The 56,026-nt window shown below is 65.7% G+C and carries 53 protein-coding genes and 2 pseudogenes (2 of these 55 running past the window's edge); 31 read left to right on the top strand and 24 right to left on the bottom strand.

Translation table 11 applies throughout. From position 1 onward, the window contains the following. Positions 1-1,476 carry the 3' portion of a glutamine-hydrolyzing GMP synthase gene (gene guaA / locus WJ16_RS10230; protein WP_069256963.1) on the top strand. 144 nt of this gene lie to the left of the window's left edge, so only the last 1,476 of its 1,620 coding nucleotides appear in the window; its start codon lies off the left edge, out of view; the stop codon is at positions 1,474-1,476. A gap of 22 nt (positions 1,477-1,498) precedes the next feature. On the opposite strand, the gene WJ16_RS34770 is transcribed toward guaA, so the two are convergent. Next, complete coding sequence (locus tag WJ16_RS34770) at positions 1,499-1,747, bottom strand: hypothetical protein (RefSeq protein WP_157126750.1); 249 nt, start codon at positions 1,745-1,747, stop codon at positions 1,499-1,501. Between the two features lie 56 nt (positions 1,748-1,803). On the opposite strand from WJ16_RS34770, the gene WJ16_RS33085 reads away from it, so the two are divergent. Continuing rightward, complete coding sequence (locus WJ16_RS33085; RefSeq protein ID WP_076605907.1) at positions 1,804-2,601, top strand: tyrosine-type recombinase/integrase; 798 nt, start codon at positions 1,804-1,806, stop codon at positions 2,599-2,601. Here WJ16_RS33085 and WJ16_RS10225 read toward each other — a convergent pair. Further along, on the bottom strand, positions 2,586-4,019 hold the full coding sequence (locus WJ16_RS10225; RefSeq protein WP_069256962.1) for an aminotransferase-like domain-containing protein: 1,434 nt from the start codon (positions 4,017-4,019) through the stop codon (positions 2,586-2,588). The two genes, WJ16_RS33085 and WJ16_RS10225, sit on opposite strands and share 16 nt — an antisense overlap. A gap of 242 nt (positions 4,020-4,261) precedes the next feature. Between WJ16_RS10225 and WJ16_RS10220 the strand changes: the two genes are divergently transcribed. The 10 genes from WJ16_RS10220 to WJ16_RS10175 all read left to right on the top strand — a co-directional run bounded on the left by WJ16_RS10220 (position 4,262) and on the right by WJ16_RS10175 (position 15,515). After that, a complete protein-coding gene (locus WJ16_RS10220) occupies positions 4,262-5,461 on the top strand; it encodes a pyridoxal phosphate-dependent aminotransferase (RefSeq protein WP_084636023.1) in 1,200 nt (399 codons plus the stop codon). Between the two features lie 259 nt (positions 5,462-5,720). Then, complete coding sequence (locus WJ16_RS10215; protein ID WP_069256961.1) at positions 5,721-6,449, top strand: transporter substrate-binding domain-containing protein; 729 nt, start codon at positions 5,721-5,723, stop codon at positions 6,447-6,449. A gap of 8 nt (positions 6,450-6,457) precedes the next feature. Next, complete coding sequence (locus tag WJ16_RS10210; protein ID WP_069258024.1) at positions 6,458-7,333, top strand: PhzF family phenazine biosynthesis protein; 876 nt, start codon at positions 6,458-6,460, stop codon at positions 7,331-7,333. A 38-nt stretch (positions 7,334-7,371) separates the two neighbouring features. Next, a complete protein-coding gene (locus tag WJ16_RS10205; RefSeq protein ID WP_069256960.1) occupies positions 7,372-7,845 on the top strand; it encodes an Lrp/AsnC family transcriptional regulator in 474 nt (157 codons plus the stop codon). Positions 7,846-7,993: 148 nt separating this feature from the next. Continuing rightward, positions 7,994-9,409, top strand: coding sequence for an aldehyde dehydrogenase family protein (locus WJ16_RS10200; protein WP_069256959.1), 1,416 nt, complete (start codon positions 7,994-7,996; stop codon positions 9,407-9,409). 78 nt (positions 9,410-9,487) lie between these two features. Then, a complete protein-coding gene (locus tag WJ16_RS10195) occupies positions 9,488-10,711 on the top strand; it encodes a trans-sulfuration enzyme family protein (RefSeq protein ID WP_069258023.1) in 1,224 nt (407 codons plus the stop codon). Between the two features lie 7 nt (positions 10,712-10,718). After that, entirely contained in the window at positions 10,719-11,627 is a 909-nt protein-coding gene (locus tag WJ16_RS10190; protein WP_069256958.1) for a LysR family transcriptional regulator, read from the top strand. 134 nt (positions 11,628-11,761) lie between these two features. Continuing rightward, positions 11,762-12,565, top strand: coding sequence for an aspartate dehydrogenase (locus tag WJ16_RS10185; RefSeq protein ID WP_084636022.1), 804 nt, complete (start codon positions 11,762-11,764; stop codon positions 12,563-12,565). A gap of 84 nt (positions 12,566-12,649) precedes the next feature. Further along, the gene (locus WJ16_RS10180; protein WP_069256956.1) at positions 12,650-14,131 is read left to right on the top strand and encodes an aldehyde dehydrogenase family protein; all 1,482 of its coding nucleotides are present in this window, start codon (positions 12,650-12,652) and stop codon (positions 14,129-14,131) included. A gap of 67 nt (positions 14,132-14,198) precedes the next feature. Further along, on the top strand, positions 14,199-15,515 hold the full coding sequence (locus tag WJ16_RS10175; protein WP_069256955.1) for an MFS transporter: 1,317 nt from the start codon (positions 14,199-14,201) through the stop codon (positions 15,513-15,515). Positions 15,516-15,913: 398 nt separating this feature from the next. Here the strand turns inward: WJ16_RS10175 and WJ16_RS10170 are convergent, their stop codons facing one another. The 10 genes and pseudogenes from WJ16_RS10170 to WJ16_RS10125 form a co-directional block, all read right to left on the bottom strand. After that, positions 15,914-16,531 carry a 3'-5' exonuclease gene (locus WJ16_RS10170; RefSeq protein WP_069256954.1) on the bottom strand — a complete coding sequence of 206 codons (618 nt, stop codon included), beginning with the start codon at positions 16,529-16,531 and terminating at the stop codon, positions 15,914-15,916. Positions 16,532-16,667: 136 nt separating this feature from the next. Beyond that, positions 16,668-17,132 (bottom strand): acetyltransferase, encoded by a 465-nt coding sequence (locus tag WJ16_RS10165; RefSeq protein ID WP_069256953.1) that lies wholly within the window; start codon positions 17,130-17,132, stop codon positions 16,668-16,670. 104 nt (positions 17,133-17,236) lie between these two features. Further along, positions 17,237-17,728: an NUDIX hydrolase gene (locus WJ16_RS10160; protein WP_069256952.1), complete on the bottom strand. Its 492-nt coding sequence runs from the start codon at positions 17,726-17,728 to the stop codon at positions 17,237-17,239. A gap of 51 nt (positions 17,729-17,779) precedes the next feature. Then, entirely contained in the window at positions 17,780-18,664 is an 885-nt protein-coding gene (locus WJ16_RS10155; protein WP_069256951.1) for an NAD(P)-dependent oxidoreductase, read from the bottom strand. Positions 18,665-18,767: 103 nt separating this feature from the next. Further along, positions 18,768-19,046 carry a gamma-butyrobetaine hydroxylase-like domain-containing protein gene (locus WJ16_RS10150; protein ID WP_069256950.1) on the bottom strand — a complete coding sequence of 93 codons (279 nt, stop codon included), beginning with the start codon at positions 19,044-19,046 and terminating at the stop codon, positions 18,768-18,770. Beyond that, a complete protein-coding gene (locus WJ16_RS10145) occupies positions 19,043-20,038 on the bottom strand; it encodes a HEAT repeat domain-containing protein (protein ID WP_069256949.1) in 996 nt (331 codons plus the stop codon). Before WJ16_RS10145 ends, WJ16_RS10150 begins: the two co-directional genes overlap by 4 nt. Positions 20,039-20,082: 44 nt before the next feature. After that, positions 20,083-20,274: pseudogene (locus tag WJ16_RS10140) on the bottom strand (ABC transporter substrate-binding protein); the annotation flags it as partial. A gap of 49 nt (positions 20,275-20,323) precedes the next feature. Then, positions 20,324-20,569, bottom strand: coding sequence for a 4Fe-4S dicluster domain-containing protein (locus tag WJ16_RS10135; protein ID WP_069256947.1), 246 nt, complete (start codon positions 20,567-20,569; stop codon positions 20,324-20,326). 10 nt (positions 20,570-20,579) lie between these two features. After that, positions 20,580-22,319 carry a fumarate reductase/succinate dehydrogenase flavoprotein subunit gene (locus WJ16_RS10130; protein ID WP_069256946.1) on the bottom strand — a complete coding sequence of 580 codons (1,740 nt, stop codon included), beginning with the start codon at positions 22,317-22,319 and terminating at the stop codon, positions 20,580-20,582. After that, positions 22,316-23,086, bottom strand: a complete 771-nt coding sequence (locus WJ16_RS10125; RefSeq protein ID WP_069256945.1) for a GntR family transcriptional regulator — start codon at positions 23,084-23,086, stop codon at positions 22,316-22,318. Before WJ16_RS10125 ends, WJ16_RS10130 begins: the two co-directional genes overlap by 4 nt. A 287-nt stretch (positions 23,087-23,373) precedes the next feature. Here WJ16_RS10125 and WJ16_RS10120 point away from each other — a divergent pair, with 287 nt between their 5' ends. The 13 genes and pseudogenes from WJ16_RS10120 to WJ16_RS10065 all read left to right on the top strand — a co-directional run bounded on the left by WJ16_RS10120 (position 23,374) and on the right by WJ16_RS10065 (position 34,396). Beyond that, positions 23,374-24,594, top strand: coding sequence for an MFS transporter (locus tag WJ16_RS10120; RefSeq protein ID WP_069256944.1), 1,221 nt, complete (start codon positions 23,374-23,376; stop codon positions 24,592-24,594). Positions 24,595-24,874: 280 nt separating this feature from the next. Further along, the gene (locus tag WJ16_RS10115; RefSeq protein WP_006478536.1) at positions 24,875-25,276 is read left to right on the top strand and encodes a DnaJ family domain-containing protein; all 402 of its coding nucleotides are present in this window, start codon (positions 24,875-24,877) and stop codon (positions 25,274-25,276) included. Next, on the top strand, positions 25,273-25,869 hold the full coding sequence (gene tadA, locus WJ16_RS10110) for a tRNA adenosine(34) deaminase TadA (RefSeq protein WP_069256943.1): 597 nt from the start codon (positions 25,273-25,275) through the stop codon (positions 25,867-25,869). Before WJ16_RS10115 ends, tadA begins: the two co-directional genes overlap by 4 nt. 115 nt (positions 25,870-25,984) lie before the next feature. Further along, on the top strand, positions 25,985-26,923 hold the full coding sequence (ldcA, locus tag WJ16_RS10105) for a muramoyltetrapeptide carboxypeptidase (RefSeq protein WP_069256942.1): 939 nt from the start codon (positions 25,985-25,987) through the stop codon (positions 26,921-26,923). 309 nt (positions 26,924-27,232) lie between these two features. Further along, complete coding sequence (locus tag WJ16_RS10100) at positions 27,233-27,937, top strand: GntR family transcriptional regulator (protein WP_069256941.1); 705 nt, start codon at positions 27,233-27,235, stop codon at positions 27,935-27,937. 150 nt (positions 27,938-28,087) lie between these two features. Then, the gene (locus tag WJ16_RS10095) at positions 28,088-29,572 is read left to right on the top strand and encodes an NCS1 family nucleobase:cation symporter-1 (protein ID WP_069256940.1); all 1,485 of its coding nucleotides are present in this window, start codon (positions 28,088-28,090) and stop codon (positions 29,570-29,572) included. 10 nt (positions 29,573-29,582) lie between these two features. After that, entirely contained in the window at positions 29,583-30,374 is a 792-nt protein-coding gene (locus tag WJ16_RS10090) for an aspartate/glutamate racemase family protein (RefSeq protein ID WP_069256939.1), read from the top strand. Positions 30,375-30,523: 149 nt separating this feature from the next. Next, positions 30,524-31,477, top strand: a complete 954-nt coding sequence (puuE, locus tag WJ16_RS10085) for an allantoinase PuuE (RefSeq protein ID WP_069256938.1) — start codon at positions 30,524-30,526, stop codon at positions 31,475-31,477. Beyond that, positions 31,474-31,995, top strand: a complete 522-nt coding sequence (uraD, locus tag WJ16_RS10080) for a 2-oxo-4-hydroxy-4-carboxy-5-ureidoimidazoline decarboxylase (protein WP_069256937.1) — start codon at positions 31,474-31,476, stop codon at positions 31,993-31,995. Before puuE ends, uraD begins: the two co-directional genes overlap by 4 nt. A gap of 63 nt (positions 31,996-32,058) precedes the next feature. After that, entirely contained in the window at positions 32,059-33,072 is a 1,014-nt protein-coding gene (alc, locus tag WJ16_RS10075) for an allantoicase (RefSeq protein WP_069256936.1), read from the top strand. Further along, a complete protein-coding gene (locus WJ16_RS10070; RefSeq protein WP_069256935.1) occupies positions 33,069-33,581 on the top strand; it encodes an ureidoglycolate lyase in 513 nt (170 codons plus the stop codon). Before alc ends, WJ16_RS10070 begins: the two co-directional genes overlap by 4 nt. A 100-nt stretch (positions 33,582-33,681) precedes the next feature. Then, a pseudogene (locus tag WJ16_RS34765) lies at positions 33,682-33,819 on the top strand (RidA family protein); the annotation flags it as partial. A 163-nt stretch (positions 33,820-33,982) separates the two neighbouring features. Then, complete coding sequence (locus WJ16_RS10065) at positions 33,983-34,396, top strand: ACT domain-containing protein (protein WP_069256934.1); 414 nt, start codon at positions 33,983-33,985, stop codon at positions 34,394-34,396. A 99-nt stretch (positions 34,397-34,495) separates the two neighbouring features. Here the strand turns inward: WJ16_RS10065 and WJ16_RS10060 are convergent, their stop codons facing one another. Together WJ16_RS10060 and uraH are read right to left on the bottom strand one after the other, a co-directional pair. Then, positions 34,496-35,689 carry a urate hydroxylase PuuD gene (locus tag WJ16_RS10060; protein ID WP_069256933.1) on the bottom strand — a complete coding sequence of 398 codons (1,194 nt, stop codon included), beginning with the start codon at positions 35,687-35,689 and terminating at the stop codon, positions 34,496-34,498. Positions 35,690-35,754: 65 nt separating this feature from the next. Continuing rightward, positions 35,755-36,108 (bottom strand): hydroxyisourate hydrolase, encoded by a 354-nt coding sequence (uraH, locus tag WJ16_RS10055; RefSeq protein ID WP_011657188.1) that lies wholly within the window; start codon positions 36,106-36,108, stop codon positions 35,755-35,757. 510 nt (positions 36,109-36,618) lie between these two features. Here uraH and WJ16_RS10050 point away from each other — a divergent pair. Continuing rightward, positions 36,619-38,031, top strand: coding sequence for an 8-oxoguanine deaminase (locus WJ16_RS10050; RefSeq protein ID WP_069256932.1), 1,413 nt, complete (start codon positions 36,619-36,621; stop codon positions 38,029-38,031). A gap of 52 nt (positions 38,032-38,083) precedes the next feature. On the opposite strand, the gene WJ16_RS10045 is transcribed toward WJ16_RS10050, so the two are convergent. Together WJ16_RS10045 and WJ16_RS10040 are read right to left on the bottom strand one after the other, a co-directional pair. Continuing rightward, positions 38,084-39,013 carry a LysR substrate-binding domain-containing protein gene (locus WJ16_RS10045; protein WP_006762467.1) on the bottom strand — a complete coding sequence of 310 codons (930 nt, stop codon included), beginning with the start codon at positions 39,011-39,013 and terminating at the stop codon, positions 38,084-38,086. A 232-nt stretch (positions 39,014-39,245) separates the two neighbouring features. Beyond that, positions 39,246-39,455: a dodecin gene (locus WJ16_RS10040; RefSeq protein WP_006493215.1), complete on the bottom strand. Its 210-nt coding sequence runs from the start codon at positions 39,453-39,455 to the stop codon at positions 39,246-39,248. Between the two features lie 135 nt (positions 39,456-39,590). Between WJ16_RS10040 and WJ16_RS10035 the strand changes: the two genes are divergently transcribed. Then, the gene (locus WJ16_RS10035; RefSeq protein ID WP_069256931.1) at positions 39,591-40,484 is read left to right on the top strand and encodes an NAD(P)-dependent oxidoreductase; all 894 of its coding nucleotides are present in this window, start codon (positions 39,591-39,593) and stop codon (positions 40,482-40,484) included. Between the two features lie 66 nt (positions 40,485-40,550). Here WJ16_RS10035 and WJ16_RS10030 read toward each other — a convergent pair whose 3' ends face one another. The 4 genes from WJ16_RS10030 to WJ16_RS10015 all read right to left on the bottom strand — a co-directional run bounded on the left by WJ16_RS10030 (position 40,551) and on the right by WJ16_RS10015 (position 43,930). Then, positions 40,551-40,997, bottom strand: coding sequence for a hypothetical protein (locus WJ16_RS10030; RefSeq protein ID WP_006488003.1), 447 nt, complete (start codon positions 40,995-40,997; stop codon positions 40,551-40,553). Between the two features lie 331 nt (positions 40,998-41,328). Next, the gene (gene mscL / locus WJ16_RS10025; RefSeq protein WP_069256930.1) at positions 41,329-41,760 is read right to left on the bottom strand and encodes a large conductance mechanosensitive channel protein MscL; all 432 of its coding nucleotides are present in this window, start codon (positions 41,758-41,760) and stop codon (positions 41,329-41,331) included. Between the two features lie 237 nt (positions 41,761-41,997). Next, complete coding sequence (locus WJ16_RS10020; protein WP_069256929.1) at positions 41,998-43,161, bottom strand: tetratricopeptide repeat protein; 1,164 nt, start codon at positions 43,159-43,161, stop codon at positions 41,998-42,000. A gap of 88 nt (positions 43,162-43,249) precedes the next feature. Next, positions 43,250-43,930, bottom strand: coding sequence for a PspA/IM30 family protein (locus WJ16_RS10015; RefSeq protein ID WP_069256928.1), 681 nt, complete (start codon positions 43,928-43,930; stop codon positions 43,250-43,252). A 455-nt stretch (positions 43,931-44,385) separates the two neighbouring features. Here WJ16_RS10015 and WJ16_RS10010 point away from each other — a divergent pair, with 455 nt between their 5' ends. After that, positions 44,386-46,902 carry a penicillin-binding protein 1A gene (locus tag WJ16_RS10010; protein ID WP_069256927.1) on the top strand — a complete coding sequence of 839 codons (2,517 nt, stop codon included), beginning with the start codon at positions 44,386-44,388 and terminating at the stop codon, positions 46,900-46,902. A gap of 293 nt (positions 46,903-47,195) precedes the next feature. Here the strand turns inward: WJ16_RS10010 and WJ16_RS10005 are convergent, their stop codons facing one another. Further along, positions 47,196-47,630, bottom strand: coding sequence for a DUF3574 domain-containing protein (locus WJ16_RS10005; protein WP_069258022.1), 435 nt, complete (start codon positions 47,628-47,630; stop codon positions 47,196-47,198). A 304-nt stretch (positions 47,631-47,934) separates the two neighbouring features. Here WJ16_RS10005 and WJ16_RS10000 point away from each other — a divergent pair, with 304 nt between their 5' ends. Then, positions 47,935-48,942 (top strand): hypothetical protein, encoded by a 1,008-nt coding sequence (locus WJ16_RS10000; protein ID WP_069256926.1) that lies wholly within the window; start codon positions 47,935-47,937, stop codon positions 48,940-48,942. A gap of 143 nt (positions 48,943-49,085) precedes the next feature. Here the strand turns inward: WJ16_RS10000 and WJ16_RS09995 are convergent, their stop codons facing one another. From WJ16_RS09995 to mfd, 3 genes are all read right to left on the bottom strand, one after another. Continuing rightward, positions 49,086-50,105 (bottom strand): threonine/serine dehydratase, encoded by a 1,020-nt coding sequence (locus WJ16_RS09995; RefSeq protein ID WP_069256925.1) that lies wholly within the window; start codon positions 50,103-50,105, stop codon positions 49,086-49,088. A gap of 60 nt (positions 50,106-50,165) precedes the next feature. Beyond that, entirely contained in the window at positions 50,166-51,386 is a 1,221-nt protein-coding gene (gene argE, locus WJ16_RS09990) for an acetylornithine deacetylase (protein ID WP_069256924.1), read from the bottom strand. A gap of 105 nt (positions 51,387-51,491) precedes the next feature. After that, positions 51,492-54,962: a transcription-repair coupling factor gene (gene mfd, locus WJ16_RS09985; protein ID WP_069256923.1), complete on the bottom strand. Its 3,471-nt coding sequence runs from the start codon at positions 54,960-54,962 to the stop codon at positions 51,492-51,494. A 107-nt stretch (positions 54,963-55,069) separates the two neighbouring features. On the opposite strand from mfd, the gene ispD reads away from it, so the two are divergent. Together ispD and ispF are read left to right on the top strand one after the other, a co-directional pair. Further along, complete coding sequence (ispD, locus tag WJ16_RS09980; protein ID WP_069256922.1) at positions 55,070-55,780, top strand: 2-C-methyl-D-erythritol 4-phosphate cytidylyltransferase; 711 nt, start codon at positions 55,070-55,072, stop codon at positions 55,778-55,780. A 28-nt stretch (positions 55,781-55,808) separates the two neighbouring features. Then, positions 55,809-56,026 carry the 5' end (the start) of a 2-C-methyl-D-erythritol 2,4-cyclodiphosphate synthase gene (gene ispF, locus WJ16_RS09975; RefSeq protein ID WP_069256921.1) on the top strand. 268 nt of this gene lie beyond the right edge of the window, so the window shows 218 of its 486 coding nt (coding positions 1-218); the start codon lies at positions 55,809-55,811; its stop codon lies off the right edge, out of view.

Below are 56,026 nucleotides of genomic sequence, written 5' to 3'. Positions count from 1 at the left end.
GTGATCCTGTCGGGCAGCCACGCGAGCACGTACGAAGACCATCAGCTGCGCGCGCCGCAGGCCGTGTGGGATCTCGGCGTGCCGGTGCTCGGCATCTGCTACGGCATGCAGACGATGGCCGTGCAGCTCGGCGGCAAGGTCGAGTGGAGCGACCATCGCGAATTCGGCTACGCGGAAATGCGTGCGCACGGCCATACGCGCCTGCTCGACGGCCTCGAAGATTTCAAGACCGACGAAGGCCACGGGATGCTGAAGGTCTGGATGAGCCACGGCGACAAGGTTGCCGAGCTGCCGCCGGGTTTCGCGCTGATGGCGTCGACGCCGAGCTGCCCGATCGCCGGCATGGCCGACGAGGCGCGCGGCTACTACGCGGTGCAGTTCCACCCGGAAGTCACGCACACGGTGAAGGGCCGCCAGATCATCGAACGCTTCGTGCTGCAGATCGCCGGCGCGAAGCCCGACTGGATCATGAAGAACCACATCGAGGAAGCCGTCGCAAAGATCCGCGAGCAGGTCGGTGACGAGGAAGTGATTCTCGGCCTGTCGGGCGGTGTCGATTCGAGCGTCGCCGCCGCGCTGATCCATCGCGCGATCGGCGACCAGCTCACCTGCGTGTTCGTCGATCACGGCCTGCTGCGCCTGAACGAAGGCAAGATGGTGCTCGACATGTTCGAGGGCCGCCTGCATGCGAAGGTCGTGCACGTCGACGCATCCGACCAGTTCCTCGGCCACCTGGCCGGCGTGACCGATCCGGAAGCGAAGCGCAAGATCATCGGCCGCGAATTCGTCGAGGTGTTCCAGGCCGAGGCGAAGAAGCTGTCGAAGGCGAAGTGGCTCGCGCAGGGCACGATCTATCCGGACGTGGTCGAATCGGGCGGCACGAAGACGAAGAAGGCGACGACGATCAAGAGCCACCACAACGTCGGCGGCCTGCCGGAAACGCTCGGGCTGAAGCTGCTGGAGCCGCTGCGCGACCTGTTCAAGGACGAAGTGCGCGAGCTGGGTGTCGCACTCGGCCTGCCGCCGGAGATGGTGTACCGCCATCCGTTCCCGGGCCCGGGCCTCGGCGTGCGGATTCTCGGCGAAGTGAAGCGCGAGTACGCGGACCTGCTGCGCCGTGCCGACGCGATCTTCATCGAGGAACTGCGCAACACGACCGCGACCGCGCAGGATGCGGCTGCGGGCCTGTGCGGCGAAGCCGATGTCGGCAAGAGCTGGTACGACCTGACGAGCCAGGCGTTCGCGGTGTTCCTGCCGGTGAAGTCGGTGGGCGTGATGGGCGATGGCCGCACGTACGACTACGTGACGTCGCTGCGCGCGGTGCAGACGACCGACTTCATGACCGCACACTGGGCGCACCTGCCGTACGCGCTGCTCGGCCGTGCGTCGAACCGGATCATCAACGAGGTGCGCGGGATCAACCGTGTGGTGTACGACATCTCGGGGAAGCCGCCGGCGACGATCGAGTGGGAGTAGGCGGTAGAAATTCACAATGGAATCAATGACTTATGGCGATGAACTCAAAATTTTCTTTGCTGGTCGTTTCGTTGTAAGTCATTGATATAGAAGAAAAATTTTTGAAGATTCCGGAGGCAGCCGGGCCGTTGTGTTCCGCAAATTGACGGTATGGCGGACGGTATGCGCCGAATGCACGATTGCGACTCGATGATTTACCGGCAGCGCGATTCGGCCGCGACGGTAAAATTCTTTTGAAAAAGCTAGGCGTGGTGCGGGTTTGCGGGCACATCGAGGGCTCGTGGTTGGTGACGGTAAAAGGTGTACCAACCACGAGTACGAGAAACGATGCTCACCGAATTTGCACTCCGCAACCTTAAGCCCCGCACAGCCCCGTACAAGATCGCCGACCGCGACGGTATGTACGTCGCAGTATTTCCGGCGGGCACCATTTCCTTTCGATACGACTATCGCATTAACGGGCGGCGAGAAGCGCTGACAATCGGCCGCTATGGTCGAGGTGACATCTCGCTGGTGTTGGCGCGGGAAAAGCTGCTGGACGCCCGTCGTGCCGTCCGTGAAGGCAGGTCGCCGGCAGTGGAAAAACAGAGGGGAAAGCAGCGGCGCGCCTTGGCGAAGACCTTTGGTGAATGGGCTGCTAGCTGGCCGCGGATAAAAGCGCGCCGGTCCCACAACGTATATTTGTCCCGTCAGTCGATCGCCACCATGGTGGCCTTGCATACATGCGCGGCAGGCTCCCGATATGTGCTGCCTTCCCGCTATGCCGCGGATCGATGCGTGTCCAACGCCACGTTGAATCGGGGCATGCAGATGGTTGCCGAACGGGCGAAAACGGCTGGACTGCCATTGGAGCCATTCACCGTCCATGACTGCTTGAAGCGAACCGGCTCAACGCTGCTAAGAGAAGCAGGTGTCAATTGCGACTGGATCGAAAAGTCTCTGGCGCACGGAAGGGATGGACGATATTCGCGGGCGGTGTACAACAAGTCCCAGTATGCCGTGCAACGTTGGGTGGATATGGTCGATGCATGGGTACATGGAGGTGGATATAGGCTGAATCTGCTGCCTTCTGATATGGGTATCTCACCACGTGGTCTCCCCCTCGACAGTCAGCGGCCGAGCTGACGTGACGCGAGCTTTCCCAATTGTCGGACACCGTTCTCCATGCGGCTGTTCCACTCGTAGGCGGCGCTCAGGCGCAGGCAGTTTCGGAAGCGTCGGCTGGCGGAGAAGACGTCTCCAGGTGCGAAGCAGATTCCGTGCTCCAGCGCCTCGTCGAAGAGCGCGCGCGAATCGAAGGGTTTGGGCAGTTCGAGCCAAAGAACGAACCCGCCCGCTGGTTGGCTTACCTTGGTGAAGGACGGAAAATTTTCCTCGATGGCGCGCGTCATGCGTGTGAGGTTTTCATCGAGTAGGCGCCGTAAGCGTCGCAGATGTGAATCATAGGCTCCGCTCTCGAGAAAATCGGCGAGTGCCACCTGAGGCAGGGCGGGGCAGCACAGGCTAAACGCCAGCTTGCGTTCCATAGCCTTCTGCACGCGTGTTCCGGCGGCGATCCAGCCGATTCGATATCCCGGCGCGAGGCTTTTGGAAAATGAGCTGCAGTAGATCGTATTGGCACCTCCGTCGAGGGCGATGAAAGGCTTGGGCCGTTCGCTGCCGAAATGGATATCGCCATAGACATCGTCCTCGATCAGCGGCACGCCGTTTCGCGCCAGCAGTTCGAGAAGTGCGAGCTTGTCCGCTTCCTCCATCGCGGAACCGAGGGGGTTACTGAATGTCGAGGACAGCACGCAAGCCGCGACCGAGCCGGCTTCGAGGATACGGGCAAGGACACCGACGTCTACACCGCGGGTCGGGTCAGTCGGCAATTCGAGCGCCTTCAGGCCAAGTACTTCCAGCGTATGTAGTAAGCCGAAATAAGTAGGCGATTCGACAGCGATCGTATCGCCGTGCCTGGCCACCGTGCTGAGCGCAAGTGCCAGGGCTTCGGTGCAGCCGTTCGTGACGAGTATGTCGTCCGGTGAAAGCACATGCCCGAAACGCATTGCACGCCTCGCTATTTCCTGACGCAGGCGCGGGTCGCCGTACGGAGGGGAATAGACGTTGTAACGCGTGCCTTGCTGTCGCGCGACCCGGGCCAGCGCCAGATCCAGCCGCTTCGACTCAAGCAATGCCGGGTCGGGCACTGCACAGCCCAGCGGAACGAGCGCGGAGTTTGCGGCATGCTCGAGCAACACTGAGACGGCACCGCTAATGGACACGGTCGACGGCTTGGCACGTGCGCGCGACGTCGACGGCAGCGCAAGCATGCCGCGCCGTGCGGCTGCGACGTAGAAGCCCGATTGTGGGCGTGCGACCAGCACGCCACGATCCTCGAGCAGCCTGTATGCCTGTAGCGCCGTGGAAACGCTGATGCGGTGCTGTTCGCTGAACGCACGCACCGACGGTAAGCGTGTACCCGGCACAAGCGTGCCCTTGTCGACCATTCCGACGATGAGATCGGCCAACTGTTGGTATCGGTACGGAGAGGACGTTTCCATGCAATGTTCTCGTGTCGGGGCATGGCGCGATTATCGGTCCGGAATCTGTCGCGCGACAAGCTGAATTGTGATGGTCTAGATTCGATAAATTGTGACTGTTATGGTCGTCGCCAGGGCGCTACGATACAGATGTCCCGATCGCGTCTGAACGACTTCGGAGACATCGGAATCGTAGCGCCGCGCGCACGGTATCCGGAGTGGATCGTTCAACACGGCAAACAGCGCAAACGAGAGACATTCGCATGAACACTTTCGATCAGGATTCCGATCTGGTCCGTCAAGCTGACCCCGGCGGAGTTCCTGCCGGCGCGTGGAAGGGGCGATTCCCTTACAACGAAATTGTTTCGTTGCTCGACGTGAATCGATTGTTCAACCTGGCAGAGAGTACGTCCCAGGATCTGACCGTCGGGGAGGTTCTGGACCTGGCCGGCATCGAGTCGATTCGCGCACTCAAGCTCGGCTACAGCAAATCCGCGGGCGCCGGTTTACTTCGCGACGCAATTGCGCAGACCTGCAAGATTCCTGCCGAGCAGGTCATCACGACGCAAGGCACGGCGCTCGGGCTCTTTCTGCTTGCATTCGAAGTGTGTCGCCCCGGGGACGAGGCGGTATTGGTGATGCCGTGTTTCCCGCCGTGCCGCGACGGTTTGCTTGGCGCCGGTGTGACAGTACGGGAGGTTCGCTTGTCCTTCGAAAGCTGCTATCGGCTGGACTTGGACGGGATCGCCGCGAGCCTGTCGCCGAAAACGAAACTGGTGAGTCTTGCATCGCCACAGAATCCGTCCGGTATTCAGACGTCACGCGCCGATATCGAGAAACTGCTTGGGTTGATGGCGCGTCGCGCGCCGGACGCGATTCTGTTCGTCGACGAAACCTACCGTGAGGCGAGCTATGGCGACGCGGCAGTGGTCAACAGCGTTGCCGGCCTCGATCCGCGAATCGTCACCGGTGCGTCGGTGTCGAAGGCGCTCGGCGCGCCTGGGTTGCGAACCGGCTGGCTTACCGTAGGCGACGCCGATCTCCGTGCGCGTTTAACCATCGCCAAGATGAACACCGTCATCTCGGGGTCGGTACTCGACGAAACGTTGGCTGCGTCGTTGCTGATGCATCGGGAAGCGGTGCTCGCGCCGCGTCGGCGATTGCTCGCAGGCGCGCTAGACGAACTTGCAAACTGGTGTGCGCGCGAGGCACGGCGAATCGAGTGGGTGCGGCCCGATGCGGGCGCGCTGTGCTGCCTGCGTATGCGGGCCGATGCTCTGGACGCCGCGGCTGTTTCGCGCTTCTGGGCCGTGCTTCCCGACTATGAATTGCAGCTTGCGTCGGGCGTCTGGTTCGGCGAAAGCGATCGCGTTTTTCGGCTCGGTTTCGGCTATTTGCCGCCTGAACGGCTCGGATCTGCACTGTCCGCGCTCTCGATGGCGCTCGACAAGGCCGCCGCTTGATCGCCGCGTCACCGTGAGGATGTCAGTCCCGGTGACGGGCGTGCGAACGTGGTGGGTGCTTGGGCGCGGCAACGAGTTGCCCCGAGCGCGGCGGGGCGCGTACTCACCGGAACTGCAACGGCGGGAGGTATGCCGATGAAATTGATTAGATTGGGTCCACCCGGTCAAGAGCGGCCTGGAATGATCGACGTCAATGGCGAGCATACCGTCGGTCAGGTCTGCCATCGAAATATTCACCGTTGAAACCAGGAGAACGATCATGAAAGTCAGTCTTGCCTATATCGAGGAGCCGCCGTTCTACTGGACCGGCGACGATCGCTCGCCGACCGGCGCGGATATCGAGGTCGCGAATGTGGTCCTGCACGCTATCGGCGTCACGACCATCGACTACCGGTTGACGTCATTCGAGGAGCTGCTTCCCGGTGTCAGCGAGGGCCGCTGGGATATGAACGTGCCGATCTTCGCGACGGCCGCTAGGGCTGAGCGTGTTGCGTTCAGTGTGCCGGTCTGGTCGCTGGGCGATGGCTTCGTGGTCCATCGGGGCAACCCGAAGGCGCTGACGAGCTACGAAGCGGTGGCAAAGCGGGGCGACGCGAGGCTGGGCCTGATTCCAGGGCAGATCCAGGTCGATTCCGCGAAGGCTGCGGGCGTGGGTGATTCCCAGGTCACGCTGTTCAGGGACCAGCCCGACGCACTCGCCGCGTTGCTGGCGGGAAAGATCGATGCGTTTGCGGCGACGGCCGTCGGCAACAGGCGCGTTGCACAAGCGAATCCCGAACTGGAGGCCGTCGCCCATGCGTCGGACGCGACAGGGAATGCGCCGGTCGGCGCATTCTCGTTCAGCAAGCGGAATCATGATCTTCTGCGCGCGGTGAACGAGCAACTGCGCCTGTATCTCGGGTCGCCCGATCACCGCGCGCGGATGGCGAAGTATGGGATCACTGCGACCGAGATCGATGGTGTCGTGACCGGTAACGCGCCGAAGTGACGCCGGTTATGAATCGCCGCTACGAGGTAGTCGACGTATTCACTTCCCGACCGCTACGGGGTAATCCCGTGGCGGTGGTGCTCGACGCGCAAGACCTGTCCAGCGAAACGATGCAGGCAATTGCGCGGTGGACGAACCTGTCGGAAACGACTTTTGTACTGCCACCCACCGATACGCAGGCGGACTATCGGTTGAGGATATTCACCCCACGTAGCGAACTGCCGTTCGCCGGACATCCAACGCTGGGTAGCGCGCATGCGGTTCTGAAGAATGGACATATCGCACCACGCCATCCCGGCCGGCTGATACAGCAATGCGACGTCGGTCTAGTCGAAGTGACGATCGACGAACGGGATGGCGGGCGTGAGCTTTCCTTCAGCTTGCCGCCCGCGAAGATCGAGACATTGAGCCCGGACGACGTTATCGAGCTCGAACGTATTGTCGGATGCCGGGTGGACACCCTGCATGCGCCAGCCACCGTGGATGTCGGCCCGGTCTGGGTGGTCGCCCATCTCCCTGATGTGGCGACCGTTCTCGACTTGCGTCCGGATCTGACTGCCTTGGCAGCGTTCGAGCGCCGCACCGGCGTGACCGGTCTAACCGTATTCGGTCGTCACGAGCAGGGAAATCTGACGATCGAAGTGCGCACCTTCGCGCCTTCCTGCGGCGTGGACGAAGACCCGGTTTGCGGGAGCGGTAATGGCAGCGTCGCCGTCTACCAGTGGGCGCAGCGCATCTTGCCGCCTGACGGGTGCGAGTACCTTGCTACCCAGGGCCGCTGCGTCGGTCGAGACGGGAAGGTCAAGGTCAGGTTGGATGGGCAGGGGCACGTCTGGATCGGGGGCGCCTGCGTCAGCTGTGTGGAAGGGGTCCTCGCTGCTTAACGGACCGATCAAGACTCCGACGGGTTCAAGAGAACATCATGAAGCGCGGACTCGACAGAGTCGATACGAAAATCCTGTCGCTGCTGACTGAGAAAGCACGCCTTTCGCACAACGTTATCGCCATGTCAGTCAATCTGTCCCGCAACGCCGTGAGGCTTCGGATCGAACGACTGGAGCGTGACGGATACATCCGCGGGTACACCATTCGCCACGGCTCACCGGAAGCAGATTCGGCGCCGATCAGGGCTTTGATGTTCATATACCGGAAGGACCGGATGCGCGGGGGCGAAGTGATCGCGTATGTGCGGACCGTTCCGGAAGTGGTGGCCTGCGACGTAATGAGTGGCGAACTCGATGTCCTCCTGCATATCGAGGCGACCAGTCCCGAGCGCATACACAAGCTGTGGGAGGAAGTTGCCGCGCTGCAGGGGGTGCTCGACACGGTCACTTCGTTTGTCTTGACCCGCTCGAAGGACTCGCGCTCATGTCGAACGGATATGGTGCCGACATGAGCGATATGTCGCGTCGGCGAGCGGAACGCTCGCAACTTCGATCAGTTCGACCGATGCCTGGTGGCAGTGAGCGCGGATACCATGCTTACGAGTATTCATCGCACGTCGTCTGCATTCGACATCGAGCAACGACAGGAGCCCCTGCGCTATGAACATGCCTGAATTTCCTATCGAGACGCCGCAAGGATTCATCACGGTGACCAATCCCTTCGACGGCGTCGAAGTGGGGACCGTGGTGAATATTCCGCCCGAGGGTGCGTCGACGCTGGTCCAGGCCGCGAAAGACGGCGCGTGCGTTTGCCGCAATTTGTCCCGTTACGACCGTGCCCGCGTGTTCGAGACGTGCGCATCGCTGGTCGAGCGCGACAAGGACACGTTTGCCGAGCTGATTGTCGCGGAAGCCGGCAAGACGATCAGGCAGGCCGCCAAGGAAGTGATGCGCTGCGTCAACACGCTCAAGCTGTCCGCCGATGAAGCACGCCGCAATAGCGGCGAAGTCATCCCGTTCGACGCCTATCAGGGATCGGAAAGCCGGCAGGGATGGTTTTCCCGCGAGCCGCTCGGCATCATCGTCGCGATCACCCCGTACAACGATCCGCTGAATCTCGTTGCGCACAAGCTTGGACCTGCGATTGCCGGGGGCAACTCAGTGATCCTCAAGCCATCCGAACTTACGCCGCTGTCCGCCATCAAGCTCGTCAATTATCTGGTGGCCGCAGGCTTGCCATCGAACGTCGTTTCGGTTGCCACCGGCGGTGCCGCGCTAGGCGAAGCACTCGTCTCGTCGCGCGACGTGAGAATGGTTTCTTTCACAGGCGGGTTCGTGACAGGCGAGAAGATCGCCCGCTCGGCCGGCCTGAAAAAGCTCGCGATGGATCTTGGCGGCAATGCGCCTGTCATCGTCATGGGCGACTGCGAGCTCGAACGCGCGGTCGAATCATGCATCTCCGGCGCTTTCTGGGCAGCGGGTCAGAACTGCATCGGTACGCAACGCATACTGATCGAATCACGCATCTACGATGCGTTCAGGGAGCGCTTCGTGGCCGGCGCCCGAGTGCTGAAATATGGCAACCCCGCACTCGCAGATACCGACGTCGGCCCGATGATCAACGCACAGGCCGCGGCACGTACGAAGCAGATCGTGGACGCGGCGATCAGCAAGGGCGCGCGACTGCTCTGCGGAAATGCGCTGGACCGCTCGACATACTCGCCGACCGTGCTTGAGGAGGTCGATTTCGAATGTGATCTTTGGCGGCGGGAGGTGTTCAGCCCGGTTGTCGTGTTGCAGCGGATCGAGACGCTCGACGAGGCGCTTGCGCTTGCCAATGATCCCGAATACAGCCTCCATGCCGGCATCTTCACCGAGAACCTGAAGACTGCGCTCAAGGCTGCGAAGCAGCTGGAGGCGGGCGGCATCATGATCAACGACTCTTCGGACTATCGGTTCGACGCGATGCCGTTCGGCGGGTTCAAGTATGGCAGCCTCGGACGCGAGGGCGTCCGGTTCGCCTATGAGGAAATGACGCAGCCGAAGGTCGTGTGTATCCGGAACATGCACGAATAGTCCGGATGCGCGGATCTGCTTTCACGGAGAGGCCGGAATCCGGGAGTTTCAATCTGCTTTTATCGAATGAGGTGGAAGATGGCAACGAAGAACATTCGACCGCGGCCCGACAAGCAAGATCCGGCGACTCTATCCTTCGACAGTCAGGCCGTCCATGCAGGGAATGTCGTTGATGCGACCACAGGTGCGATCAGGACGCCGATTGTGATGGCGAATTCGTATCGATTGCCCGATGATCCGTCGTCGCTCGATTGGTCCGATGCGCAAGCACTGTTCTATACCCGCAATCTCGGTCACAACCAGCGCTGCCTCGAGCGCAAGCTGGCTGCGATGGTGCGGGGCGAGGACGCGGTCGTTTTCAGCACGGGTGTCGCCGCGCTACATGCGATATTTTTCACGTTCCTGAGAAGTGGCGATCACGTCGTCGTCAGCGACGTGACCTACGAAGCCGTATGGCGTCTCTTCAGCGAACTGCTCCCGGCTCGTTACGGAATCGAGGCGACATTCGTGGATATCAGCGACTTCGATGCGGTTCGCAGCGCACTGCGTCCGACAACGAAGCTGATTCATGCGGAGACGATCGCCAATCCCACTACGAAGGTGACAGACGTTGCAGCGATCGCGGCGATTGCGCGCGATGCCGGTGCCCTGTTTTCGATCGATGCGACCTTCACGCCACCGCCGATGTTTCGCGGGTTCGAACATGGCGCTGATTTCGTCGTCCACGCACTCACGAAGTACATCAATGGACATGGCGACGCCATGGGTGGCGCTGTCATCGGACGATCGGAACATGTCGGTCGACTGAAGGGGGATGCTCTCGTCGACGTAGGGGGATCGATCTCCCCCTTCAATGCCTGGTTGATCACGCGCGGCTCTGTCACCCTGCCGCTGCGCGTGGCGCGGCACATGTCGACGGCAATGGCGGTTGCGGCATTTCTGGACCAGGACCCGCGCGTCACCTTCGTGGCGTATCCAGGGCTGCCGTCTCATCCGCAGCACGAGCTCGCGTCGCGCCAGTTTGCCGGCACAGGTTATGGTGCTGTCATGGCTTTCGCCGTGGCGGGCGGCCCGGACGTACAGAACCGCTTCGTGGCGGCGCTACGTGTCATCACATCGGCAGTATCGCTCGGACACGACGAGTCGCTGATTGTGCACGTCGGAAAGGACGGGCGGGGCGGATCGACGTCCTACCCGGAAGCCTTCAGGCAATACGGCCACCTGCGGCTGTCTATCGGTCTGGAAGATCCCGCCGACCTGATCGCGGATATCGCTGCAGCGCTGGACGAAACGTTCGCGTGAACCTGCCATGATCCAGCCCCAGTCACTCAAGTATTTCGCCGAGGTCGCGCGCACGGGGTCGTTGAGACAAGCATCCGAAACTTTCTTTGTCGCGCCCAGCGCAATCAGCAAGCAGATCAGCAATCTGGAAACGGAGTTGGGCGCCACATTGTTCGATCGTTCGCCACGGGGCGCGATGCTGACGGCGGCCGGGAAGCTTCTGCTTGATTACGTCAATGCAAATTCGCGCGATGTCGAACACCTGCAGGCTGCGCTGGACGACCTGAGCTCCCTGCGTCACGGGGTAGTGCGTGTTGCGCTGGTCGAGGCGGCTGTGCAGAGCTTCATGCCGGATTTGATGACCGAGTTTTCTCGGAATCACCCCGGTATAACTATCCATCTTGACGTCTGCGGCACCGCGCAAATCGTCGATGCGCTTGTCAATCGGCGCGTGGAAATCGGTATGGCTTTCAATGTCCTCAACCGAGACGATCTCAGTCTTCACGGCCGCTCGACCCAGCCGGTGCAGATGATCTGCCGGCCGGAACATCCGCTGGCCGGCAGGGAAGCGGTATCCATGTCAGATCTGGCGACGTATCGGGTGGCACTGCCGACGCGCGCTTTCGGGATCCGTTACTTGATCGAAAAGGCCGCCGCGCGGGCAGACGTCTTGCTGGACGTCTCAGTCGAGGCGAACTCGCTACAGGTGATCAAGAACCTCGTGATGCGGTCGGATATCGTCAGCTTCATGCCGCCTCTCACGCTAACGCAAGAGACGGCGGATGGCGGACTGCTCGCCATACCGCTCGTCGATCGAGATGCCGAATCGGCCAGCATCGACGTGATTTCTTCACGCGGCCGAGAGTTGTCCGTTGCGGCCCGGACTTTTCTGAGTTCACTGCTTCGGCACCTCAGGACACCTCGTACGCATCCTTGAATCCACACGGGAGTGTTCTGATTTTGTGATGCATGTCGTGACTTTCAACTCCTTCCTCGGAAAATTGACTTCGCATTTAATGCATTCATGACGCGGCGGCCACCCTGGACGCCGCAGATCGAGTGAGGAATGTGATGAAGGTCGGGTTGATCGGATGCGGTGCCATTGGCACGCAGCTAGTGGATTTGCTGGGTAAGCATGTGCCGGGCGTCCAGGTCGAGGCCGTCTATGAACGCGCCGGATATCTCGAGGGCGTCGGCACGGCCCCGGGCCAGAACGTTCGCATTGTCGAGCATCTCGACGACTTTCTGGGGCGCGGTCCGGATCTCGTCGTTGAGTGCGCTGGCCATCGAGCATTGCGCGAACTGGGGCCCTCCATCCTGGCCGCCGGGCGAGACCTGCTCGTCGCCTCGGTCGGCGCACTCGCCGAGCCTGCGCTCGAATCATCGTTGATCGAAGCCGCCAAGGCCGGCCGCGCGCGATTGCGCATTCCGTCCGGCGCGCTGGGCGGGCTCGATGTGCTCGGAGCGGCGAAGCTCGCCGGCCTGAGCGACGTTCGCTATGAAGCACGCAAGGCGCCTGGCGCCTGGCGCGGTACTCCCGCCGAAACGCGTGTAGCGCTTGGCGAGGTCGCCGTGCCCTCTGTCTTTTTCGAAGGCACGGCGCGAGAGGCAGCACGCTTGTTTCCCCAGAACGCCAATGTCGCGGCGGCCGTGGCCCTTGCCGGACTCGGCTTCGACCAGACCAGGGTGGTGTTGTATGCCGATCCTTCCGTTACGGGAAACACGCATCGCATTGTCGCCGAGGGCGATTTCGGTCACATCGACGCTGTCGTCATGGGCAAGACGCTGCCCGCCAATCCCAAGACGTCGATGCTGGCGCCATACAGTCTCGTCCGCGCAATTGCAAACCTCGACCAGACCCTGGTCGTTGCCTGATCGACCAATCGCTTCCCCCTGAACGATGCATGAGATGCGCTCGCGATCATGCAGTGGAATTCACACAATAAATATGGAGTACGTATGGAAACGAATCTGAATGAGCATCACGCCGACACGGACACCGTGCGGAATCCGTACGACAACACCGTGGTCGGTCATATGCCGGTATCGGATGCGGACGCCGTCGAGAGGTCCATCGCGCGTGCGCAGGCGGCGTTCGAAATCATGCGTCGCATGCCGCGCTTCATGCGTGCGGACATTCTTCTTCGCGCGGCCGACCTGATCGAGTCTCGACGTGACGAGTTCGTGCGCACCATCGCGGCTGAATCGGGAAAACCCCTGTACGACGCACGAGGGGAGGTCTCCCGCGGCGTCTTCAATTTGCGTAATGCCGCAGCGGAAGCGCGACGCAGCCACGGTGAGGAAATTCCGCTCGACGTCGACGCCGGAGTTTTCGAGTACCAGACTACCGATTCGAGTGGCCGTGTGGCGGCGCTGTCCCGTCTCGATGTCGAAGCGCTGGCGGGCATGCGCCGCCGGGTGGGCATCGCACGGCGTTTCCCGATCGGCCTGGTGCTGGCGATATCGCCTTTCAATTTTCCGCTCAATCTCGTTCTGCACAAGGTGGCGCCGGCTATCGCGGTGGGCAACGCTGTCGTGCTGAAGCCTGCCCCGCAGACGCCGCTGACCAGTCGGCTCCTTCAGGAGGTCATGCGCGATGCCGGTTTGCCCGAGGGCGCGCTGGAGGTTTGCCATTGCACCATCGCGCACGCGGAAGCCATGGTGCGTGACGAACGTTTTGGGATGGTGACCTTCACCGGAAGCGCCAAGGTCGGCTGGCATATCAAGTCGATCGCGGGACACAAGAAGGTGGCACTGGAGCTGGGTGGCAACGGCGCGGTGATCGTAGCGGAAGACGCCGATCTCGATCTCGCTGCTGCACGCTGCGTGCGCGGTGGTGTGGTGTTTGGAGGCCAATATTGCATCGGCGTCCAGCGCATTCTCGTGCACGAAAGCGTCCGTGCGCAGTTCGAGGAGAAACTGCTGGAGCACGTCCGGGCATGCCGGGTTGGCAATCCCATGGAGGAGGGAATCGACGTCGGTCCGGTGATCGACGAAAAGTCCGCGGCACGCATCCAGGACTGGATCGATGCGGCACGGGAGCAGGGCGCGCGCCTGCTGGCCGGCGGCCCGCGCGTCGGCGCTGTTGTGCAGCCCACGGTGTTGGCTGATACCCGACCGGGCATGCTCGTCGAGGATGAAGAGATTTTCGGCCCCGTCCTCACGCTCAACAGCTATCGCAGCTTCGACGAGGCGCTCGCGCGCGCCAACGATTCTCGCTATGGCCTGCAGGGTGGCCTGTTCACGCGGGATCTGCAACGTGCGTTCCTGGCGCTCGAGACCTGGGACGTCGGTGGGCTGATGATCAATGACGTCCCGATTTACCGTATCGACAACATGCCGTTCGGTGGCTGGAAGCAATCGGGCACGGGCCGTGAGGGCACGCGCTACGCGATGGACGAGATGTCGGAAATCAAGTTGCTGGTGGTCAACTACTCGTGACGGTCACTCGCGCGTTTCGCGGATCGGGTGCGAAACGCACGTTCCACATCTCATTCCTGGAAACGATATGTCGACGTCTTCCCTCAATGTTTCGGTCGGCGAACGCGAAGCAGATACGCAGACTTCACGCAGCCTCTATCGGAAGCTCACGTGGCGGTTTGCTCCGTTCTTGTGCCTGTGTTTCTTTGCCGCATTTCTGGACCGCGTGAATGTGGGGATTGCAAAGCTGCAGATGCTGGATTCCCTCGGGTTCAGCAACACGATCTATGGACTCGGCGCCGGTCTGTTCTTCGTGGGTTATATCCTGTTCGAGGTACCCAGCAACCTGGCCCTGGAAAAAGTTGGCGCGCGGTTCTGGATAGCCCGAATCATGGTGACATGGGGGCTTCTGTCCGGTGCGACGATGTTCGTGAAGACACCTGGTCAGTTCTACGCCGTGCGATTCCTGCTTGGCGTGGCGGAAGCCGGTTTCTTGCCAGGGGTGCTGCTTTACCTCACCTACTGGTTTCCCGATGCACGGCGTGGCCGGATCGTTGCGCTGTTTATGGTCGGTCTGCCTATGGCGAGTCTGTTTGGCGCCCCGTTGTCGGGCTGGATTCTGTCGTCCTTCGACGGCGTGCAGGGCCTGCAGGGCTGGCAATGGCTCTTCGCTCTCGAGGCACTTCCTTCGGTGGTCCTCGGTGTGCTCGTCTATGTTTGCTTGCCGCGGACACACCAGACGGCGAGCTTCCTGACTTCCGACGAGCTCGTGCAACTCGAACAGGACATCGGAACTGATCGCGGTGAGAAAAAGGGCCATCGTCTGGCGCAGGCGTTCAGCGATCCGAAAGTGTGGGCAGTCGGGTACCTCGATCTTTGTGTGCTGCTGTGCTTCTACTCGATCAGTTTCTGGATGCCCACCATGCTGCGAGATGCGGGTGTCGAAAGCGCGAGCGAAATCGGTGTTTTGATGGCCATCCCCAACGCGCTGGCGGTTGTTCTGGTTCTGGTCGCCGGGAGCAGCTCCGATCGATTTCAGGAGCGTCGATGGCATGTCGCGGTGCCGTTTCTGTGCGCGGCGATCGGCCTGATCACAAGCGCGCTGTTTCCGGGTAACGTCGTCGCGATCGTGCTGCTGCTCTCGATTGCAAACGCTGGCGCGGCGGCAGCCATGCCAGTGATCTGGTCTCTCCCGTCAACTTTTCTTCAGGGTACGGCAGCGGCGGCCGGGATAGCGTTTGCGTGCTCGATCGCCAACCTCGGCGGTTTTGCCAGCACGTATTTTCTTGGCTGGTTGAAGGACCTGACCCGCAGCATGGCAACCGGGATGATCATATTTGGCGTCTGTCTGCTGCTTGGATGCCTGCTTGCTCTGGCGATGCCTAAGCGAACGGTCAACCGATGACCAACAATGTCGGCGCGTTTAGCGCTTGTCATAGGCGTTTGCGCAGTCGCAGCGTTTGAATGCACGGCGTCCACCAGGTCCGCTTGGGGGTATGGGGTTCCACAGGTCGCGGAAACGACGGGTGCCATGGCCAGCCGGGGCGCCCGGAAACATCCGCAGCCCGACGTTGCCCGGACGGGGATCTTTGCGCTGCATTGCGGTTGTAACCGGTAAGGAGGACCGCGTTCGCAAGAGCCTGACGGTATCGCGTTAGCAAGTGGCCCGCCAGGGCAGTCAGTTTTCGCGCTTTTCAAACACAGCGGGTGTGGATTCTCCAGCGCGGTCCGGCGAAAGCTGTTAAGTGCCAGGCCGTTTTCGCAGGCGGATTGCGCCGGTCGGCACCGTCGCACCCCGGATACTCACGCGTGCGACGCGACGAGCGAACGCAGGTAGGTCGGTACTTTCGCCTTCGCCGTCGCCTGCACCCGTGTCATGAGCGCGTGATCGATCCGGCCCAGCCCGTAAGTGCGCGCAATGTCGTGCTGCAACCGGCACCACAGATGGCCAGCCATTTCGGCATCGACCATCGCCCGGTGCGCACGGCCCGATTGGGGCAGTCGCAGCATATCGACCAGGCTCGACAGGCGGTGACTCCTGGCATCCGGGTAGATACGTCGTGCGACGAGCATCGTGCACGCAAACGCGTGCTCGGCCGACATGCCGAGCAGGCCCAGTTCGGACTGCCAGAACCGCTTGTCGAAACCGGCGTTGTGGGCGACGACCGCATGCTTGCCGACGAACGCCGCAGCTTCCTTCATGACGGTCGACGCCGGCGGCGCCGATGCGATCATCTCGTTGGTGATGCCCGTCAGCGCGACGACATCGGACGGGATGCGTCTGCCTGCATTCATCAGGCTCTGGAAACGGTCGACGACCTGTCCGTCCCGGAGCAGGATGACGGCAATTTCGGTCGCACGGTCGCCCATGTTCGGCGAAAGTCCGGTTGTTTCGAAGTCCAGTACCGCAACGGTTTGCATGGTCGAATCCTGTTGCTTCACGCGGTGTCGTTCAGAGTGGCCGAGAGGGTAGCATCTTCGGGCACGCGACAGAGTCGTTCTGCGCGGGAAATGATCCTCCGTGACGCGGCGACATGATCTCCCGCGCCGGCCGCGGTCATGCGCGCGCCGGGGAAGAGGGCAGTGTCGCGCGATAGCGCAGGTGAATCAGCGAATAAGCGCGCCCCTGTCCGTCGAGCGCCGATCGCCCGCAGCGCTCGAAGCCCAGCCGTTCGTAGAATCCCGCCGCCGCTTCGTTCTGCTCGTTGACGTCGGTCGACAGGTCGGGATGGCGCCTGAGCGCCTCTTCCACCAGCAGGCGCCCGACACCCGCACCGTGATGAGCGGGATCGACGAACAACGCTTCCATGTGACTGCCGTCGAGCAGCATGAACCCGATCGCACGGTCGGTCTCGTCGACGGCGAGGTCGAGCGGCGCACCGGGCAGAAATGCGACGGCTTCGGATTCGATCGCGCGACGGTCGTCGTCGCTCAGGAAGTGATGCGTGGCATCGACCGCGTTGCGCCAGATATCCAGCACGCGTGTGCGGTCTGCTTCGGTGGATTGGCGAATGCTGATCATGGGTTGGCCCATCCTTGATTTGTAATTTGAAGTTCGGCGGGAGGCCGGCACCGTCACGACTCCGACCGGCCGCTCGCAACGGGAGCGGGAAAGACGCTGGCGTGTCAGGAACGGGCGGGACGCGGCAGGCTGCCAAGGGCCGCCGCCCGCTCGATCGCTCGTTGAGCGACGTCGCGAACGCCCGCGCTCATTGGCACGTCATCGCGATCGAGTTCGGCGAGAGCGAACCAGCGCGCGTCGAGCGCATCGTCGCCGGCAGCCGGCGTGCCGCGCAACCAGCGGCACAGCACCGCGACCATGACGAAATGCAGGCGCACGTCGCCGGCAGCATCGTAATCGAACGCATCCAGTGCGGTAAAGGCGTCGAGTGCCTCGACGTCCACGGTCGTTTCTTCGGCGATTTCGCGCACGACCGCATGCGCAATCGATTCCCCCGCTTCGATCTTGCCGCCGGGAAAGCCCCAGCAGCCCGCATCGGGCGGATTGGCGCGGCGTACCAGCAGCACGTCGCGTTCGCGCAGGACGATGCCGATCACGGCAGGCACCGCGCGGACGGACGCCGTGACGGCGATCGGGGAGCGGGTCGAATCGGACATGGGTTGTCTATGCGCGGACGCGTTCGGTCGGGTGCGGCGAGCGGTGGCGATTCATCGCGCGTCGTCGGTGCGCCGCTCGATCGCGCGGATCACGGCGACCATGTCGTCCGCGCCATGTCCGGCCTGTTCGGTCTCGCCATACAGCGCGTGACAGATGTCGAGCAGCGGCGACGCAATGCCGATACTGCGCGCGGATTCGGCGACGAGTCGCGCATTTTTCAACACGTCGGTGATCGCGGCCTGCACCGAGAAATCGTCCGCGACGAGCTTGCCGAGCTTCACGCGCGACACGTCGCTCGCCATCGGGCCCGCGTTCAGCACGTCGGCGAAGCGGGCGAGATCGATGCCGTGACGTTGCGCGAAATGCGTGGCTTCGGTGAGACCGGTGACCATCGTGATCAGGAACAGGTTCACGGCGAGCTTCATCGTCAACGCCGCCGGCACGTCGCCGCACACGAAGCTGTCGCGGCACAGCGGCTTCACGAGCGGGCGGACGGCGTCGACGTCGTCCGGTGCGCCCGCGAGCATCACGACGAGCTGGCCGGCCTCGGCCGGCTTGCGCGACCCCGAGACGGGCGCTTCGACGTAACGGCCGGACGCCGCCGCGATTTCGTCGGCCAGCGCGCGCGAATACTCGGGCGGATGCGTGCCCATGTTCACGATCGTATGTCCGGCGACGCGGTGGCCGAAATCGGTCGTGCCGCGCGCAAGGACCGCATCGGTCGCCGCGTCGTTCGCGAGCATCAGGATCACGGTGCGGCACGATGCGAACACGTCGTCGACGTGCTCGGCGACGCGCGCACCGGCGTCACGCAGTGCGTCGTCGTTGCCGTGCGACCGGCTCCACACGACGAGCGGCGTGCCGGCCCGCGCAAGATTGAGCGCCATCGGCGTGCCCATCACGCCGAGGCCGATGAATCCGACTGCGGTTTGCATGTTCTGGCTCCCACGACGGGTGGAGACGATCGTGGGCGTCAGTATCGCAGCGTTTTCGTACGCCTGCCATTGCGCCCGCGCGAGCGCTGCCGCGTCGAAGCCGCTACGCGAAGTCGGCCAGGTACGGCCACGGATAGATGCCGCGCGCATGGCCGTCGCCGAACAGGAAGCGGATGCCGTAGCCGAGCGCTTCCACGCCGTCCAGCGTCAGGCCGGGCCGCGCGTCGATCCGGCCGCCGTCGAACCGGATCTTGCGGCATTCGGCGCACGGGCATGCGCTGCGCAGCCGTGCATAGTCGATGCGCTGCGTATCGCCGTCGGGCCAGCGCAGGGTTAGCGCGCGCGCCGGATGATCGAGTGCGATTTCTGTCGGTGCGATCATCGCGGCGCGTCGTCGATTTGCCGGATCGCGATCCGCACGGCCTTGCGGACTTCCGGGTCGCGATCTTCCAGCGCAGCGTGCAGCGCGGGCAGCGTCGCCCGGTCGCGCAATTCGCCGAGCGCGAGCGCCGCTTCCTTGCGAAGATTGCTGATCGTATGCGAGAGCAGTGCGGCGACGGCCGGTGCCGCGGCCGCGTCGCGCAGTTGTCCGAGCGCGCGCGCGGCCCGCAGGCGCACTTGCCAGTAGTCGTCGTCGAGCGCGGCGACGAGCGGCTCGCGCGCGGCCGCGATGCGCAGCTTGCCGAGCGTGGCGGCCGCTTCCTCGCGCACCTGCCATGCGGCGTCGCGCAGCGCGGCAAGCAACGCGGCGGCGGCGGCTGCGTCATCCGCCGCCGCGAACCCGATTGAGCCGACCGCGGCGCGCCGGACGTCCGCTTCGGCGTCCGTCGTCGCGACACGTGCGAGCGGCGCCAGCGCGCGCGTGTCCCGCAGCCAGCCGAGCACGACGACCGCCTCCGCGCGGACGGCAGCGGTGTGTGCGTCGAGTGCGCGCAGCGCGGGCGCAAACGCGTCGGGGTCGCGCAATTCGCGCAAACCGCGCAGCACCGCACCTTGCACGAACGGCTCCGGCCTGTCGGTCCAGCCGCACAGCACGGCACCCGATGCTGCGTCCTTCAGTTCGGACAGGCTTTGCGCGGCGGCGGCGCGCACATGCTCGTCCGGATCGAGCAGCGCGCGGCACAGCGCATCGACGACATCGGGCTGCTCCCACGCGCCGAGCACGCGCGCAGCTTCGCTGCGCACGTCGGCCGAAGGATCGTCGCGCAGCGCCGCGATGAACGACGGCACGAGTTCGGGCGCCTCGAGATCGGCGAGTTCGAGCAGCGCCACGCGGCGCACCGGCGCATCGGGGGCGGCGAGGCGCGCGACAAGCGCGGCGTGGTCGGCGGCCGGCACGCCGGGCAGCGGGAAAGCGGAGGAAGAGACGGTCATGGGAGCGAGGTCGGGGCAATGAGTGGGCGGGTAGGCGTGCTCAGGTACTTGCCGGTGCGCGGCAGGTACGTGTCGAGCCGATGCGGTTCGCGGATCGGCAGGCGGCCGGTTGCGCAGTCGATCGTCGTGTCCTGCGTGCCGATCGCCACGCGGATCGTCTCCGCCTGCGCGAAACCGGTGGCCGTGATCGCGGTCGATGCGGCAAGCAGGCGGAACATGCGTCGCGTTCCTTTCATGTGTCGTGCGTTCGATGAAAAGGGATCGATGCGCCGATGGCGCGTCGTTTCAGCGCAGCAGATAAGGGATCTCGACCTTGACCGCGCCGGTCGGGCAGTCGCGCTCGCACGGCATGCAGTACCAGCATTCGTCGAACTGCATGTAGGCCTTGCCTTTGGTCAGGTCGATCGCTAGCAGGTCGAGCGGGCACACGTCGACGCAGACGGTGCAGCCCTTGTCGGCGATGCACAGGGCCTCGTCGATCGTCACGGGGGCGCTGCTGCGCTGGAAGATGTCGTGCGGGGTATGGGGCATGGCAGGTTCCTCAAAGGGCGGCCGCGAGCGCGGCCGGTTCGCGGATGCGCAACTGCGCATAGGCGCCGCGTTCGTCGTCGGGGAGCGGCACGACGTACGGTTCGATCGGCCGCTTCTCGCTGCGCATCGCGCCGTCGGCGTCTTTGCGCAGCCACGTGTGGCAGAACCATTCGGCGTCGTTGCGATGCGGGAAGTCGACCCGATGGTGGTACAACCCCCAGCGGCTCTCGGTGCGAAACAGCGACGCACGCGCGGCCATTTCCGCGCAGTCGCGGATCGCGCGCACTTCGGCCGCGCGCATCAGTTCGTGCGGATTGTTCGCCTTTATTTCTTCGATATCCTCAGTAATGCCGTCAAAGCGTTGCAGGCCGATTTCCATCTTGCGCGTCACCTTCGGCGGTTGCAGATAGTCGTTGACCATCCGGCGCAGCTTGTACTCGACCTGCGCCGGAGCGAGGCCGCGTTCGCGCAGCAGCGGGCCGAGCACGCGCGCGCGCTCGGCCGCGACCTGTTCGTCGTCCACCGGCGCATGCGCACGGCCGGCCACGTAGTCGGCCGCGTTCTGCCCGGCAAACCAGCCGTACGTGAATGCGCCGAGCATGTAGTTGTGCGGGACGGCGGCCATGTCGCCGGCCGCGTAGAGCCCGGGCACGGTGGTTTCCGCGCGCGCGTTCACGTACACGCCGGACGCGCTGTGGCCGCTGCAGAACCCGATCTCGGAGATGTGCATCTCGACCATCTGGCGGCGGTAGTCGGTGCCGCGTCCCGCATGGAAGCGGCCGCGGCTCGGCCGCTCGTTCGTATGCAGGATCTGCTCGATGGTCTGGATCGTTTCTTCCGCGAGATGGTCGAGCTTCAGGAACACCGGGCCGTTGCCGCTTTGCAGCTCCTGGTGGAACTCCCACATCATCTGGCCGCTCCAGTAGTCGCATTCGATGAAGCGTTCGCCCTTGCCGTTCGCGGTAAAGCCGCCGAGCGGGCCGGTGACGTACGCGCACGCCGGGCCGTTGTAGTCCTTGATCAACGGATTGATCTGGAAGCATTCGAGATTCGCGAGCGCGGCGCCGGCGTGATAGGCCATCGCGTAGCCGTCGCCCGCGTTGGTCGGGTTCTCGTACGTGCCCATCAGGTAGCCCGACGCCGGCAGGCCGAGGCGGCCGGCCGCGCCGCAGCAGAGAATCACGGCCTTGGCGCGGATCACGTGGAATTCGGCGGTGCGGCAGTCGAAGCCGAGCACGCCGCTTGCGCGACCCTGCGCGTCGGTCAGCACGCGCGTCGCGACGATCCGGTTCGTGATCGCGATGCGCGCGCGCTTCAGTTGCCGGTACAGCACCTTCTTGATGTCGTGTCCTTCCGGCATCGGCAGCACGTACGAGCCCATGTGATGGACCTTCTTCACCGCGTAGTCGCCGGTGCCGTCCTTCTCGAACTTCACGCCCCAGCGGTCGAGCTGCTCGATCGTCGCATGGCTGTGCGTCGCATACGCGTACACGGCTTCCTGGTCGATGATCCCGTCGTTGGCGATCGTGATCTCGCGCGTGTACTGTTCGGGCGTCGCATGGCCGGGGATCACCGCGTTGTTCAGGCCGTCCATGCCCATCGAGATCGCGCCGCTGCGCTTCACGTTGGCTTTTTCGAGCAGCAGCACGCGCAGGGACGGGTCGCGCTCCTTCGCCTTGATCGCCGCCATCGGGCCGGCGGTGCCGCCGCCGACCACGACGATGTCGTATTCGAGTACATGGGTCGTCATCGTTGTTTCCTTGCAGGTTGGCGCGGTTTCTGCCGATCGATGCGCAGCCGGTACTGGAAGGCGTCGCCGCGGAAGTAGAGGTATTCGTAGTCGATCGGCGCGCCCGACGCGTCGTGCGTGAGGCGCTCGATGCGCAGTACGGGACTGCTTTCCTCGACGTGCAGCGCATCGACGATCTCGTCGTCGGCGAGGATCGCGTCGATCGACACGTCGGCATGGCCGAGCGGGATGCCGCAGTCGTTTTCCAGGACCAGGAAGATGTCGCGGGTCGCGAGATCGGCGCCCGCGAGACGCTTGCCGAGCGCTTCCGGCACCCAGGTCTGTTCGAGCGACACGGGCTCGCGATTGAGCAGCCGCACGCGATGAATCTCGACGAGCGGCGCGCCTTCGGTCACGTTCAGCTTCGTCGCGAGATGGCGATCGGCCTTGACGGTGCGGAAGCTGCGCACCTGGTTGACGATCTCGTAGCCCATCGACGACATCGCCTCGGCGAACCCCTGCAGCGACGTCACGTTCTGGAACGCCTTCGGCTTCGACACGAAGGTGCCCTTGCCGTGCAGCTTGAACAGCAGTCCTTCCTTCTGCAGATCGCCGAGCGCCTGGCGCACCGTGATGCGGCTCACGTCGAACATCGCGCAGAGCTCGTGCTCGGACGGCATCCGGCTGTGCGGCGCATAGGTGCCGTCGAGAATGCGCGCGCGCAGCGTGTCCTTGATCTGCACGTAGAGCGGGGCCGCCGACAGCGGCACGACGTTGGGGGAGGTCATCGATCAACTTGTTATGACAAGATGGGGCGAGTGTAGTCAGTGCGATCGCGCGTCCCAACCAACGATTTCTGATTTCGACTTTCCGATTCCGGAAAAGCACGGTGGCCGGGCCGCCCGTCGCGGCCGGAGCGGATCGGCAGATAATCGAAGAATTCATTGGTCGGTGCGCCGCGCGTGTCGATTTCCCGATGCGTCGCCCGTCGTATCGATGTCGACCGGGCATTGCGCCGCGCACGCGGGCCGCACCCGGTTTCCGAAAAGGGTCGAAACGAACCAGGAGGCGCTACATGCCGGATTCCCGATACCGCTGGGTGATCGTCGCCGCGGGCGGCCTGATGGGCTGCATCGCGATCGGCGCGATGTTTTCGCTGCCGGTGTTCCTGCGCGCGATCGCGCGCGACACGGGCTGGTCGATGACCGGCATTTCCGCCGCGATGACGCTCGGCTTCATCGCGATGGCGTTCGCGAGCATCGCGTGGGGCAGCCTGTCGGACCGCATCGGCACGCGCCCGGTCGTCATGACCGGCGCCGTGCTGCTGGCGGCCAGCCTGGCGCTGGCGAGCCGCGCACCGTCGCTGCTCGCGTTCCAGCTCACGTTCGGCCTCGCCGTGGGCGGTGCGACGGCCGCGATCTTCGCGCCGATGATGGCGTGCGTGACCGGCTGGTTCGACACGCACCGCAGCCTGGCGGTGTCGCTCGTGTCGGCCGGCATGGGGATGGCGCCGATGACGATGGCGCCGCTCGCCGCGTGGCTCGTGTCGGTGCGCGACTGGCGCACGTCGATGCTGCTGATCGCGGCGCTTGCGGCTGTCGTGATGATCCCGGCGTCGCTGCTGGTGCGCCGGGCGCCCGCGCTCGACCGCACGCATGCGGCCCCGGTGGCGTCGGCGCCCGCCGGCGAGCCCGCGGCGATGTCGGTCGCGGATGCGCTGCGTTCGCCGCAGTTCGTCGTGCTGCTGCTGACCAACTTCCTCTGCTGCGCGACGCACTCGGGCCCGATCTTCCATACGGTCAGCTACGCGGTGACGTGCGGGATCCCGCTGATCGTCGCGGTGTCGATCTACAGCGTCGAAGGGCTCGCCGGCATGGGCGGCCGGCTCGCGTTCGGGATTCTCGGCGACCGCCTCGGCGCGAAACGCATGCTGGTGGCGGGGCTGCTCGCGCAGGCGCTCGGCGCGCTCGGCTACTACTTCGTGCGCACGCTCGACGGCTTCTACGCGGTCGCGACGTTCTTCGGTTTCATCTATGCGGGCGTGATGCCGCTGTATTCGGTGCTCGCGCGCGAAAACTTCCCGCTGCGGATGATGGGCACCGTGATCGGCGGCTGCGCGATGGCCGGCAGCCTCGGGATGGCCGCGGGGCCGGTGGCCGGCGGCCTGATCGTCGATACGTTCGGCAGTTACGGCGGGCTGTACGTCGGTTCGTTCGCGATCGGCGTCGGCGCGTTCCTGATGGCGACGATGTTCCGACCGTTCGCGAACGCGCGGCGGGAAACGGCGGCTGCCTGAGTCGGGCGAAATGGCGGCAGGGGGTTGGCGTTTTTCCGCAACGGCATGGCCTGAGCTGCATCTTTCCGATTGAAAAGACGGCCGACACCGGCCGCATTTGCCGGTGTCGATACGGCCCACAGCCCGCTGCAGCGCAGCAGCGTGGCAAATGATGCCGATCGGCGCGCATGGGCCGCGATTCGGCCCCTAAAAAGCGCAATATCGAGCATATATTCGAAGGGCCTGTCATACCGGCGTCACCCTGCTAGAATTCGGCCTGCCGCATTGTTCCGATTGACTGATGAGATTGCTTGACGCCCTGGTCGAACAACGTATTGCCGCCGCCGCCGCGCGGGGCGAGTTCGACGATTTGCCGGGTACCGGCGCGCCGCAGGCGCTGGATGACGACCTGCTCGTGCCCGAGGAGGTGCGGGTGGCCAACCGTATCCTGAAGAACGCGGGCTTCGTGCCGCCGGCCGTCGAACAATTGCGCGCGCTGCGCAACCTGCATGACGAAGTGCAGGCGGTCAGCGACCGTGCCGCGCGCTGCCGGCTGCAGGCGAAGATCCTCGCGCTCGACATGGCGCTCGAATCGCTGCGCGGCGGCCCGATGGTGATGCCGCGCGATTACTGCCGCCGCATCGCGGAGCGCCTGTGCGAGCGCGGGCTCGACGAAGCGTCCGCCGAAGCGGGGCCGATGTGACGTCCGACGCGCTGGACGACGCAGCCCGGCCGGCCGCTGCCCCGGCGATCGAACCCGCCGCCGATTCCCCCCTTCCCGAAGCCGCGCCCGTATCGGCGCGCGACCTGCATTTCATGCGTCTCGCGCAGGCCGCCGCCGAAGAGGCGCGCGCGGCCGGCGAAGTGCCGGTCGGCGCGGTGCTCGTGCGCGGCGACGAAGTGATCGCGCGCGGCTTCAATCATCCGATCGGCGGGCACGACCCGTCGGCCCATGCGGAAATGGCCGCGCTGCGCATGGCCGCGCAGCATCTGCGCAATTACCGGATGCCCGGCTGCGAGCTGTACGTGACGCTCGAGCCGTGCCTGATGTGCGCGGGCGCGATCATGCACGCGCGCATCGCACGGGTGGTCTACGGTGCCGCCGACCCGAAGACGGGCGCGTGCGGCAGCGTGATCGACGCGTTCGCGAATCCGCAGCTCAACCACCACACCGAAGTGACCGGCGGGGTGCTTGCCGACGAGTGCGGCGCAGCGCTGAAGTCGTTCTTCGCCGAGCGCCGTCGCGCGCTGCGCGAAGCGCGGCTGGCTCGCGACGCCGAATCCGGCGCATCATAGGCGGCCCGCCGCGCCCGATCTCCCGTTTCCCGGCGTAAGCCGCGCACGTACGGTTCCGTGAACCGGAGACGGTTCGGACCCTCTAAGCAGGTTTGACGACCCGACACCCTTCACCATGTCCTTTCAGCCCGCCGCGTCCTACACCATCCGGCTGCTCGCGCCGTCCGGCTATCCGCACGACCCCGACGCGATCAACCGCGCGCTCGAGCGCCTCAGCACCGCGCAGCACCGCATCGAGAACATCGAAGCGACGCAGCGGCGCTTCCAGCGGTTCGGCGGCACCGACGGCGAGCGGGCAGGCGACCTGAACCGCCTCGCCGATCCCGAGCGGCCGCTGCCGGACATCGCGCTGGCGGTGCGCGGCGGCTACGGCGCGGCGCGCATCCTGCACGGGCTCGACTATCGCGGGCTCGAACGCAGGCTGCGCGACCAGCCGGTCGCGCTCGTCGGCCACAGCGACTTCACCGCGCTCCAGCTCGCGCTGTACGCGAAGGCGCGCATCAAGACGTTCGGCGGCCCGATGCTGTCGGCCGACTTCGGCGCGCAAACGCCGAGCGATTTCACGATGCAGCACTTCTGGCAGACGCTGACGCAGCCGAGCACGACGATCGTCGCCGAAGCGCCGCAGGTGCAGGCCGTCAACGTGACGGGCACGCTGTGGGGCGGCAACCTCGCGATCCTCTCGTCGCTCGTCGGCACGCCGTACATGCCCGACATCGAAGGCGGGATCCTGTTCATCGAGGACGTCAACGAGCAGCCGTTTCGGATCGAACGGATGATCTATCAGCTGCACCTGTCGGGGCTGCTCGCGCGTCAGCAGGCGCTCGTGCTCGGCCAGTTCACCGGCGCGCGGCCGTTCGAGTACGACAACGGCTACGACATGCAGACGATGATCGACCAGGTGCGGGCGGTGATCGGGATCCCGGTCGTCACGGGGCTCCAGTTCGGCCACGTGCCCGACCTGTTGACGCTCCCGTTCGGCGCGCAGGCGCAACTGGTCGCGAACGCGCACGGTTTCCGGCTCACGCTGTCGGACTATCCTCATCTCGGCTGATGCCGGCGCGATCGATCGAAAGGCGGGGTAACCCGCCTTTTTCTTTATGTAAATGCGCAACTAACGGTCGAGAATTTTTGCCGACGTCGACAGGGCTTTCGCCGAATTTTGCACCGATTTTGTCAACAAAATAGCCGAGAGGGTATACGACGAGAAGGGCCTCTGTCGTACGTCTTGGCCTTGTCGTGCATGGATTTTGACGCATCGTGCACCGAACAGGGACGCATGGATGCACGTCGATTGTGCGCATTGCCGGAAAAGAATTGTTGACAATCTTTATGTCCGCCCTAGGATAAGGATCATCACACGATGCCGATCATGAACGAGCCCGAATCCCACCTGCCCGGTGCAGCCAGTCCCGAAGCGATCGCCGAGCGCATCCGCACGGCGATCCTCGAGCATCGGCTCGCGCCCGGCGCGAAGCTGACGGAGGCGCAGCTGTGCGACGTGTTCGGTGTGAAGCGCGGGACGATTCGCCAGGCGCTCGCGCAGCTCGCGACCGACAAGCTGGTCGATCTCGAGCCGAACCGCGGGGCGTTCGTCGCGAGCCCGACGCTGCAGGACGTGCACGAGGTGTTCGAGATGCGCCGGATCATCGAGCTGGCGGTGGTCGAGCGGCTCGCGACCGGGCCCGGCGCGAAGCGGCTGAAAGGTGTCGCCGCACTGATCGAGAAGGAACGCAAGGCGTTCGAGCGTCACGACTTCGCGGCCTGGATCCGGCTGTCGGGCGAATTCCATACGGCGCTTGCCACGCTGATGGGCAATGCGACGCTCAGCGCGTGCCTCGAAGGGCTCGTCGCACGCTCGACGCTGATGTCGGCGCTGTACGAATCGCACGGGCGCAGCCCGTGCTCGTGCGACGACCACGACGAGATCCTCGGCGCGCTGGAGGCGGGCGATCCGAAGCGGGCGGTGACGCTGATGGCGCACCACCTGCAGCATGTCGAACTGAAGATGCTGGACCGGCCCGCGCAAGGGCAGGTCGATTTGCGCGAAGTGTTCGGCGGCGCCTGAGCGGCGACGCGAACCCGGCCGCGCGCCACAAGAACGAGCGAAATGCAGGCCCGCGGTGTTTGCCGCGGGCCGCTGGTCCGACTCCGGGCGTCGATCCGGAGCGATATCGATGACAGTGGAGCGGCCACGCGGCCGCGTCAAGGAGAAGTCATGGCTCAGTTCAGTGTGGCGCACGACAGCGCCTATCCGGCGGAAGAAGGCGGCGACGGCGGCGACCCGACGTTGCCGAATGGTTACAGCGAACGTCTGTACAACGAAGATTTGGCACCCCTTAAAAATCAGACATGGGGGTCGTACAACATCTTCGCGTTCTGGATGTCGGACGTGCACAGCGTCGGCGGCTACGTGTTCGCGGGCAGCCTGTTCGCGCTCGGGCTGACGAGCTGGCAGGTGCTGATCGCGCTGATCGTCGGCATCGGCCTCGTGAACGTCTTGTGCAACCTGATCGCGCGGCCGAGCCAGCAGATCGGCGTGCCGTATCCGGTCGCGTGCCGTGCGACGTTCGGCGTGCTCGGCGCAAACGTGCCGGCCGTGATCCGCGGGCTGATCGCGATCGCGTGGTACGGCATCCAGACCTATCTCGCGTCGAGCGCGCTCGTGATCGTCGTGCTGAAATTCGTCCCGCAATGGCTGCCTTATGCGGACGTCCACCATTATGGTTTTCTCGGACTGTCGGCGGTTGGCTGGGCCGGCTTCATGCTGCTGTGGGTGCTGCAGGCGTTCGTGTTCTGGAACGGGATGGAGACGATCAAGAAGTTCATCGACTTCGCGGGCCCGGCCGTCTACGTCGTGATGTTCATCCTCGCCGGCTACATGGTGTGGCGCGCGGGCTGGCGCAACATCGGCATCAACCTCGGCGGCGTCAAGTATCACGGCGCGGAAGTGATCCCGGTGATGATCACCGCGGTGTCGCTCGTCGTGTCGTACTTCTCCGGGCCGATGCTGAATTTCGGCGATTTCTCGCGCTACTGCCGCTCGTTCGGCGAAGTGAAGCGCGGCAATTTCTGGGGGCTGCCGGTCAACTTCCTCGCGTTCTCGCTCGTCACGGTGATCACGACGGCCGCGACGCTGCCGGTGTTCGGCCAGCTCATCACCGACCCCGTCGAGACGGTCGGCCGCATCGACCATCCGACCGCGGTGATCCTCGGTGCGCTGACGTTCACGATCGCGACGATCGGCATCAACATCGTCGCGAACTTCGTGTCGCCCGCGTTCGACTTCTCGAATGTCGCGCCGCGGCTGATCAGCTGGCGCGCGGGCGGGATGCTCGCGGCCGTCGCGTCGATCTTCATCACGCCGTGGAACCTGTTCAACAACCCGGCCGTGATCCACTACACGCTCGACGTGCTCGGCGCGTTCATCGGCCCGCTGTACGGCGTGCTGATCGCCGACTTCTACCTCGTCAAGCGCGGCCGGCTCGTGCGCGACGACCTGTACACGATGTCCGAGAGCGGCACGTACTGGTACACGGGCGGCGTGAACCGCCGTGCGCTCGCGGCACTGCTGCCGGCCGCGGTGATCGCGGTCGCCTGCGTGATGATGCCGGGCTGGCAGGGCGTCGCGAACTTCTCGTGGTTCATCGGAGCGGGGCTCGGCTTCGTGTTCTACCGGTTGCTCGCGGGCACGAAGGCGTAAGGAGCGTGCGATGAAGATTCGACTGATCAATCCGAATACGACGCAGCGGATGACCGATGCGATGGGCCGCTGCGCGCGCGAAGTCGCGGCCGCCGGCACCGAGATCGTCGCGGTGAGCCCGCCGATGGGGCCGCCGTCGATCGAAGGCTATTACGACGAGGCGCTCGCGACGCCGGGGCTGCTCGCCGAGATCGCGCAGGGCGAGCGCGACGGCTGCGACGCGTACGTGATCGCCTGCTTCGGCGATCCGGGCCTGTATGCGGCGCGCGAGCTCGCGCGCGGGCCGGTGATCGGCATCGCCGAGGCCGCGATGCATGCGGCGAGCGTGCTCGCGCCGGGCTTCTCGGTCGTCACGACGCTCGCGCGCACCTGCGGGATGGCGTGGCACCTCGCGGAGCGCTACGGGATGAAGCGGTTCTGCCGCAACGTGCGCGCGACCGACGTCGCCGTGCTCGAACTCGACCGGCCGGGTTCGGCCGCGCGCCGGATCATCGTCGACGAATGCCGGCGCGCGCTCGACGAGGACGGCGCCGACGCGATCGTGCTCGGCTGCGCGGGCATGGCCGAATTCGCGCACGAGATCGAGCAGCAGATCGGCGCGCCGGTGGTCGAGGGCGTCACGGCGGCCGTGAAGTGGGCCGAGGCGCTCGTCGCGCTGCGCCTCGCGACCGCGAAGCGCGGCGATTACGCGCGCCCGCTGCCCAAGCGCTACGACGGCGCGTTCGCCCGCTTCAGCCCGCCGGACGGGGATCACGCGGAACCGGTCCCGAATTTGCCGCAACCGCACATACACACCGTCTGACACGCACTATCTGCGCCGCTGTATGGGCGCGTATGAACGTTTTCGCTACACTGGGCCGTCATCGCATCGGCTTGCGCAGCCGGGCTCCGGCGCCCGCGCGGTCGATGCGAACCCATTATTTCAGCCCGCTTTCGTCGCACTTCGAACCCATGTCACTCGATCCCAACTATCCTCGCGACCTGATCGGCTACGGCCGCCATCCCGTTCAGGCGAACTGGCCGGGGCGCGCCCGCGTCGCCGTGCAATTCGTGCTGAACTACGAGGAGGGCGGCGAGAACTGCGTGCTGCACGGCGATCCGGGCTCGGAGCAATTCCTGTCCGAAATCGTCGGCGCGGCCGCGTATCCCGATCGCCACATGAGCATGGAGTCGATCTACGAATACGGTTCGCGGGCCGGCGTATGGCGCATCCTGCGCGAATTCGAGAAGCGCGGGCTGCCGCTGACGGTATTCGGCGTCGGCATGGCGATCGAGCGCCACCCGGAACTCGCGCGCGCGTTCGTCGAGCTGGGTCATGAAATCGCGTGCCACGGCTGGCGCTGGATCCACTACCAGAGCATGACGCCGGAACTCGAAGCCGAGCACATGCGCCTGGGAATGGAAGCGATCGAGCGCGTGACGGGCGAGCGCCCGCTCGGCTGGTATACCGGCCGCGACAGCCCCAATACGCACCGTCTCGTCGCCGAATACGGCGGCTTCCTGTACGACTCCGACAACTACGGCGACGATCTGCCGTTCTGGATGGACGTCGACGTGTCGGGCGGCAAGAAGGTGCCGCAACTGATTGTGCCGTACACGCTCGACACGAACGACATGCGCTTCGCGACGCCGCAGGGCTTCAACACCGGCGATCACTTTTTCGACTATCTGCGCGACGCGTTCGACGTGCTGTACGCGGAAGGCGACGAGGCGCCGAAGATGCTGTCGATCGGCATGCACTGCCGGTTGCTCGGCCGCCCGGGCCGGTTCCGCGGGCTGCAGCGTTTCCTCGATCACATCGAGAAGCACGATCGCGTATGGGTGACGCGCCGTGTCGATATCGCGCGTCACTGGCGTGAACATCATCCGTATCAGCCCAATCATCGAAACGAAGGGAAAGCATGAAGGCGATGCGCTACACGTTGGATCAACTGAACACGATGGCCCCGAGCGCGTTCGTCGCGGCGCTGTCGGGGATCTTCGAACATTCGCCGTGGGTGGCCGAAGTCGCCGCGGGCGAGCGGCCGTTCGCGAGCATCGATGCGCTGCACAAGACGATGTCGAACGCGGTGGAGAAGGCCGGCGAAGCGCGCCAGCTCGCGCTGATCAACGCTCACCCGGAGCTGGCCGGCAAGGCCGCCGTGCGCGGCGAGCTGACGGCCGAGTCGACGCGCGAGCAGAGCGGCGCGGGCCTCGACCAGTGCACGCAGGAAGAGTTCGACAAGCTGCTGACGCTGAACCGCACGTATCGCGAGAAGTTCGGCTTCCCGTTCATCCTCGCGGTGCGCGGCTATGACCGGCACGGCATCATCGCGAACTTCGAGTCGCGCGTGAATCATTCGCGCACCGAGGAACTGCGCGCGAGCCTCGACCAGATCTACCGGATCGCGCGCTTTCGCCTAGACGACCTGATCGACGCCTGACACCGCACGACGGCCTGCTGCGTCGCAGCGGGCCGATCGCATCACTGAAACCAAGGAAACATCATGGCTGTTCCGCTTCTCGATCCCAACGCACCCGAGTTCACGCGGCGCTACGTGAATCTTGCCGACCCGCGTCTCGGTGCGCAGGCGCTCGAGGCCAGCGACGATTTCTTCGCGCCGAAGGACCGGATGCTGAACCCCGAGCCGGCCGTCTTCATTCCCGGCAAGTACGACGACCACGGCAAGTGGATGGACGGCTGGGAAACGCGCCGCAAGCGCACGACGGGCTATGACTGGTGCGTCGTCAAGCTCGCGCGCCCGGGCGTGATCAAGGGCTTCGACATCGATACGAGCCACTTCACCGGCAACTTCCCGCCGGCCGCGTCGATCGAGGCCGCGTTCGTGGCCGACGGCGCGCCGACGCATGCGACCGAGTGGGTCGAGATCGTGCCGTCGACGACGCTGCAGGGCAACAGCCATCACTACGTCGAAGCGGGCGATGCGCGCGCCTTCACGCATCTGCGCGTGAACATCTACCCGGACGGCGGCATCGCGCGTCTGCGCGTGTACGGCCAGCCGCAGCTCGACTGGGCCGGCGCGAGCGCGACCGAGCAGTTCGACCTCGCTGCGATGGAAAACGGCGGTTACGTGGTGGCCGCGAACAACCAGCACTTCGGCGTCGCGTCGAACCTGCTGTTGCCGGGCCGCGGCGTGAACATGGGCGACGGCTGGGAAACCCGCCGCCGCCGCGAGCCGGGCAACGACTGGGCGATCATCGCGCTCGCGCAGCCGGGCGTGATCCGCAAGATCGAGGTCGATACCGCGTTCTTCAAGGGCAACTATCCGGACCGCTGCTCGATCCAGGCCGCGTACGTGTCGGGCGGCACGGACAGCTCGCTGATCACGCAGTCGATGTTCTGGCCGGTGCTGCTCGGCGAACAGAAGCTGCAGATGGACAAGCAGCACTACTTCGAACAGGGCATCGCGTCGCTCGGGCCCGTCACGCACGTGCGGCTGAACATCATTCCGGACGGCGGCGTATCGCGCCTGCGTCTGTGGGGGACGCTCGACAAATGAAGACGCTCGCCATCGAACCGCTGACCAAGGAAGCGTTCGCGCCGTTCGGCGACGTGATCGAAACGGAAGGCGCGAAGCAGATCCCGATCAACCTCGGCACGACGATCCGCTTTCACGATCTCGCGAAAGTCGACGTGACCGACGAAGGCGGCCGCACGCTCGTCAACCTGTTCCGCGGCCAGCCGCGCACGCTGCCGTTCGAGGTGAAGATGCTGGAGCGGCACCCGCTCGGCAGCCAGGCGTTCGTGCCGCTGAACGACCAGCCGTATCTCGTCGTCGTCGCGCCCGCCGGCGATCTCGATCCGGCGAAGATCCGCGCGTTCGTGACGAGCGGCTGGCAGGGCGTCAACTATGCGAAGGGCGTGTGGCATCACCCGCTGATCGCGCTCGGCGGCGTCAGCGACTTCATCGTCGTCGATCGCGGCGGTGACGGCCTGAACCTGAACGAGCAGGATCTGCAGGAATCGCTGTGGCTCACCGAGGAGGCGCTGCATGCGCTGACGGCCTGAGTCGCCGGCGTTCCAGGCTCACCGCCTGTCTGTCGAAACCCGCGCGATTCGCGCGGGTTTTTTCATGCGCGGCCGGTTTCGGGCGACTCGGGTCGCGCCGGCCGGCTGCACGTTCGACGACGTCGTCGACGCGACGGTGTTTCTCGTCGATCCCGAGGCGGCGTTCGAGAGGATCCGGACGATCGTCTCCGAATACTGCGGCGACGCACCGCATCCGACGCTGACGGCTGACGGCTGACGGCTGACGGCTGATGGCTGATGGCTGCCGGCCGTCGGCGCGGCCTGCCTTTACGGCTTTCGCGCACGAAGTCGCGACGATGCGCGCGTAACGCTGGCGGCGGCGCGTGCTATCGTGCCCGCATCTTCATCGCACGACGCCCGATTGCGGGCGTGTTCCTTTCATGAGCCAACCCGAGAACGACCTTGCGATCCTGCTGCGTACGATGCAGCCCGAATTGCATCCGGGCGCGTTCGCGTTCGTATCGCTGCCGTTCGACGCAGACGTATCGTTATCCGAAGCGATTGCAACCTTTCGCGAAGCGGAAGGGCTGACGGTCGTCGTCGACGAGGAAACGGCTGCGCGCCGCGGCTGGCCGGTGTTGTTCCGAACCGCGTGGATCACGCTGACCGTGCATTCCGACCTAGCCGCCGTGGGCCTCACGGCCGCATTCGCACGGGCACTCGGCGCGGCCGGCATCAGCTGCAACGTGATGGCCGCCGCGTACCACGACCACATCTTCGTGCCGTTCGACGACGGCCCGCGCGCGCTCGATGCGCTCGTCGCGCTTCAGCGCGACGCGATGCACGGCAGCTAACGCACGACACGCATCCGCAGCACGCAAAAAAAACGGGCCCGTCACCGGGCCCGCGAACGGAGAGGATTGCGCCGGAACACGACACCGGCGCATGGCGGCTTACTTGTTCGCGCCACCCTCGAACCACGCGGCGAGCTTCACGCGCTCGTCGTCGGTCATGTGCGTGACGTTGCCGATCGGCATCGCCTTCAGGCGCACGGCCTGTTCGTAGATACGCTGCGCGTTCTTCGAGATTTCGTCGGGCGTATCGAACATCACGCCGGCGGGGGCGCTGCCCATCAGCGTCGGCTTCGCCGAGTGACACTCGACGCAGCGCTGCTGCAGGATCGGCATGATGTCGTTGATCACGACCTTCGGCGCGTTCGCGGCCTGCGCTTCCGGCGCGACCGGCTTCGGCGTCGTCCAGACCAGGGCGCCCGCGAGCAGTGCGACGCCGCCGATCGGCAGGTACCACAGCTGCTTGCCGCGGTGACGCATCACGAAGAACTGGCGGATCAGCGCGCCGGCCAGCATGATCAGCACGAGCACGACCCAGTTGAACTTGTTCGTGTACGTCATCGCATAGTGGTTCGACAGCATCGCGAACACGACCGGCAGCGTGAAGTACGTGTTGTGCACCGAGCGCTGCTTGCCGCGCTTGCCGTAGATCGGGTTCGGCTCCTCGCCCTTGAGCATCTTGTCGACCATCTTGCGCTGGCCGGGGATGATCACGAAGAACACGTTCGCCGACATGATCGTCGCGAGCATCGCGCCGACGATCAGGTACGCGGCACGACCCGCGAAGATGTGGCACGCGAGGTAGGCGGCGGCGACCACGTAGATGCCGACGCAGATGCCGAGCACGCGATCGTTGGTGCCGAGGATGCGGCACAGCGAGTCGTAGACGATCCAGCCGGCCGCGAGGAAGCCGAGTGCGGATGCGACGGCGACCACCGGGCCCATGTCGAGCACGCTCTTGTCGATCAGGTAGGTGTTCGGCGCGAGCAGGTACAGCACGAAGAACAGCGAGAAGCCCGACAGCCAGGTCGTATACGACGGCCACTTCGACCAGTGCAGGTCATCCGGCATTTCCGGCGGGGCGACCGTGTACTTCTGCATGTTGTAGAACCCGCCGCCGTGGACGTGCCACAGCTCGCCGAACACACCGCGCTTGCGCTGGTTCGGGTCGGTCGGCGGTTTCAGGCTGTTGTCGAGCGCGACGAAATAGAACGACTCGCCGATCCACGCAATCGCGACGATGACGTGCAGCCATCGCAGCGCGAGGTTCAGCCAGTCGGTGATGAAGCCTTCCATGAAACTCCTCCAGACTCAGATTTTGTCTTGATGCGGGCGCCGGTGCGTCGGGCGCCGATGCGCTGTCAGCTGCCGCGATAGGTGCTGTACGACCATGGCGACACGAGCAGCGGCACGTGGTAGTGCGACGCGGTGTCGGCGATGCCGAAGCGGAGCACGACGCGGTCGACGAAACGGGGTTCGGGCACCTTCACGCCGAGCGACGCGAAGTAATCGCCCGCGTGGAACACGAGTTCGTATTCGCCGGCGGCGAGCGCGGCGCCTTCGAGCAGGGGTTCGTCGCAGCGGCCGTCGCTATTGGTCAGCACGGTCTTGATCGCGCGGCGCGATTCGCCGTCCAGCGCGTAGAGATCTACCTTGATGGCAGCGCCGGGACGGCCGTGCGCCGTATCGAGTACGTGGGTAGTGAGCTTTCCCATTCGCAATTGTCCTTGTGTGAATGCGAGGTTCGGCGGCGGCCCGATCCAAAGACTGTGCGGCGGATCGAGGCTCCACGTCACGTGGCTACATACCCGTCGGCGAGATTGAAGCGAGCGCCGTGCAGGCATTGTAAAAAGGTTCCCCGCGCAAATACGGGCGCGATATCAAAGATAATGCGCCGCGCATGAGCGGCTGTCGACGGGCCGCCGCAGACCGCTTGCGGCGGGCGTTTCGGGCGTCCGGCGGCGCGTGGCGCGGCGTACCATATCGAAACCGTGAAGCGCGGTATTCCGGATCGCGCATTGTGTGCGGCGCGTGCTTGGGCGATCCTCCCGGCGTGCGCGTCGGCCCGATGGCCCGCGCGTACCCCGAAGACGGCGAGCACGCCGGGTAACCGGGCCAGGGCGTTCGAACGGACGCAGGCACCGGAGCGTGCCGCGATTCAGCGTTCGAACGGCTGTGTGACCGCCTCCAGGCAGACCCTGGGGGCAGACCGACGCGGAGAACGCATGAACCTCGAGCAGCACGCTGGCGCACGCGCGCCGAACACCTCTTCATCCCGCCCGAAAACCCTGCTGGTCAAGCACGCCGACGTGCTCGTGACCATGGACGACACGCGCCGCGAGCTGCGCGACGCGGGGCTCTACATCGAAGACAACCGGATCGTCGCGGTCGGCCCGACCGCCGAGCTGCCCGACACGGCCGACGAAGTGCTCGACCTGCGCGGCCACCTCGTGATCCCGGGGCTCGTGAACACGCACCACCACATGTACCAGAGCCTGACGCGCGCGGTGCCCGCCGCGCAGAACGCCGAGCTGTTCGGCTGGCTCACGAACCTGTACCGGATCTGGGCGCACCTGACGCCCGAGATGATCGAGGTGTCGACGCTCACCGCGATGGCCGAGCTGCTGCAGTCGGGCTGCACGACGTCGAGCGACCACCTGTACATCTACCCGAACGGCAGCCGGCTCGACGACAGCATCGGCGCCGCGCAACGGATCGGCATGCGCTTTCATGCGAGCCGCGGCGCGATGAGCGTCGGCCAGCGCGACGGCGGGCTGCCGCCCGATTCGGTCGTCGAGCGCGAACCCGACATCCTGCGCGACACGCAGCGGCTGATCGAGACCTATCACGACGAAGGCCGCTACGCGATGCTGCGCGTGGTCGTCGCGCCGTGCTCGCCGTTCTCGGTGAGCCGCGACCTGATGCGCGACGCGGCCGTGCTCGCGCGCGAATACGGCGTGTCGCTGCACACGCACCTCGCGGAGAACGTCAACGACATCGCGTACAGCCGCGAGAAGTTCGGGATGACGCCCGCCGAATATGCGGAAGATCTCGGCTGGGTCGGGCACGACGTATGGCATGCGCACTGCGTGCAGCTCGACGATGCGGGCATCGGCCTGTTCGCGCGCACCGGCACGGGCGTCGCGCACTGTCCGTGCTCGAACATGCGGCTCGCGTCGGGCATCGCGCCGGTGAAGAAGATGCGGCTCGCGGGCGTGCCGGTCGGCCTCGGCGTCGACGGTTCCGCGTCCAACGACGGCGCGCAGATGGTTGCGGAAGTGCGTCAGGCGCTGCTGCTGCAGCGGGTCGGCTTCGGGCCCGACGCGATGACCGCGCGCGAAGCGCTCGAGATCGCGACGCTCGGCGGCGCGAAGGTGCTGAACCGCGACGACATCGGTGCGCTGAAGCCCGGCATGGCTGCCGACTTTGCCGCGTTCGACCTGCGCCAGCCGCTGTTCGCGGGCGCGCTGCACGATCCGGTTGCGGCGCTCGTGTTCTGCGCGCCGTCGCAGACGGCGTACACGGTGGTGAACGGGAAGGTGGTGGTGCGGGAAGGGCGGTTGGCGACGCTCGACCTGCCGCCCGTCATCGAGCGTCACAACGCGCTCGCGCACGCGCTGGTCGAGGCGTCGCGCTGAAGGCGGGCCGGCGCTGTCCGGCGGCGGTGTTGCCGCCGGGCGGCGCGAGCCGTTACGCCTCGATCAGCGTGCGGGTCGCTTCGGCGACGAGGCTGCGCAGCCAGCGCACTTCGTCGGAGTAGTGGCAGCGCTCGTGCCACAGCTGGTAGTACTGCATCGGCGGGAAGTCGAGCGGCGCCGGCACGACCGACAGCGGCAGGAACTTCGCGTAATGATCGGCGAACAGGCGCGTGGTCGTGAAGATCAGGTCGGACTTCACGAGCACGTACGGTGCGAGGTTGAAGTACGGCAGCGTGACGACTACGTGGCGCTTGAGGCGTTCGCGCGCGAGATGCACGTCGATCGCGCCGCGCTGGCCGACCGAGTACGGCGTCGGCGCGAGATGCGGCGCGTTCAGGTACTGGTCGAGCGTGAGCCCGCCGCGCTTCGCGAACGGGTGCGTGTTGCTCATCAGGCAGACGATTTCGTCGACGAACAGGTTCGACAGGTGCAGTTGCTCGGGCGGCTCGGGCCAGTTGCCGACGACGATGTCGAGCTTGCCGTCTTCCAGCGCGAGCTCGTAGTCGAACGCGGGGCCGAGCGAATGGAATTCGAGCGTCGCGTTCGGCGCGGCTTGGCGGAAGCGCTCGACCACCGTCGGCACGAACAGCACGTTCAGGTAGTCGGGGCAGCCGATCCGGTAGCAGCGGATCGACGTGGCCGGGTCGAAGTTGTGCTGCTGGAACTTGATGCGCTCGATTTCACGCAGCGCGTTCTGCACCGGCTCGAGCAGGCGCAGCCCGTATTCGGTCGGCACCATGCCGGATTTGCCGCGCACCAGCAGCGGATCGCCGGTGATGTCGCGCAGGCGCCGCAGCGCGGCGCTGATCGCCGGTTGCGACTGGTTCAGTTTGACGGCCGCGCGCGTGACGCTGCGCTCCATCAACAAGGTGTGCAAGACGCGCAAGAGGTACGTGTCGATCGCCTCGCGTTGCTGACTCATGATATCTCCGTTTTATATGTCCGGGCTGATCGAGGGGGCAGGGGAATATATCGTTTTTAATATGAAGCCGGGCCAGCGTCAAGAGATGGATACCCGCAGACGTCCGCCGGCCGGGCCGCGGCAAGCGGTCCGAACGGGGTGAATGGCCGTGCGCGCGCGGCGCCGCGCACAAACGCGTTGCACGTGTGCGGTTCGCGGCGCCGCGTGTGAAGCGCGCGATGCGGCGTGCGCGTCAGTCGTCGATGCGCATGCCGACCTTCAGCGTGACCTGCCAGTGCACGACCTGGTCGCCCTCGATGTGGCCGCGCGTTTCGGTCACCTGGAACCAGTGCAGGTTGTGCAGCGTCTTGCCGGCTTTCGAGATCGCGTTGCGGATGGCGTCGTCGCTCGATTGCCGCGACGAACCGGTCAGCTCGATCATCTTGTACACGTGGTCGCTCATGATGCACTCCCTGGGATATCGGTCTGTATCGCCGGTGCAAGACGCGGTCCCGACGCGGCGCCGCGCGTGCCCGGCTTCTTGAGTGATAGGTATGATGGGCGGCAAGTGCAACCCATATCGGAGACGAGGAACATCGTGGAAGTCGGATTTTGCGGACCGGGATTGATGGGCGCGCCGATGATTCGGCATTTGCTGGCGGCCGGGCATCGGGTCAGCGTATGGAATCGCTCGCGCGAGAAGGCCGAGGCGCTCGTGAAGGACGGCGCGCAGGTGGTCGGCACGCCGCGCGAACTGGCCCAGCGCGTCGACACGGTATTCGTGTGCGTGCTCGACGGCCGGGCGGTGGGCGACGTCGTGTTCGGCGAGCGCGGGCTGCTCTCCGGCGATGCCGCTGCGCGTCGCCTGCTGCGCATCGTCGATCATTCGAGCATCCCGCCTGCCGCGACGCGTGATTACGCGGCGCGCGCGGCCGCGCTCGGCGCCGGCTGGGTCGATGCGCCCGTGTCGGGCGGCGTGCCGGGCGCACAGGCCGGCACGCTCGCGGTGATGGCCGGCGGCCGCGCGGCCGATCTCGATGCGGTGCGGCCGCTGATCGACACGTACGCGTCGCGCATCACGCACATGGGCGACGCGGGCGCGGGGCAAACGGCGAAGCTGTGCAATCAGGCGATCGTCACCGCGACGGTCACCGCGATCGCCGAGGCCGTCGGTCTCGCGCAGGCAAGCGGCATCGATGCGGCGCGCCTCGCCGAAGCGCTGGCCGGCGGCTGGGCCGATTCGGTATTGCTGCAGACGTTCGTGCCGCGCATGACGTCGGGTGGCCATCCGCCGATCGGTGCGCTCGGCACGTTCCAGAAGGACGTCGATGCGATCGCCGATGCCGCACGCGACACGGGCGCGGTGATGCCCGTAGCGGGCACGGTGCAGCAGGTGTTGCGGCTCGGCGCCGCGCAAGGGCTCGCCGGTGCCGATTTCGCTGCGTTCATCGACATCGTGCGGCCCGGCAACGGGCGTCGGCAGGCGTCGTGACAGGCAAGCGGCGCGCGTGAATGGCAGATGGGCCGCCCGGAGGCGGCCCATCGATTGGCAGGCGGATCAGCCGAGGGAGCGGGGTGTCGTGTCGCCGGCGTTCTGCCGGCCGAGCCCGCCGCGCAGGCTCGCTTTCGTGCCTGCACCAAACTCGGGCAGGATGCGTGCGCGCGCACGGCTGGCGAACACGAGGAAGCCGAAGCCGTTCGCTTCGTACCAGTAGCCGCCGTTCTCGAGGCCGTCCAGCGGCTGCTCGAGCGCGTTCGCGATCGATTCGATGCAGCGCTTGCGCAGCTCGGCGATCGCGGGATAGGGCGGCTGGGCGCCGCGTACGCTGCACAGGAGCACGTCGAGGCCGGGCAGCACATGCGCGTACAGGACGGGTTCGTCCTGCGCACGGGCGCGGGCAATCTTGGTGTCGAGCTGGGCGAAAGGTTTCGAGTGGCGCAATACCGCGAGGAATGACTCCTGGCCATCCTGCGGGGCACGCCGACGTTTTTTCGGGAAGGACATAAACACTCGCCTCAAAAACAATTGCAAGAAATGCGGCACTTTCATGCGACCCACTCCCGGCTATGTACGCCGCATGTCGATCCTTTATAGCACACGAAAATGCTGCCTTCGTGCAGTACGACGATCAATGTCTCCCGTCGACCTGCTCGCCATGATCGACACAGTCAGCGTCTCGGCGCCCATACTGTCGTTTAGTCTCCATCATAGACCTGCTTTTCCCGCGCGTGCATTCGCCCGTCACAAAAAAGTGAGATAGGCCGCACGCGGCGCTGCATCGCGCGCAATAAAAAGGCCCGCACGGGGCGGGCCTGACGGGCGGAGCGCTCGGCGATCAGCGCTGTTTCAGCGAATCGCGGATCTCGCGCAGCAGCACGACGTCTTCGGGCGTCGCGGCCGGTGCGGCTTCTTCCGGCTTGCGCAGCTTGTTGATGAATTTCACCATCAGGAAAATGATGAACGCGAGGATGACGAAATTGATCGCCACCGTGATGAACGAACCGTAACCGAACGCGGCCACACCGGCGGCCTGCAGATCCTTGAACGAATCGGGATTACCCTTGAACGTCGGGGGGATGGTGCCGAGCAGAACGAACTTGTTCGAGAAATCCAGACCGCCCGTCAGCACGCCGATGACCGGCATGATCAGGTCTTTCACGACCGAGTCGACGATCTTCGAGAACGCGCCGCCGATGATCACGCCGACGGCGAGATCCATGACGTTGCCCTTGACGGCGAATTCCTTGAATTCCTTGATGATGCTCATGAGCGGCTTTCTCCTGGTTGGGGCGAGAGGAGGCGTGCCGCGACGCGCAGGGATACTGAGCGTCGAATGAGGGTCGGTGGCACGCCGATGGCCGCATGATAGCGAACGCTCCCCATTGCCGGTAGTCCATCTTGAAATGATTGACAAATCCGCGCGTCGGCGCGGCGGGCATGCCGGGGAGCGCGTGCAGGCGTGCCCGGGCGCCGACGCGGACGTCGATGCCCGGTGCGCGGGGACTCAGGTGTTGTCGTCGGTCCAGCCGTCGTCGTTGCTGCCGAGGTCCATGCCGCCGCCGCCGTTGCCGTCGCTCCAGTTCGAATCGTCGCCGCGGCCGAGGTCGAAGCCCGGATCGTTCTCCTGGCGGCGGTGCTCGCCGTCGACGATCACGTCGCGCTCGACCACGCGTTCGCGACCGCCCGACATCGCCTCGCCGAGCAGAACACCCGTCAGCAGCCCGCCCATGCCGCCGCCGAAACCGCCGCCGCCTTGCTGGATCACGACGGGCGGCTGCTGTTGCGGGTAGGGCTGCGGCGGATACGGCTGGCCTTGCGCGCCCGTCATGCGATCGGCTTCCTGCGCATACACGGAGCCGCTGCCGTTCACCGGCGGCGCGGGTTGCGCGGCCGGGTCGGGGCGGCCTTCCACCCGCGCCTTCACGCTCGCCAGGCGTTGTTCCAGTTCGTCGACGCGATACGGCGGTACCGGATTCTTGCCGTTCGACAGCGTTTCGACGAGCGTGCGCGCGTCGGTCTCGATCGTTTCGAGTTCGCCCGTGAGCGCCGCGGCGCCGGGCGCCGTCGACAGCTTCGCGTCGAGCTTCAGCGGGCGGATGTCGTTCAGCACGTCGGTGGCGCGCTTGAGCTGCGTGCGGCGTTCGTCGTCGGCGCGGCCGTCGTCGGCCGTGCGCGCGCGCCGCAACGTCCAGCGTAGCACCAGCGCGATCACCGCGACGATCAGCCCGAGGCCGATCCACATGCCGGTGGACGGGCCGTGTTTTTCCGCCGGGGCGAGCGCAGGCGCGAGCGACGATTGCAGCGTACCGGCCTGCGTGGCCGACGGCGTGTTGCCGCTTGCGCGCGCGGCGTCGGCGCGAATGCGCGACTCCGTCTGCGCGAAGCGCGACGCGTCGGTGAACTTCAGTTGCGGATCGAGCGACTTCGCGCGCTGCAACTGTACGAGCGCGTCGGACGCGCGGCCCTCGCGGTCGAGCACCTGCGCATACAGGTAGCGCGCGTGCGCGTTGTTCGGATGGGCGTCGATGACTTGCGACAGCTGCGTGTCGGCTTGCTGCCAGTTGCGTTGCGCGATCGACTGCTCGACCTGCTGCAACGACGGGACCGCAAATGCGGCGGACGACAGCAACATCAGCGAGAGGCCGAGTGCGGCGAGAGATTTCTTCATGGTCGAACCGGGCGCACGCGCCCGTCTCCTGACGATCGGTTCGCGCCGCGCCCGGGGCGGGCGGCGGCGCGGTGGCCCGCAGCGGCCGTTACTGCGCGGGCGTGTCGAGCTGCTTCTTCAGCGCGGCGAGGCGATCCTCGACCGACGGGCCCTTGTTCAGCGCGGCGAGCTTGTCGTCGAGCGCCTTGCCGCTCGACGTGTCGGCCGAATTCAGGCGTGCGTCCGAGCGTGCGTTCTGCAGCGCGACCTTGTCTTCGAGCTTCTGGAAGTCTTCGGACAGGTTCTTGCCGCCGATGCCGCCCAGCGCGCTGGCCGCGACGTCCTTCGCCTGCGCGATTTCGTGCTTGGCCTGCAGGATGTTCGAGCGCGCATTCAGGTCGTTGCGGCGCTGGCGCATGTCGGCGATCTGCCCCTTCAGCTTGTCGACCGACGGCTCGAGCGTCGTCAGCTCGGCTGCGAGCGCGTCGCGCTCGGCTTCCGCGTTCGACTGCGCGGCGAGGGCCTCGCGGGCGAGCGCTTCGTCGCCGCCCTGCAGCGCGCGCTTCGCGCCTTCCTCGTACTTCTTCACCTTGTCGTCGGCCGCATCGCGCTTGCTGCGCTGCGTCGCGACCTGTGCCTCGATCTCGATCAGCGAATTCTCGGCACGGCCGATGCTGTCGTCGAGCTCCCGCACGATCTGCCGTGCGTCGCGCGACGGATCCTGTACCGAATCGGCCGCATCGTTCAGCAGGCCTTTGATCGTGCGCGAAATAGAGTCGAAAAGCGACATGAAATCCTCCGTGGTTGAAAGGCGCCGCACGAGAGCGGCAGTGCCCGTGGCGAGCCGGTTCCGACTCGCACGAGCCGGCGGATATTACACCACCGGTTCACTTAAATACGGCTTAAACAGGCGAGTTCAAGCGGCTCGCGCAGCAGGACGTCGAACCTTTCGCGGCTGAAAGAAATTCGGCGAGGCGCGGCGCGATGCGTGCGCTTTCGCGTGTCCATGATAGGCAGAGGATGCCGACAATACGTTCCTCAAATCACGGCATTGCGGGAATTTTTACAAAAAATCGCGAAGGCCTCCGGTCGATTTCATTAAAATGCGCTGTCACGTCGCGGGAACGGATCGCCGCGCGGCGGGGTCTGTCGACGTGACAGCCGCATCACGCTGCACCCGCTCTGATTCATCCGCTTGCATTTCCGCATGCGTCCGAGGGCGCCACGTACGCCCGCCATTCCGACATGCCAATCATCAAACGACCGCCTTCTTCTTCCGACCGGAACGAACCCCATTACACGCTGCGCCGTTCGCCGTCCGGGGCCTATTACCCCGATGACGACGGTCGCGACGACGACCACCGCACCCGGCGCAGCGGCGGCGGAGGGGGCCGTCGCTCGTTCGGCTCGCGCATCGCGCTGTGGTTCGTCGGCCTGTTCGCGACGCTGGCGATCGTCGGCGCGCTGATCGTCGGCTATGCGCTGGTCGTGATGGCGCCGCAGCTGCCGTCGCTCGATGCGCTGACCAACTACCAGCCGAAAGTGCCGCTGCGCGTGTTCACGGCCGATCACGTGCTGATCGGCGAGTTCGGCGAGGAGCGCCGCAGCCTCGTGCGCTTCCAGGAAATTCCGGACGTGATGAAGAAGGCCGTGCTCGCGATCGAGGACTACCGCTTCTACGAGCACGGCGGCGTCGACTTCGTCGGCATCCTGCGTGCGGGCGTCGCCGACCTGATGCACGGCGGCGCGCGCCAGGGCGCGAGCACGATCACGATGCAGGTCGCGCGCAACTTCTTCCTGTCGAGCGAGAAGACCTACACGCGCAAGATCTACGAAATGCTGCTCGCGTACAAGATCGAGAAGGCGCTGACGAAGGATCAGATCCTCGAGCTGTACATGAACCAGATCTACCTCGGCCAGCGCTCGTACGGCTTCGCGGCCGCCGCGCGCGTGTATTTCGGCAAGGACCTGAAGGACATCACGCTCGCGGAAGCGGCGATGCTCGCCGGGCTGCCGAAGGCGCCGTCCGCGTACAACCCGGTCGTCAATCCGAAGCGCGCGAAGGTGCGCCAGGAATACATCCTGAAGCGCATGCTCGAGGTCGGCTACATCACGCAGCCGCAGTACGACGAGGCCGTGAAGGAAGAGATCCACGTGCGTACGCCGGGCAACCAGTACGCGGTGCACGGCGAGTACGTCGCCGAGATGGTGCGGCAGATGATGTACCAGCAGTACAAGGACGAAACCTATACGCGCGGGCTGACCGTCACGACGACGATCAACTCGGCCGACCAGGAAGCCGCGTACCAGGCCGTGCGTCGGGGCATTCTCGACTACGAGCGCCGCCACGGCTATCGCGGGCCGGAAGCGTCGATCAAGCTGCCCGCGGCCGGCGACGACCGCGACGAGGCGATCGACGACGCGCTCGCCGATCACCCGGACAACGGCGACCTGCAATCGGCGGTCGTGCTCTCGGCCTCGCCGAATGCGGTCGAGGTGCAGTTCGTCGGCGGCGCGACGACGACGATCGGCCCGGCCGGGCTGCGCTTCGTCGCGGCCGCGCTCGGGCCGCGCGCGAACGACACGCTGCGCATCAAGCCGGGCTCGGTCGTGCGCGTGCTGAAGGACGGCAAGACGGGCTGGCAGGTCGTGCAGTTGCCGCAGGTCGAAGGCGCGCTCGTCGCGATCGCACCGCAGGACGGCGCGATCCGCTCGCTCGTCGGCGGCTTCGACTTCAACAAGAGCAAGTTCAACCACGTGACGCAGGCATGGCGGCAGCCGGGCTCGTCGTTCAAGCCGTTCATCTACTCGGCCTCGCTCGACAAGGGGCTCGGGCCGGCGACGATGATCAACGACGCACCGCTGTATTTCCCGCCGAGCGTGCCGGGCGGCACCGCGTGGGAGCCGAAGGACGACGACCAGCCGGACGGCCCGATGACGATGCGCACCGGCCTGCAGCGTTCGAAGAACCTCGTGTCGATCCGGATTCTCGCGTCGATCGGCACGCAATACGCGCAGCAGTACGTGACGCAGCGCTTCGGCTTCGATCCGGCGAAGACGCCGCCTTATCTGCCGATGGCGCTCGGCGCGGGCCTCGTGACGCCGCTGCAGCTCGCGACCGGCTATGCGGTGTTCGCGAACGGCGGCTACAAGGTCGATCCGTACCTGATCGCCGAAGTCGACGACGCACGCGGCCAGCCGCTGCAGAAGTCGCAGCCGGTGCTCGCGGGCAGCACGGCGCCGCGCACGATCGAAGGGCGCAACGCGTACGTGATGAACAGCCTGCTGCATTCGGTCGCGACGGCCGGCACGGGTGCGGGCACCAACGCGCTGGGCCGCAGCGACCTGCAGGGCAAGACGGGTACGACGAACGACGCGAAGGACGGCTGGTTCGCCGGCTATCAGCAGTCGCTCGTCGCGGTCGCGTGGATGGGCTTCGACCAGCCGAAGAGCCTCGGCAGCCGCGAATTCGGCGCGCAGCTCGCGTTGCCGATCTGGGTGAACTACATGCGCACCGCGCTGAACGGCGTGCCCGAGCAGCAGATGCCGATGCCGGACGGCCTGACCTCGATCGACGGCGAGCTGTACTACGCCGATCGCACGCCGGGCAACGGCTTCGTCGCGAACGTCGACATCAACCCGGCCGAGAACGCGATCAGCGCGAACGACGCACTCGGCTCGGCCGGTGCGGCGGGGCTTGCACCGCCGCCCGTCACGCCGCAGGAGAAGCAGCAGATCATGGACATGTTCGAGAACAAATAAGCGGCACGCCGCGGTTCCGGCATGCGACGGGCGCCTTCGGGCGCCCGTTTTTTTGCCTGCGGGCGATGCGCGGGCGGTGGATGCGCGCCGTATGTCGCACCGTATTGAAGAATTGCTGAGAAACTCTTTCGTGCGGCGCCGTGTGCGGGACACTCGCTTTTTCCCGAACGCCCGGCGGTCACATCCGGTCGAGGGCGTGATGGAAGTGCAGAGGAGTCCTATGTACGGGCCGCTGTCCAGCCTACCGTCGAACGCGGCCGCGAGCACGGCTCACCGCACCGAACCGCACACAGTCAGAACGACGCGCAGACCGGCGTGAGCGTGACGCCGACCGATTCCTGGCGGAAGCGCTCGGCGTAGGTGCGCCGGATCGCGGACACGCGATCGACGGTCTCGTGCGTATCGCCGGCAACGATACGCACGACGAAGCTGTGTTCGATCGTGATGCGGCCAGTCGTGCGGTCGCGCCATTGCCCGTGCGTGTCCCATAGCGTGAAGCCGTCGGGAAAGCGCGGCGTGACGACGTCGGCGAGGAACGCGGCGCGTTCCGCGTCGGTGACGGGGCCGCGCCCCGCGATGTCGCGGCCGAACAGCAGGTCGGCCTGCAACTGGCGACTGCCGCCGGCTTGCGTGCAGAACGCGGCATCGCCCGCGACGGGCGCAGACGGGGCCGCGCAGCCGGACAGCACGGCGAGGCCGAATACGAGACCGAGCGACAGCGAGCGCATGGCGGTGCCCTCCATGGGGTGCGCGATGTCCGCGAGTGTGTCATGGCCGGCGGCGGATTCCAAGCGGCGCGCGACGGGCGCCGCGCATGCGCCGCGGCCGGCCGCGGCGCCTGTCTCGCACGCATTGCGTGGCACGCACACAAAACGCTGCGCGCTCAACGACTTGCGCGGTTGTCAGCGCAGTTGTCAACAGGGCTGTCAACACAATCTGTGGATAACCGTGGCGGACCGTTGCCCGCCATTCCCGATAGCGCCGTTGCGCGAGGTGCGCACGGCTCTCAACCCGGAGTCTTTACGAACGATCATGAAGCATGTCAATCCGAAACCTACCTTCCTGAAGCTGCTGGCCGCTTTCGGCGCCGCGCTGCCCGCGCTGTCGCACGCACACGTCAAATGGTTCGAGGCGTACGACGTCTCCGCGGCGCCGGCGCAGCTCGCGTCGGTGTTCGGCAACCCGCTGTTCCTGATCCTGCTCGCGCTGAGCGCCGTCGCGATCTTTGCGGTCATCGCGATCGACAACCGGCTGGCAACGCCCCGGTTCGTCAGGTCGCTCGACGCGCAGGGGATGCGCCATGTCGGACCGTTCCTGCGCTATGCCGTCGCGCTCTTTTTCGTGCTGCTGCAGATCACGGGCCTGCAGGTGATCCTCACGCCGGAACTCGAAACCGGCTCGACCGCCGTCGTGATGCTGCAGTACGCGATCGCGGGCTGTGCGCTGTTCAATCGCACCGCGTTCGTGTCCGGGCTCGGCATCCTCGCGCTGTACGCGATCGCGGCGGCCGAATACGGAATGTTTCATCTGCTCGACTACACGATCTTCGTCGGCATCGCGTTGTTCCTGATCGCGGAATCGCTGCGCGCGGGCCGGCTCACGTGCGCGTCGCTGATGGCGCTGCGCGTCACGACCGCATGCACGCTGCTGTGGGGGGCCATCGAGAAGTTCGCCTATCCGGACACGTTCTACCGGCTGCTGGATCAGTACCCGTACCTGTCGTTCGGGCTCGATCGCGAGTTCTTCCTGTTCAGCGCGGGCTTCGTCGAGTTCGCCTATGCGTACCTGATCGTGTTCGGGCGACTGTCGGCGAAGGCATGCATCGTCGCGCTGCTCGGCTTCTTCGCGGTGGCCGTGATCCCGTTCGGGATGATCGATGCCGTCGGGCACTGGCCGTTCGCTGCCGCGCTGCTGGCGCTGCTCGCCACGCCGAACCGGTTCGAGATCAAGGTACGGCCACGCTTGAACACGGCGCTGTACCTGGGCGGCATGTCGTCGATGTTCGCGTACTGCTACGGTGCGCAGGCGTTGCTGGGCTGATACGCGTGCCGGCGGTGTGCCAAGCGACGCATTTTGCATCGCCGCTGGAAAACGCCGGCCGATCAACGACTTGGCGAGCCTGTCAGACGCTTGTCCACAGGCTCTTCAACACGAACTGGGGATAACCCGTAGCCGCTGCGCGCTCAGTGTTGCAGCGTCGCGTGCGCGAGATGCATGCCGAGCGTGGCGGGGTCGGTATTCGTACCCGATAGCAGCACGCCGACGCGCTTGCCCTGCAGCGTTTCGCGCAGCGGGCCGAGCAGCGCGGCGAGGGCGGCCGCGCACGCCGGTTCGACCGACAGCTTCAGTTGCGAGAACAGGAACAGCATCGCAGCACGCAGCGCGTCGTCGGACACGGTGACGATGCGGTCGACGTGGCGCCGGCACAGCTGGTAGCTGTATTCCTCGGTATGCGGCGCCATCAGCGAATCGGCGATCGTCTGCATCGCGCTCATCTTGATCGTGTGATTGGCCGCGAAGCTGCGGCTCATCGCGTCGGCGCCTTCCGGCTCGACGCCGTACACGTGCACGCGCGGATTCGCGAGCCGCAACGCGGTCGCCATGCCGGCCGCGAGCCCGCCGCCGCCGATCGGCACGATCACCGCGTCGAGGTCGGGCGTCTGCGTCGCCCATTCGTAGCCGAGCGTCGCGGTGCCGAGGATCGTGTGATAGCCGTTGAACGGATGAATGAAGAAGCGGCCTTCCTCGGCCTCGATCCGCCGCACGAGATCGAATGCCTGCGATGCGCTGCCCGCGAGCACGACTTCCGCGCGGTACTGCTTGCATTGCGCGATGCGCGTCGGGCTCGCGGTATGGAACATCACGACCTTCGCGCTGCTGCCGAGCCGCATCGCCGCATACGCAACGGCCGCCGCATGATTGCCGGCCGACACGCAGGTGACGCCCGCGTTCTTGCGGGCTTCGTCGAGTGCGAGCAGGTGCGTGAATGCGCCGCGCGCCTTGAAGCTGCCGCTCACCTGCAGCAGTTCGAACTTGAAGTTGACGTGCGTGCCTTCGAGGGACGGCAGGTCGGCGCGTTCGAACACGGGCGTGCGCGCGACCCACGGCGACAACGCGAAATGCTGCGCGGCGATTTCGTCGAGCGTCGGAATCGGCTCGCCGTCGATCGTCGTATGGGCGGAGCCCGGGTGTTCAGTCGACATGACGTGGCGGGTGGCGGAGTGGGCTGGCCCGCACGCGCGGGCCGGCGGGGCGGGAGGCAGTCAGTGCGCGTCGACCGACATGCTGCGGATGAACTTGCGCAGGAACTGCTCGCAGGCGGCGAGCTGCGCGAGCTCGACATATTCGTTCGGCTTGTGCGCCTGCTCGATGTTGCCGGGCCCGCATACGACACTCGGGATGCCCGCGCGTTCGAACAGGCCGGCCTCGGTGCCGTACGCGACCTTGCGCTTGTCCTGGTCGGCCGTCAGCGCGCGCACGAGCTGCGTGATCGCGGCCTGTTCGGTGGCGTCGAGACCGGGCGCCGCGGCGATCTTCGAGAACTCGATCGCGGCATTCGGATGCTCGCGCTGCATCTGCGGCAGCAGCGTATCGCGTGCATACGCCTCGATGCGCGTGAAGATCTGGTCGGGATCGAGCGTCGGCAGGTTGCGGAATTCGAAGTCGAAGCGGCACTCGGCCGGCACCGTGTTGATCGCGTTGCCGCCCTGGATCGTACTCGTCTGCGCGGTCGTGAACGGCACGTCGTACAGCGCGTCGAACGGGCCTTCGGCGCGGAAGCGGTCGGCGATGTCGCGGATGTGGCAGATGAGGCGCGCCGCGTACTCGATCGCGTTCAGCCCCTTCGGCGTCAGCGACGAATGCGCGGCGTGGCCGCGCACGCAGCAGCGGTACGCATTGATGCCCTTGTGCGCGATGATCGGCCGCATGCTGGTCGGCTCGCCGACGATGCAGCCGGACGGTTGCACGCCGCGCTTGACGAGGTCGGCGATCATCAGCGGTGCGCCCGCGCAGCCGATTTCCTCGTCGTAGGACAGTGCGAAATGGATCGGCTTCGCGAGCGTCGTCGCCTGCATCTCGGGCAGCAGCGCGAGCGCGGCGCCGATGAAGCCCTTCATGTCGCAGGTGCCGCGACCGTACAGGCGGCCGTCGCGGATTTCCGGCGCGAACGGGTTGCTGTCCCATTGCTGGCCGTCGACCGGCACGACGTCGGTATGCCCCGACAGCACGATCCCGCCGTTCGTCGAGCCGTCGTGCGCCGGCACGGTCGCGAACAGATTCGCCCAGCCCTCGCGCGGATCGTGCGTGATCGTCGATGCGATGCCTTTCGCCGCGAGCGCGTCGCGCACCGTTTCGATCAGGCCGAGGTTCGGCACGCGGCTCGTCGTGTCCATCGACACCAGTTGCTTGATCCAGGGCAGGCTGACGAGCGACGCGTCGCCTTGATCGGCGGCGGAAGGCGCCGTCGCGTCGAGAGTGGACATGGCAAAACTCCGTCTGAGGAATGGGAAAATCATACTCAAAAACACGTCGGCCCGCCTTTGCCGGGCGCGATGCGGTGCAGCAACACCGCATCCGCCGGTATCGCGTCAGCGTGCGGCGGCCACCGCGCCCTGCGTGGGGGCGAGCGCGCGCAGCGTTTCCTTGATCGTCGACACGCGGATCGCGAGATCGGGCGAGCGCGTCTCGATGCGCAGCTTGTCCTGGCCCGCGAGCTTGATGTGGCGATGCTTCTGCACCATCTCGATGATCCGCATCGGATCGATCGGCGGATTCGGCTCGAACTGCAGCCCGATCGCCACTTCGCTCGCGTCGATCTTCACGATGCCGAGCGGCTTCGCGGCGATCCGCAGCCGGTGCGTCTCGACGAGCGCGTGCGCCTGCGGCGGCAGCTTGCCGAATCGGTCGATCAGTTCCTCCTGGATGCCGTCGATCGCATCGCCGTGCTCGCAGTTCGCGAGCCGCTTGTACAGCGACAGCCGCTCCTGCACGTCCGCGCAGTAGTCGGCCGGCAGGATCGCCGGGGCATGCAGGTTGATTTCCGTCGTCGCGGCGAGCGGGGCGGTGAGGTCGGGCTCCTTGCCGTTCTTCAGCGCCTTCACCGCGTCGTTGAGCATGTCCGTATAGAGCTGGAAGCCGATCTCGTGGATCTCGCCAGACTGCTTGTCGCCGAGCACCTCGCCGGTGCCGCGGATCTCGAGATCGTGCATCGCGAGATAGAAGCCCGAGCCGAGTTCCTCCATCTGCTGGATCGCTTCCAGCCGGCGCTGCGCCTGCTTGGTCAGCGCCTGCGGATCGTGCACCAGCAGGTACGCGTACGCCTGGTGATGCGAGCGGCCGACGCGCCCGCGCAGCTGGTGAAGCTGCGCGAGGCCGAACTTGTCCGCGCGGTGCATGATGATCGTGTTTGCGCTCGGCACGTCGATGCCGGTCTCGATGATGGTCGTGCACAGCAGCACGTTCGCGCGCTGCGCGACGAAATCGCGCATCACGCGCTCGAGCTCGCGCTCGTGCATCTGGCCGTGCGCGATCACGATGCGCGCTTCCGGCACGAGTTCCTCGAGCATCGCCTTGCGGTTCTCGATCGTCTCGACTTCGTTGTGCAGGAAGTACACCTGGCCGCCGCGCTTGAGCTCGCGCAGCATCGCCTCGCGGATCACGCTTTCTTCCTCGCGGCGCACGAAGGTCTTGATCGCGAGCCGCTTCTGCGGCGCGGTCGCGATCACCGAGAAATCGCGCAGCCCTTCGAGCGCCATCCCGAGCGTACGCGGGATCGGCGTCGCGGTGAGCGTCAGCACGTCGACTTCCGCGCGCAGCGCCTTCAGCGCTTCCTTCTGGCGCACGCCGAAACGGTGCTCCTCGTCGATGATCACGAGGCCGAGGCGCTTGAACTGCACGTCCGACGACAGCAGCTTGTGCGTGCCGATCACGATGTCGACGCTGCCTTCGTTGATCTGCGCGATCGCCGCGTTGATTTCCTTCGCGGTCTTGAAGCGCGACAGCTCGACGATGCGCACCGGCCAGTCCGCGAAGCGGTCGACGAAGGTCTGCGTGTGCTGCTCGGCGAGCAGCGTGGTCGGCGACAGCAGCGCGACCTGCTTGCCGCCCAGCACCGCGATGAATGCGGCGCGCAGCGCGACCTCGGTCTTGCCGAAGCCGACGTCGCCGCACACGAGGCGGTCCATCGGCTTGCCGCTCGTCATGTCGCCGATCACGGCCGCGATCGCGGCCGCCTGGTCGGGCGTTTCCTCGAAGCCGAAGCTTTCCGCGAATTTCACGTAGTCGCGCGGATCGAGCGAGAACGCATGGCCTTCGCGGGCCGCGCGACGCGCGTACAGGTTCAGCAGCTCGGCGGCCGTGTCGCGGATCTGCTGCGCGGCCTTGCGCTTCGCGCGCTCCCACTGGCCGGAGCCGAGCGCGTGCAGCGGTGCGCTGTCGGGGTCGGCGCCGCTGTAGCGCGAGATCACGTGCAACTGCGCGACGGGCACGTAGAGCTTGCTGTCGCCCGCGTATTCGAGATGCAGGAATTCGGTCTCGCCTTCGCCGAGATCCATCGACACGAGGCCCATGTAGCGGCCGATGCCGTGCTGCGCGTGGACGACCGGGTCGCCCACCTTCAGCTCCGACAGGTCGCGCACCATCGCGTCGACGTTGCTCGCCTGTTCCTGCCGGCGGCGGCCCGTGCGCCGGCCGAGTGCCCCGTACAGCTCGGTTTCGGTGACGACCGCATAGCCTTCGCCCGGCACCGCGAAGCCGTTCGCGAGCGGCGCGACGCCGAGCGCGAAGCGTTCGTCGCTCGCGAGCCAGCCGGCGAAGTGGTCGTTCGACGCGGGGCGCAGATGGTGTTCGGCGAGCAGCTGCAGGATCGTTTCGCGGCGGCCCGCCGATTCGACGGTCAGCAGCACGCGCTTGCCCGACGATTCGACGAACGTGCGCAGCGACGCGAGCGGATCGTCGGCATGGCGATCGACGGTGAGTTCCGGCAGCGCGGTCGCCCAGCCGCCCGCCGGCTGAGCGGGCAGCACGACGCGCGCGAACGGTTTCGCGAACGCGAAGAAGTCCTCGTCGGACAGGAACAGCCGCTGCGGTTCGAGGATCGGCCGCTCGCGATCGTGCGCGAGGAACGCGTGGCGTTGCTTCGTATCGGCGGTGAAGCGGCGGATCGACGCTTCGAGATCGCCGGTGAAGACGAGATGCGCGTCTTGCGGCAGGTAGTGGAACAGCGTAGCCGTTTCGTCGAAGAACAGCGGCAGGTAATACTCGATGCCGGCCGACGGCACGCCGTTGCCGATGTCCTTGTAGATCGGTGCGCGGCTCGGATCGCCTTCGAAGGTCTCGCGCCAGCGGCTGCGAAAGGCCGTGCGCGCGGCTTCGTCGAACGGAAACTCGCGGCCGGGCAATAGCCGCACGTCGCGCACCGGGTAGAGGCTGCGCTGGGTGTCGGGGTCGAACGCGCGGATCGAGTCGACCTGGTCGTCGAACAGGTCGATCCGGTACGGCAGCGGCGAGCCCATCGGGTACAGGTCGATCAGCGAGCCGCGCACGCAGTATTCGCCGGGCCGCACGACCTGGCTCACGTGCTCGTAGCCGGCCAGCGTGAGCTGTGCCTTCAGCTTCGCCTCGTCGAGCCGCTCGCCCTGCGCGAACGCGAACGTGTACGCCGCCATGAACGACGCGGGCGGCATCCGGTACAGCGCGGTGGTCGCGGGCACGAGCAGGATGTCGCAGCGGCCCTCGCCGAGATCGTGCAGCGTGGCGAGCCGCTCGGACACGAGGTCCTGGTGCGGCGAGAACGTGTCGTACGGCAGCGTTTCCCAGTCCGGCAGCAGGCGCACGCGCGCGTCGGGCGAGAAGTAGCGGATTTCCTGCGACAGCCGCTGCGCGTCGACCGCGTTTGCGCAGATCACCGCGAGGAGCGGCACGTCCTGGCGATTGTCGGCGAGATAACGGGCGATGGCGAGCGCGTCGGCGGAACCGTGCGCGCCGTCGAAGGCGAAACGCTGGCCGGGCTTGACGCGGGCAACGGGCGAGGCGGGCGGGGTAGAAGCGTTATCTGGCATAGGGACGACAGGGGTGGCGTGCACGGGCGCATCGCGGTGCGCCGGTCGAGACGAAAGACCTATTATAAAATCCGCTTCTCGATTTCACCTTTCCGGCGTTTCCTTTCGTGACTCCCCGACTTTTCGCCCTGATTCCCTGTGCCGGCACGGGCAGCCGCTCCGGTTCGGCCGTGCCGAAGCAATACCGCACGCTGGCCGGCCGTGCGCTGCTGCACTACACGCTCGCCGCGTTCGATGCGTGCAGCGAATTCGCGCAGACGCTCGTCGTGCTTGCTCCCGACGATTCCCATTTCGATGCGCGCCGCTTCGCGGGCCTGCGCTTCGCGGTGCGCCGCTGCGGCGGCGGCTCGCGCCAGGCGTCGGTGCTGAACGGGCTGCTCGAGCTGGCCGAATTCGGCGCGACCGACCACGACTGGGTGCTCGTGCACGATGCGGCCCGCCCCGGCATCACGCCGGCGCTGATCCGCACGCTCGTCGCGACGCTGAAGGACGACCCCGTCGGCGGGATCGTCGCGCTGCCGGTGGCCGATACGCTCAAGCGCGTGCCGGCCGGCGGCGACGCGATCGCGCGCACCGAGTCGCGCGACGCGCTGTGGCAGGCGCAGACGCCGCAGATGTTCCGCATCGGCATGCTGCGCGACGCGATCCTGCGCGCGCAGCGCGAAGGGCACGACCTCACCGACGAAGCGAGCGCGATCGAATGGGCCGGCCATACGCCGCGCGTCGTGCAGGGCAGCCTGCGCAACTTCAAGGTCACGTACCCCGAAGATTTCGCGCTCGCGGAAGCGATTCTCGCGCGTCCCGCGAACGCTTCCTGACTTTCACCCCCTCTCAATCGGAACACGCATGGATTTCAGAATCGGACAAGGCTACGACGTGCACCAGCTCGTCGAGGGGCGCCCCCTCATCATCGGCGGCGTGACGATTCCGTACGAACGCGGCCTGCTCGGCCACTCGGACGCGGACGTGCTGCTGCACGCGATCACCGACGCGCTGTTCGGCGCGGCCGCGCTCGGCGACATCGGCCGCCATTTTTCCGACACGGATGCGGCGTTCAAGGGCGC

The organism is Burkholderia metallica, assembly GCF_001718555.1.
In the GTDB taxonomy this organism is placed as follows: domain Bacteria; phylum Pseudomonadota; class Gammaproteobacteria; order Burkholderiales; family Burkholderiaceae; genus Burkholderia; species Burkholderia metallica.
Note: the sequence above shows the minus strand (reverse complement) of the source record. Positions and strands in the feature narration are given on the sequence as shown.

Bases quoted from the DNA above. Each gene is read 5' to 3' on its own strand.
- WJ16_RS10175 (WP_069256955.1), top strand. From the start codon at position 14,199: ATGTCGACGTCTTCCCTCAATGTTTCGGTCGGCGAACGCGAAGCAGAT.
- WJ16_RS10010 (WP_069256927.1), top strand. From the start codon at position 44,386: ATGCCAATCATCAAACGACCGCCTTCTTCTTCCGACCGGAACGAACCC.
- WJ16_RS10135 (WP_069256947.1), bottom strand. From the start codon at position 20,569: ATGCCCCATACCCCGCACGACATCTTCCAGCGCAGCAGCGCCCCCGTG.
- WJ16_RS10220 (WP_084636023.1), top strand. From the start codon at position 4,262: ATGAACACTTTCGATCAGGATTCCGATCTGGTCCGTCAAGCTGACCCC.
- WJ16_RS10090 (WP_069256939.1), top strand. From the start codon at position 29,583: ATGAAGATTCGACTGATCAATCCGAATACGACGCAGCGGATGACCGAT.
- WJ16_RS10030 (WP_006488003.1), bottom strand. From the start codon at position 40,997: ATGTCCTTCCCGAAAAAACGTCGGCGTGCCCCGCAGGATGGCCAGGAG.
- WJ16_RS10155 (WP_069256951.1), bottom strand. From the start codon at position 18,664: ATGCAAACCGCAGTCGGATTCATCGGCCTCGGCGTGATGGGCACGCCG.
- WJ16_RS34770 (WP_157126750.1), bottom strand. From the start codon at position 1,747: ATGTGCCCGCAAACCCGCACCACGCCTAGCTTTTTCAAAAGAATTTTA.
- WJ16_RS10165 (WP_069256953.1), bottom strand. From the start codon at position 17,132: ATGATCAGCATTCGCCAATCCACCGAAGCAGACCGCACACGCGTGCTG.
- WJ16_RS10070 (WP_069256935.1), top strand. From the start codon at position 33,069: ATGAAGACGCTCGCCATCGAACCGCTGACCAAGGAAGCGTTCGCGCCG.
- puuE (WP_069256938.1), top strand. From the start codon at position 30,524: ATGTCACTCGATCCCAACTATCCTCGCGACCTGATCGGCTACGGCCGC.
- WJ16_RS10160 (WP_069256952.1), bottom strand. From the start codon at position 17,728: ATGTCCGATTCGACCCGCTCCCCGATCGCCGTCACGGCGTCCGTCCGC.
- WJ16_RS10095 (WP_069256940.1), top strand. From the start codon at position 28,088: ATGGCTCAGTTCAGTGTGGCGCACGACAGCGCCTATCCGGCGGAAGAA.
- WJ16_RS10150 (WP_069256950.1), bottom strand. From the start codon at position 19,046: ATGATCGCACCGACAGAAATCGCACTCGATCATCCGGCGCGCGCGCTA.
- WJ16_RS10205 (WP_069256960.1), top strand. From the start codon at position 7,372: ATGAAGCGCGGACTCGACAGAGTCGATACGAAAATCCTGTCGCTGCTG.
- mfd (WP_069256923.1), bottom strand. From the start codon at position 54,962: ATGCCAGATAACGCTTCTACCCCGCCCGCCTCGCCCGTTGCCCGCGTC.
- WJ16_RS10195 (WP_069258023.1), top strand. From the start codon at position 9,488: ATGGCAACGAAGAACATTCGACCGCGGCCCGACAAGCAAGATCCGGCG.
- WJ16_RS10040 (WP_006493215.1), bottom strand. From the start codon at position 39,455: ATGAGCGACCACGTGTACAAGATGATCGAGCTGACCGGTTCGTCGCGG.
- WJ16_RS10000 (WP_069256926.1), top strand. From the start codon at position 47,935: ATGAAGCATGTCAATCCGAAACCTACCTTCCTGAAGCTGCTGGCCGCT.
- WJ16_RS10005 (WP_069258022.1), bottom strand. From the start codon at position 47,630: ATGCGCTCGCTGTCGCTCGGTCTCGTATTCGGCCTCGCCGTGCTGTCC.
- WJ16_RS10225 (WP_069256962.1), bottom strand. From the start codon at position 4,019: ATGGAAACGTCCTCTCCGTACCGATACCAACAGTTGGCCGATCTCATC.
- WJ16_RS10115 (WP_006478536.1), top strand. From the start codon at position 24,875: ATGAGATTGCTTGACGCCCTGGTCGAACAACGTATTGCCGCCGCCGCC.
- WJ16_RS10045 (WP_006762467.1), bottom strand. From the start codon at position 39,013: ATGAGTCAGCAACGCGAGGCGATCGACACGTACCTCTTGCGCGTCTTG.
- uraH (WP_011657188.1), bottom strand. From the start codon at position 36,108: ATGGGAAAGCTCACTACCCACGTACTCGATACGGCGCACGGCCGTCCC.
- WJ16_RS10065 (WP_069256934.1), top strand. From the start codon at position 33,983: ATGAGCCAACCCGAGAACGACCTTGCGATCCTGCTGCGTACGATGCAG.
- argE (WP_069256924.1), bottom strand. From the start codon at position 51,386: ATGTCCACTCTCGACGCGACGGCGCCTTCCGCCGCCGATCAAGGCGAC.
- WJ16_RS10215 (WP_069256961.1), top strand. From the start codon at position 5,721: ATGAAAGTCAGTCTTGCCTATATCGAGGAGCCGCCGTTCTACTGGACC.
- WJ16_RS10015 (WP_069256928.1), bottom strand. From the start codon at position 43,930: ATGTCGCTTTTCGACTCTATTTCGCGCACGATCAAAGGCCTGCTGAAC.
- WJ16_RS10125 (WP_069256945.1), bottom strand. From the start codon at position 23,086: ATGACCTCCCCCAACGTCGTGCCGCTGTCGGCGGCCCCGCTCTACGTG.
- uraD (WP_069256937.1), top strand. From the start codon at position 31,474: ATGAAGGCGATGCGCTACACGTTGGATCAACTGAACACGATGGCCCCG.
- WJ16_RS10130 (WP_069256946.1), bottom strand. From the start codon at position 22,319: ATGACGACCCATGTACTCGAATACGACATCGTCGTGGTCGGCGGCGGC.
- WJ16_RS10100 (WP_069256941.1), top strand. From the start codon at position 27,233: ATGCCGATCATGAACGAGCCCGAATCCCACCTGCCCGGTGCAGCCAGT.
- WJ16_RS10185 (WP_084636022.1), top strand. From the start codon at position 11,762: ATGAAGGTCGGGTTGATCGGATGCGGTGCCATTGGCACGCAGCTAGTG.
- WJ16_RS10210 (WP_069258024.1), top strand. From the start codon at position 6,458: ATGAATCGCCGCTACGAGGTAGTCGACGTATTCACTTCCCGACCGCTA.
- mscL (WP_069256930.1), bottom strand. From the start codon at position 41,760: ATGAGCATCATCAAGGAATTCAAGGAATTCGCCGTCAAGGGCAACGTC.
- WJ16_RS10060 (WP_069256933.1), bottom strand. From the start codon at position 35,689: ATGGAAGGCTTCATCACCGACTGGCTGAACCTCGCGCTGCGATGGCTG.
- ldcA (WP_069256942.1), top strand. From the start codon at position 25,985: ATGTCCTTTCAGCCCGCCGCGTCCTACACCATCCGGCTGCTCGCGCCG.
- alc (WP_069256936.1), top strand. From the start codon at position 32,059: ATGGCTGTTCCGCTTCTCGATCCCAACGCACCCGAGTTCACGCGGCGC.
- WJ16_RS09995 (WP_069256925.1), bottom strand. From the start codon at position 50,105: ATGTCGACTGAACACCCGGGCTCCGCCCATACGACGATCGACGGCGAG.
- WJ16_RS33085 (WP_076605907.1), top strand. From the start codon at position 1,804: ATGCTCACCGAATTTGCACTCCGCAACCTTAAGCCCCGCACAGCCCCG.
- WJ16_RS10020 (WP_069256929.1), bottom strand. From the start codon at position 43,161: ATGAAGAAATCTCTCGCCGCACTCGGCCTCTCGCTGATGTTGCTGTCG.
- WJ16_RS10180 (WP_069256956.1), top strand. From the start codon at position 12,650: ATGGAAACGAATCTGAATGAGCATCACGCCGACACGGACACCGTGCGG.
- WJ16_RS10200 (WP_069256959.1), top strand. From the start codon at position 7,994: ATGAACATGCCTGAATTTCCTATCGAGACGCCGCAAGGATTCATCACG.
- WJ16_RS10120 (WP_069256944.1), top strand. From the start codon at position 23,374: ATGCCGGATTCCCGATACCGCTGGGTGATCGTCGCCGCGGGCGGCCTG.
- WJ16_RS10190 (WP_069256958.1), top strand. From the start codon at position 10,719: ATGATCCAGCCCCAGTCACTCAAGTATTTCGCCGAGGTCGCGCGCACG.
- WJ16_RS10170 (WP_069256954.1), bottom strand. From the start codon at position 16,531: ATGCAAACCGTTGCGGTACTGGACTTCGAAACAACCGGACTTTCGCCG.
- WJ16_RS10050 (WP_069256932.1), top strand. From the start codon at position 36,619: ATGAACCTCGAGCAGCACGCTGGCGCACGCGCGCCGAACACCTCTTCA.
- WJ16_RS10145 (WP_069256949.1), bottom strand. From the start codon at position 20,038: ATGACCGTCTCTTCCTCCGCTTTCCCGCTGCCCGGCGTGCCGGCCGCC.